General features: G+C 33.6%; 52 protein-coding genes and 1 tRNA gene (2 of these 53 cut by a window edge). 13 read left to right on the top strand and 40 right to left on the bottom strand.

Annotated features, from left to right (window positions below):
- The 16 genes from ACY2LT_RS00205 to ACY2LT_RS00280 form a co-directional block, all read right to left on the bottom strand.
- Nucleotides 1-682: the 5' portion of an SPOR domain-containing protein gene (locus ACY2LT_RS00205; protein WP_491815566.1), read on the bottom strand. The gene continues 29 nt to the left of window position 1, outside the view; the window shows 682 of its 711 coding nt (coding positions 1-682); the start codon lies at nucleotides 680-682; the stop codon falls past the left edge of the window.
- A gap of 92 nt (nucleotides 683-774) precedes the next feature.
- Nucleotides 775-1,689 (bottom strand): N-acetylmuramoyl-L-alanine amidase-like domain-containing protein, encoded by a 915-nt coding sequence (locus tag ACY2LT_RS00210; RefSeq protein WP_491815567.1) that lies wholly within the window; start codon nucleotides 1,687-1,689, stop codon nucleotides 775-777.
- On the bottom strand, nucleotides 1,686-2,318 hold the full coding sequence (locus tag ACY2LT_RS00215; protein ID WP_491815568.1) for a ribonuclease H family protein: 633 nt from the start codon (nucleotides 2,316-2,318) through the stop codon (nucleotides 1,686-1,688). Before ACY2LT_RS00215 ends, ACY2LT_RS00210 begins: the two co-directional genes overlap by 4 nt.
- Nucleotides 2,319-2,332: 14 nt before the next feature.
- Entirely contained in the window at nucleotides 2,333-2,725 is a 393-nt protein-coding gene (acpS, locus tag ACY2LT_RS00220; protein ID WP_491815569.1) for a holo-ACP synthase, read from the bottom strand.
- A gap of 2 nt (nucleotides 2,726-2,727) precedes the next feature.
- Nucleotides 2,728-3,459, bottom strand: coding sequence for an SIR2 family NAD-dependent protein deacylase (locus ACY2LT_RS00225; RefSeq protein WP_491815570.1), 732 nt, complete (start codon nucleotides 3,457-3,459; stop codon nucleotides 2,728-2,730).
- On the bottom strand, nucleotides 3,452-5,743 hold the full coding sequence (locus tag ACY2LT_RS00230; RefSeq protein WP_491815572.1) for a hypothetical protein: 2,292 nt from the start codon (nucleotides 5,741-5,743) through the stop codon (nucleotides 3,452-3,454). The genes ACY2LT_RS00225 and ACY2LT_RS00230 overlap by 8 nt, the downstream gene beginning before the upstream one ends.
- A gap of 110 nt (nucleotides 5,744-5,853) precedes the next feature.
- Entirely contained in the window at nucleotides 5,854-7,482 is a 1,629-nt protein-coding gene (pyrG, locus tag ACY2LT_RS00235; protein ID WP_491815574.1) for a CTP synthase, read from the bottom strand.
- A 76-nt stretch (nucleotides 7,483-7,558) separates the two neighbouring features.
- The gene (locus ACY2LT_RS00240; protein WP_491815576.1) at nucleotides 7,559-8,794 is read right to left on the bottom strand and encodes an exo-beta-N-acetylmuramidase NamZ family protein; all 1,236 of its coding nucleotides are present in this window, start codon (nucleotides 8,792-8,794) and stop codon (nucleotides 7,559-7,561) included.
- The gene (locus tag ACY2LT_RS00245; protein WP_491815577.1) at nucleotides 8,795-9,445 is read right to left on the bottom strand and encodes a hypothetical protein; all 651 of its coding nucleotides are present in this window, start codon (nucleotides 9,443-9,445) and stop codon (nucleotides 8,795-8,797) included.
- Entirely contained in the window at nucleotides 9,429-10,226 is a 798-nt protein-coding gene (locus ACY2LT_RS00250; protein ID WP_491815578.1) for a ferredoxin--NADP reductase, read from the bottom strand. The genes ACY2LT_RS00245 and ACY2LT_RS00250 overlap by 17 nt, the downstream gene beginning before the upstream one ends.
- A gap of 29 nt (nucleotides 10,227-10,255) precedes the next feature.
- Nucleotides 10,256-10,651, bottom strand: coding sequence for a response regulator (locus tag ACY2LT_RS00255; RefSeq protein ID WP_491815580.1), 396 nt, complete (start codon nucleotides 10,649-10,651; stop codon nucleotides 10,256-10,258).
- A gap of 28 nt (nucleotides 10,652-10,679) precedes the next feature.
- Complete coding sequence (locus ACY2LT_RS00260) at nucleotides 10,680-13,037, bottom strand: response regulator (RefSeq protein ID WP_491815581.1); 2,358 nt, start codon at nucleotides 13,035-13,037, stop codon at nucleotides 10,680-10,682.
- Nucleotides 13,038-13,041: 4 nt separating this feature from the next.
- Nucleotides 13,042-14,118, bottom strand: a complete 1,077-nt coding sequence (locus ACY2LT_RS00265; protein ID WP_491815583.1) for a protein-glutamate methylesterase/protein-glutamine glutaminase — start codon at nucleotides 14,116-14,118, stop codon at nucleotides 13,042-13,044.
- A gap of 38 nt (nucleotides 14,119-14,156) precedes the next feature.
- Entirely contained in the window at nucleotides 14,157-15,011 is an 855-nt protein-coding gene (locus tag ACY2LT_RS00270; protein ID WP_491815584.1) for a CheR family methyltransferase, read from the bottom strand.
- 3 nt (nucleotides 15,012-15,014) lie between these two features.
- Complete coding sequence (locus tag ACY2LT_RS00275) at nucleotides 15,015-15,524, bottom strand: chemotaxis protein CheW (RefSeq protein ID WP_491815586.1); 510 nt, start codon at nucleotides 15,522-15,524, stop codon at nucleotides 15,015-15,017.
- A gap of 16 nt (nucleotides 15,525-15,540) precedes the next feature.
- On the bottom strand, nucleotides 15,541-17,883 hold the full coding sequence (locus ACY2LT_RS00280) for a chemotaxis protein CheA (protein WP_491815587.1): 2,343 nt from the start codon (nucleotides 17,881-17,883) through the stop codon (nucleotides 15,541-15,543).
- A 121-nt stretch (nucleotides 17,884-18,004) separates the two neighbouring features.
- Between ACY2LT_RS00280 and ACY2LT_RS00285 the strand changes: the two genes are divergently transcribed.
- Entirely contained in the window at nucleotides 18,005-18,673 is a 669-nt protein-coding gene (locus ACY2LT_RS00285; protein WP_491815588.1) for a M48 family metallopeptidase, read from the top strand.
- Here ACY2LT_RS00285 and ACY2LT_RS00290 read toward each other — a convergent pair.
- From ACY2LT_RS00290 to ACY2LT_RS00300, 3 genes are all read right to left on the bottom strand, one after another.
- Nucleotides 18,659-19,282 carry a regulatory protein RecX gene (locus tag ACY2LT_RS00290; protein ID WP_491815589.1) on the bottom strand — a complete coding sequence of 208 codons (624 nt, stop codon included), beginning with the start codon at nucleotides 19,280-19,282 and terminating at the stop codon, nucleotides 18,659-18,661. The two genes, ACY2LT_RS00285 and ACY2LT_RS00290, sit on opposite strands and share 15 nt — an antisense overlap.
- Nucleotides 19,283-19,337: 55 nt before the next feature.
- On the bottom strand, nucleotides 19,338-21,830 hold the full coding sequence (gene gyrA, locus ACY2LT_RS00295) for a DNA gyrase subunit A (RefSeq protein WP_491815590.1): 2,493 nt from the start codon (nucleotides 21,828-21,830) through the stop codon (nucleotides 19,338-19,340).
- A gap of 136 nt (nucleotides 21,831-21,966) precedes the next feature.
- Nucleotides 21,967-22,773, bottom strand: a complete 807-nt coding sequence (locus ACY2LT_RS00300) for a chemotaxis protein CheW (RefSeq protein ID WP_491815591.1) — start codon at nucleotides 22,771-22,773, stop codon at nucleotides 21,967-21,969.
- Between the two features lie 125 nt (nucleotides 22,774-22,898).
- On the opposite strand from ACY2LT_RS00300, the gene ACY2LT_RS00305 reads away from it, so the two are divergent.
- Nucleotides 22,899-24,866 (top strand): hybrid sensor histidine kinase/response regulator, encoded by a 1,968-nt coding sequence (locus ACY2LT_RS00305; protein WP_491815592.1) that lies wholly within the window; start codon nucleotides 22,899-22,901, stop codon nucleotides 24,864-24,866.
- 67 nt (nucleotides 24,867-24,933) lie between these two features.
- On the opposite strand, the gene ACY2LT_RS00310 is transcribed toward ACY2LT_RS00305, so the two are convergent.
- The gene (locus tag ACY2LT_RS00310; RefSeq protein WP_491815593.1) at nucleotides 24,934-28,842 is read right to left on the bottom strand and encodes a T9SS type A sorting domain-containing protein; all 3,909 of its coding nucleotides are present in this window, start codon (nucleotides 28,840-28,842) and stop codon (nucleotides 24,934-24,936) included.
- A gap of 175 nt (nucleotides 28,843-29,017) precedes the next feature.
- On the opposite strand from ACY2LT_RS00310, the gene ACY2LT_RS00315 reads away from it, so the two are divergent.
- A complete protein-coding gene (locus ACY2LT_RS00315; RefSeq protein ID WP_491815594.1) occupies nucleotides 29,018-29,893 on the top strand; it encodes a 3'-5' exonuclease in 876 nt (291 codons plus the stop codon).
- On the opposite strand, the gene ACY2LT_RS00320 is transcribed toward ACY2LT_RS00315, so the two are convergent.
- The 6 genes from ACY2LT_RS00320 to ACY2LT_RS00345 form a co-directional block, all read right to left on the bottom strand.
- Nucleotides 29,883-30,824, bottom strand: coding sequence for an HDOD domain-containing protein (locus ACY2LT_RS00320; RefSeq protein ID WP_491815595.1), 942 nt, complete (start codon nucleotides 30,822-30,824; stop codon nucleotides 29,883-29,885). The two genes, ACY2LT_RS00315 and ACY2LT_RS00320, sit on opposite strands and share 11 nt — an antisense overlap.
- Entirely contained in the window at nucleotides 30,811-31,617 is an 807-nt protein-coding gene (locus ACY2LT_RS00325; RefSeq protein ID WP_491815596.1) for a sigma-70 family RNA polymerase sigma factor, read from the bottom strand. Before ACY2LT_RS00325 ends, ACY2LT_RS00320 begins: the two co-directional genes overlap by 14 nt.
- 9 nt (nucleotides 31,618-31,626) lie before the next feature.
- Nucleotides 31,627-32,394 (bottom strand): hypothetical protein, encoded by a 768-nt coding sequence (locus ACY2LT_RS00330; RefSeq protein ID WP_491815597.1) that lies wholly within the window; start codon nucleotides 32,392-32,394, stop codon nucleotides 31,627-31,629.
- Between the two features lie 50 nt (nucleotides 32,395-32,444).
- Nucleotides 32,445-33,236 carry a MinD/ParA family ATP-binding protein gene (locus ACY2LT_RS00335; protein WP_491815598.1) on the bottom strand — a complete coding sequence of 264 codons (792 nt, stop codon included), beginning with the start codon at nucleotides 33,234-33,236 and terminating at the stop codon, nucleotides 32,445-32,447.
- Between the two features lie 15 nt (nucleotides 33,237-33,251).
- Nucleotides 33,252-34,361, bottom strand: a complete 1,110-nt coding sequence (flhF, locus tag ACY2LT_RS00340) for a flagellar biosynthesis GTPase FlhF (RefSeq protein ID WP_491815600.1) — start codon at nucleotides 34,359-34,361, stop codon at nucleotides 33,252-33,254.
- A gap of 94 nt (nucleotides 34,362-34,455) precedes the next feature.
- Nucleotides 34,456-35,124 carry a hypothetical protein gene (locus ACY2LT_RS00345; RefSeq protein ID WP_491815601.1) on the bottom strand — a complete coding sequence of 223 codons (669 nt, stop codon included), beginning with the start codon at nucleotides 35,122-35,124 and terminating at the stop codon, nucleotides 34,456-34,458.
- A 170-nt stretch (nucleotides 35,125-35,294) separates the two neighbouring features.
- Between ACY2LT_RS00345 and dnaN the strand changes: the two genes are divergently transcribed.
- The 7 genes from dnaN (at nucleotide 35,295) to nuoD (ending at nucleotide 42,600) form a co-directional block, all read left to right on the top strand.
- On the top strand, nucleotides 35,295-36,455 hold the full coding sequence (gene dnaN, locus ACY2LT_RS00350) for a DNA polymerase III subunit beta (RefSeq protein ID WP_491815602.1): 1,161 nt from the start codon (nucleotides 35,295-35,297) through the stop codon (nucleotides 36,453-36,455).
- 3 nt (nucleotides 36,456-36,458) lie between these two features.
- Complete coding sequence (gene recF, locus ACY2LT_RS00355; RefSeq protein ID WP_491815603.1) at nucleotides 36,459-37,571, top strand: DNA replication/repair protein RecF; 1,113 nt, start codon at nucleotides 36,459-36,461, stop codon at nucleotides 37,569-37,571.
- A gap of 93 nt (nucleotides 37,572-37,664) precedes the next feature.
- Nucleotides 37,665-39,395: a bifunctional ornithine lipid synthase OlsF gene (gene olsF, locus ACY2LT_RS00360; protein ID WP_491815604.1), complete on the top strand. Its 1,731-nt coding sequence runs from the start codon at nucleotides 37,665-37,667 to the stop codon at nucleotides 39,393-39,395.
- 87 nt (nucleotides 39,396-39,482) lie between these two features.
- A complete protein-coding gene (locus ACY2LT_RS00365) occupies nucleotides 39,483-40,484 on the top strand; it encodes a DHH family phosphoesterase (RefSeq protein ID WP_491815605.1) in 1,002 nt (333 codons plus the stop codon).
- A gap of 120 nt (nucleotides 40,485-40,604) precedes the next feature.
- Nucleotides 40,605-40,680, top strand: a tRNA-Pro gene (locus ACY2LT_RS00370).
- Nucleotides 40,681-40,744: 64 nt separating this feature from the next.
- Nucleotides 40,745-41,281 carry a DUF5683 domain-containing protein gene (locus ACY2LT_RS00375; protein ID WP_491815606.1) on the top strand — a complete coding sequence of 179 codons (537 nt, stop codon included), beginning with the start codon at nucleotides 40,745-40,747 and terminating at the stop codon, nucleotides 41,279-41,281.
- 44 nt (nucleotides 41,282-41,325) lie between these two features.
- Nucleotides 41,326-42,600: an NADH dehydrogenase (quinone) subunit D gene (nuoD, locus tag ACY2LT_RS00380; RefSeq protein WP_491815608.1), complete on the top strand. Its 1,275-nt coding sequence runs from the start codon at nucleotides 41,326-41,328 to the stop codon at nucleotides 42,598-42,600.
- 4 nt (nucleotides 42,601-42,604) lie between these two features.
- Here the strand turns inward: nuoD and ACY2LT_RS00385 are convergent, their stop codons facing one another.
- The 11 genes from ACY2LT_RS00385 to ACY2LT_RS00435 all read right to left on the bottom strand — a co-directional run bounded on the left by ACY2LT_RS00385 (nucleotide 42,605) and on the right by ACY2LT_RS00435 (nucleotide 51,573).
- Complete coding sequence (locus ACY2LT_RS00385) at nucleotides 42,605-43,111, bottom strand: hypothetical protein (protein ID WP_491815609.1); 507 nt, start codon at nucleotides 43,109-43,111, stop codon at nucleotides 42,605-42,607.
- Nucleotides 43,112-43,178: 67 nt separating this feature from the next.
- Nucleotides 43,179-44,054 (bottom strand): TraB/GumN family protein, encoded by an 876-nt coding sequence (locus ACY2LT_RS00390; RefSeq protein WP_491815611.1) that lies wholly within the window; start codon nucleotides 44,052-44,054, stop codon nucleotides 43,179-43,181.
- Nucleotides 44,051-44,650, bottom strand: coding sequence for an MBL fold metallo-hydrolase (locus ACY2LT_RS00395; protein ID WP_491815612.1), 600 nt, complete (start codon nucleotides 44,648-44,650; stop codon nucleotides 44,051-44,053). Before ACY2LT_RS00395 ends, ACY2LT_RS00390 begins: the two co-directional genes overlap by 4 nt.
- 2 nt (nucleotides 44,651-44,652) lie before the next feature.
- Nucleotides 44,653-45,255: a CheR family methyltransferase gene (locus tag ACY2LT_RS00400; protein WP_491815613.1), complete on the bottom strand. Its 603-nt coding sequence runs from the start codon at nucleotides 45,253-45,255 to the stop codon at nucleotides 44,653-44,655.
- 1 nt (nucleotide 45,256) lies between these two features.
- Nucleotides 45,257-45,673: an EVE domain-containing protein gene (locus tag ACY2LT_RS00405; RefSeq protein ID WP_491815614.1), complete on the bottom strand. Its 417-nt coding sequence runs from the start codon at nucleotides 45,671-45,673 to the stop codon at nucleotides 45,257-45,259.
- Nucleotides 45,673-46,197 carry a hypothetical protein gene (locus ACY2LT_RS00410; RefSeq protein ID WP_491815615.1) on the bottom strand — a complete coding sequence of 175 codons (525 nt, stop codon included), beginning with the start codon at nucleotides 46,195-46,197 and terminating at the stop codon, nucleotides 45,673-45,675. Before ACY2LT_RS00410 ends, ACY2LT_RS00405 begins: the two co-directional genes overlap by 1 nt.
- Before the next feature lie 7 nt (nucleotides 46,198-46,204).
- On the bottom strand, nucleotides 46,205-47,422 hold the full coding sequence (locus tag ACY2LT_RS00415; protein WP_491815617.1) for an HD domain-containing protein: 1,218 nt from the start codon (nucleotides 47,420-47,422) through the stop codon (nucleotides 46,205-46,207).
- A 2-nt stretch (nucleotides 47,423-47,424) separates the two neighbouring features.
- Complete coding sequence (locus ACY2LT_RS00420; RefSeq protein WP_491815619.1) at nucleotides 47,425-48,390, bottom strand: hypothetical protein; 966 nt, start codon at nucleotides 48,388-48,390, stop codon at nucleotides 47,425-47,427.
- Nucleotides 48,391-48,398: 8 nt separating this feature from the next.
- Entirely contained in the window at nucleotides 48,399-48,947 is a 549-nt protein-coding gene (locus ACY2LT_RS00425) for an NUDIX domain-containing protein (RefSeq protein WP_491815621.1), read from the bottom strand.
- On the bottom strand, nucleotides 48,937-49,368 hold the full coding sequence (ndk, locus tag ACY2LT_RS00430) for a nucleoside-diphosphate kinase (protein WP_491815622.1): 432 nt from the start codon (nucleotides 49,366-49,368) through the stop codon (nucleotides 48,937-48,939). Before ndk ends, ACY2LT_RS00425 begins: the two co-directional genes overlap by 11 nt.
- Nucleotides 49,369-49,389: 21 nt before the next feature.
- Nucleotides 49,390-51,573, bottom strand: coding sequence for an alpha-ketoacid dehydrogenase subunit alpha/beta (locus ACY2LT_RS00435; protein WP_491815623.1), 2,184 nt, complete (start codon nucleotides 51,571-51,573; stop codon nucleotides 49,390-49,392).
- Between the two features lie 76 nt (nucleotides 51,574-51,649).
- On the opposite strand from ACY2LT_RS00435, the gene ACY2LT_RS00440 reads away from it, so the two are divergent.
- The 3 genes from ACY2LT_RS00440 to ACY2LT_RS00450 are packed head-to-tail and all read left to right on the top strand — an operon-like array spanning nucleotide 51,650 to nucleotide 55,127.
- Nucleotides 51,650-52,792 carry a DNA polymerase III subunit gene (locus tag ACY2LT_RS00440; RefSeq protein WP_491815624.1) on the top strand — a complete coding sequence of 381 codons (1,143 nt, stop codon included), beginning with the start codon at nucleotides 51,650-51,652 and terminating at the stop codon, nucleotides 52,790-52,792.
- 24 nt (nucleotides 52,793-52,816) lie between these two features.
- Nucleotides 52,817-54,541 (top strand): DNA repair protein RecN, encoded by a 1,725-nt coding sequence (gene recN / locus ACY2LT_RS00445; RefSeq protein WP_491815625.1) that lies wholly within the window; start codon nucleotides 52,817-52,819, stop codon nucleotides 54,539-54,541.
- Nucleotides 54,534-55,127 (top strand): hypothetical protein, encoded by a 594-nt coding sequence (locus ACY2LT_RS00450; protein WP_491815626.1) that lies wholly within the window; start codon nucleotides 54,534-54,536, stop codon nucleotides 55,125-55,127. Before recN ends, ACY2LT_RS00450 begins: the two co-directional genes overlap by 8 nt.
- Here ACY2LT_RS00450 and ACY2LT_RS00455 read toward each other — a convergent pair.
- From ACY2LT_RS00455 to ACY2LT_RS00465, 3 genes are all read right to left on the bottom strand, one after another.
- Complete coding sequence (locus tag ACY2LT_RS00455) at nucleotides 55,120-56,121, bottom strand: YhdH/YhfP family quinone oxidoreductase (RefSeq protein ID WP_491816792.1); 1,002 nt, start codon at nucleotides 56,119-56,121, stop codon at nucleotides 55,120-55,122. The genes ACY2LT_RS00450 and ACY2LT_RS00455 overlap by 8 nt on opposite strands.
- 93 nt (nucleotides 56,122-56,214) lie before the next feature.
- On the bottom strand, nucleotides 56,215-57,108 hold the full coding sequence (locus ACY2LT_RS00460; protein WP_491815627.1) for an endonuclease/exonuclease/phosphatase family protein: 894 nt from the start codon (nucleotides 57,106-57,108) through the stop codon (nucleotides 56,215-56,217).
- On the bottom strand, nucleotides 57,108-57,671 hold the 3' portion of the coding sequence (locus ACY2LT_RS00465) for a proline dehydrogenase family protein (RefSeq protein ID WP_491815628.1). It continues 333 nt past the right edge of the window; the window shows 564 of its 897 coding nt (coding positions 334-897); its start codon lies beyond the right edge, outside the window — the gene reads right to left on this strand; the stop codon is at nucleotides 57,108-57,110. Before ACY2LT_RS00465 ends, ACY2LT_RS00460 begins: the two co-directional genes overlap by 1 nt.

Here is a 57,671-nt window from a genome sequence, read left to right on the forward strand (position 1 = left end):
ATTCACATTTTTTCTCGACTTCTTTTTTCGCTGCTTCGGCAGATTCTTTAGAAGAATAATTTCCTATGACAACAGCATATTTTATTTCACCATCAACCTCTTTTTCGATTATCTCTGTTCTCAGCTTCATTGATAAGAAACGCTTTTTCTCGTATTCCGCCGCTGATTTTGTTGAATACAACCCAACTTGTAGTCCCCAGTGCTGGTTTTCCGGTTGAGGTTTTGGAGTTGATTTTTCAGCGTTTATTCTGCTTTTGAAATCATATTTAGCAGAAGAAATCGACGAATGAACTACATCAGTTGCAGGAGCTAAAAATTCAGACTTCGGATAATTTTTCCTGAAAAATTCTAATTCTCTCTTTGCTTCAAGTGTATCTCCAATAACGGCATAAAATTGCACAATTCTCCATTGTGCGTCATCTGCCCACTCACTGTTTGGATAATTTTTCACTATATTCTTGTAAATTTTAACAGCTCGGATACCATCTTCCATCAATACACCTTGTAGCAACAGCACCCCAGGCTCGTTCGGATAATCAGACAAAAGCTTTGGCATCGCTGAACGTACTTCCTCAGTTTTGCCTTGTGCTACTAATTTTAGAAGTGATGATATTCTTTCAGATTGACAATAAACATTATTAGCTAAGAGAAAAACTAACAAGATTAGAAATAATTTTTTCATTTTTCTAAACAATGAAATGAGAATAAGCAAAATTTAAATAATTTTTAATAAATATTCTAATTATTTTTAAGTTAATTTTTTTTGTGAAAAAATCAAACCTCAAGCGGTCTAAGTATGCAAACACCAGTTGCTGTTGTGTTGCTTGTTAAATAATTTTGTAGAGAACTATCTAATACCACTTTTTTCTGGCTCGAGGAAGCGTGCAGTAGTTTTACGGAGTTATTATCAGCAACAATAAGCCCAACGTGTGAAAAATCCAATCCAGGCTTGTTTGTTACAATTGCAACTATATCACCCGTTTGGACTTTATTCTCAATATTAGAAAATTGTTCTTTTGGGATATAATGATAAGTTCTTTTTCTTATATGCTCTTCATAAACTTCAATTTCAGCAATCATCTTAGGTACTTTTCGAAGCACTGGATATAATTCGGAATTTTCGGACATAAAAAATACATTGAATTGAATAGGTATTCCACCTAAACTTTTTGAAATATCAGCGACTACACCTTTGCTCTCGTTATCAGTAATCCAGTCGGATGTGTAATGCAGTCTTGAAGTGTAATCAACTAATTTTCCTTTTCTATATCTTATAAATTCAAGTTCCCGCGCAAAATCGTTCATCGTAGCAAGTCCTTTTTTGAGCATTCTTGCAAATGCAAGTGAACTTTCCATTAATGTAACGCAGTCAAACTCAATTAAATTTACAACTATTTCTTCGTTTTCGCCATTTACTTCGAGCGTTCCGCCTTCGTAAGGTCTGCCTAAAAAGCATTTAGCCACTTCTGTTACTACTTCTCCAATTTTCTTTGTTTTCCAATTATTTTGCTCAGCCTGTTTCAGTATCTTCTCGAAAACACTTTCATTTGTTAATATGACTTCTGAACTTGCTTTTTTTCTTGGTCTGCTCTTTTTCTTTCTTTTAGCAAGAATATCTTCAGTAGAGAAAAAAAATCCACCAATGGTTAATAATTCCATTGTTTTCTTAATAAAGTCTCTTCTTTTCATTTTTCTCTGCTCGATTTTAATAACACATCAGGAGAATAATTGAAATGGGCAATTTTTATATTCTCATTAAATAATTCTAATGAATTATTATTCTGCAATACTAATTTATACTTACCATCAGTAGATTTTATTTCCATAATATTTTCGAACAAATTTCCATTAGGCGGGTTGCTTTTTTCTTTTACTTCGGAGGAACTTGCTTTCGTTGCTGCTTCTTTTGCAAGCATATCGCAACGTTCATTCAGAGCAATCCCTGAATGAGCTGGAACTTTATTCCAAATTACTCTATGTTTTTGAATTAGTTTCCAGAGTTTTTCGACTAAATCTAAATTTTGAACTGTCTTCCCGTCAGATTTCTTCCAATTTTTCTTTTGCCAGGAATAAATCCATTTGGTCATTGTGTTTAGCAGTAGTTCGCTGTCAGTATTAATTTGTATGTCCTTGTTAAATTGACTTGCAAAGCTAATAGCCTCAATAGCTGCCTGATATTCAGCTCTATTGTTCGTTGTATTAGGCAAAAAACCACTTTTTTCTATAAGCTTACCGTCAATCTCAGCTATAAATGCCCAACCACCAGGACCTGGATTTCCCAAGCAAGCTCCATCAGTATATATATTAATTTTATTCATTCTTTCAAAATAAATTAGTTGATAACAGATTGATTTTCATCACTCATCACAATAAATGCGACTGCATAGTGTTCTGTGTGTGAAATAGAAACGTCTATTCTATATTTTTCATATTTTTCTTTCATTCCACCATCAAGCACAACAACAGGTTTCCCGTTCCGTTCATTTATTATGCCCACTTCATTAAACTTAAAGCCTTGAGTGATTCCCGTTCCTATCGCCTTGCTGAAAGATTCTTTCACAGCAAATCGTGCAGCATAGTGAAGAAATTTCTTTTCATTGAATTCTTCGCAATATTCTATTTCTTCATTTGTAAATATCCTTCGCAAAAATCGTTCTCCGTACTTTTCGATTGCATTTTTTATTCTTTCTACTTCAATAATATCAGTTCCAATGCCAAAAATCATATTTATTCCTCTTTCATTAATTTTATTAATTTTGGTAAAGCAACAGCAGATGGTTGAGCAATCTTGAAATCAGCAAACCCCGATAATACAGTTTGATTCGGGTTTATCTCTATTAGCACTGCACCGTTTCTTTTAGCATGTCTGGGCAAATCAGCTGCTGGATAAACTTCTGCAGAAGTGCCAATCGAAAAATAGACCTCTGCTATTTGACTTGCATCATACGCTTTGGTTATTGCCTCTTCCGGTAACATTTCCCCAAACCACACAACTGCTGGTCTTATTTGTCCACCACAACTTTCGCATTTCGGCAAACTATTATCATCTAAGTTAATCTCTTTTTTATAGTACTCACCGCATTTTACACAATAATTATCTATAATATTCCCGTGCAACTCGATAACCTTACTTGAACCGGCTCTTTGATGCAATCTATCAACGTTTTGAGTAGCAAGGCTAAAAAAATCGAACATTTTTTCCATTTCAGCAATTGCATAATGACCTGCATTTGGCTTAGCATTGGCTATTATTTTGCGTCTATACTGATACCAATCCCAAACAAGTTGTGGGTTCGACATAAACCCTTTCATACTTGCAAGCTCCATCGGATTGAACTTTGCCCATAGTCCGTCTGGGTCGCGAAAAGTCGCAATCCCGCTCTCCGCTGATACACCTGCACCTGTCAATATTGCTACTTTCTTAGCTTTTCTAAGTATTCTTGCAACTTCATTAATCATCTTCTAAATTTTCCAATTTGTTGATTAAACTCTCTATTTGTGCAATCAGCTTTTCTTTATGATTTTTACTTGATTTTATACTTTCATTAAGTTCGTTAAAATCTTCTTCTAATATTTTTATTTGTTCATATCGATTTTTTAAGATGTCCCGCAAAGCGTCGTTTTTCTCTCTTAATTTAACTATTTGTAAGTCTTTGAGGGTTTTTTCGGCATTTAAATCCATTATTAATTTATCTCGAACAGCATAAAAATTATCACCGAATTGCATTTCAGCTTGAATTTTTAATTTTTCAATCTCTTCGTCTTTTCGCTGAAGTTCATTCTGTAGTTTTTCAATCTCTTTTGATAATTTTTCAATTTTATCTTCATCTTCGATTGGGAATAGTTCAGGCATTCTTGCGTAATTTGCTTTTATATTTAACTTATCAATTTTTTTATTCAAATTATTGATTGTCTTATCTTTCTCTTCAATTATCTTTTCAAGTTCAATTATTTGATTTTTCAGTTCTTGAAGACTGCTGTTAATTGGAATATTGAAAATGTTATCGCTTACCTCGTCTGTCTTATTCTCAAATTCTTTCAGTTTGCCCGTTAAATCATCAATCAAAGCATCTTTGGCATTAAGCATCTGAATATGCTGTTCTATTGCAGCTTTTAGTTCTTTATTCTCAGAATTTATTGCTATTAATTCATTCTCTAATTCACTATACTTTATTGATTTATCAACAGCTTCATTGTATTTATTAGATAATTCAAGAATATTATTTTCTTTTTCATTAATAAATTTATTTTTTATTTCTAATTCAGAAGTAAGTTTTGCTTTGTCTCTTTCAAGTTCGGATATTTCATTGGATAATAATCTTTTGTGCTCAATTAATTGATTATTTTGAATTTTTAATTGATTTGCCTCTTCAAGCAAAATTTCATATTTATTTTGAACGATTTTCAATGCCTCGACTTGCGATGAAAGCGAAAGGTTTTCATTTTGAATTGCAATGAATTTGTCTTGGAAATTATCTATTGTATCTTTCAACCTTGAAATTTCTTCAGATTGTCTGTTTATTAATTCTTCTTTTAAGGTAACGCTATCGTTCAATAATTGAATGTCGTCGAGCAATTTCGTATTTCTAACTGAAAAATCATCTAATTTCTGTTTGATTTGCTCATTTTTTAATATTTCTTCGGCTAACTGTTGAGAAATCTGCTGATATTTTGATTTAACATTTTGAAGTTCTGAGTTCTCTTTTTCAAGTATATTATTCTTGTTTACTAACTCAGTATTTTTAATTAGTAATTCAGAATTATTGGTTTTAAGTTCAGAAATTGTATTTTCTAAAGTGGCGATTTGCTCTTTGTAAGTTGAATTTTCATTTCTAAAGTTATCTATTACCTTATTGGCATAATTTATTTTTTCCGATAATTCAGCAATAATACTGTTCGCATTTGAAATTTGAGTTTCATGCTCAAAAGCTTGTTTTAAAAGCTCATTTGTTGTCAATTCAAAATTCTTGATTATTACTTGCTCTTCTTCTAACTTTGATTTAAGCTGAATATTTTCATTTTCGAGCAATTCAATTTTTTGCAAATATTCGTTGTTTTTATTTTGAATATCAGCAAGTTGCGACTGCAAATTCTCTACAATAGTTGTTTGGTCTTGAAGTTCATTTTCCAAGTTACGATACTTGAAAATAATATTTTGTGCTTCAGCATACTCATTTTTTAACTTCTGTATTTCTTTTTGCTTTTCAATTAACTCTAAATTTTTTCGAGTAATATCTTTTTGGGCAAACTGGAAATCATTTGCAATTTTTGTGAGATCATCTATTTTCTTCAGATTTTTTGTGTTTTCAGATAATAGATCATTGTATTTTGTTTGGACTATTTTTAATTCATTTATCTCATTTTCTGCATTTTGTAGGATTTTTTCTAATTCTTTTACCCGGCTCGAGAGCTCTTCATTTTCTAAAAGTAATTTATTCCGTTCTTTATATACATAATCATATTGTGAGTATAGGGAATAGAGTTCATCGTAGCGTTTATTAATGTCTGTGATTTGGTTAGTTAGGTCTTCAATAACTTTATTGCTTTCATAAATTTTAGAGTTAGCTTCTGTGATGATGTTTTCTTTTTCGTTTAGTTCTTTGCTTAATAGCTCAATTTTTTCGATTAGTTCATTAAATTTTGAATTTGAATAATTAGTTATTTCTGCTGCTTTGTTGATAGTGTCCCACAATTCAGAAATTTTCTCTTTAGTTCGGTAATCTATTTCTTTAGATTTGCTCATATAATGAAATGAAACTAATCATCCCAAAAAATAATTTAAAAAAATATAAAAAAACAACAAAAAAACAAACTACTTTGTTGTAAAATATTAAATTTCCGAGAAAGATAACATTATTTTTTATTTCTGTTGTTGAGAGCCGCTTTGATAAAACTAATAAATAAAGGATGCCCTGTTACAGCTCTGGATTTTAGTTCCGGATGGAACTGAACACCTAAAAACCAAGGATGGTCGCGCAATTCTATGATTTCTACCAGATTCCCATCCGGCGAAGTCCCGCTCATAACCATTCCTTTTTCTTCAAGTAGAGCTCTGAATTTATTGTTTAATTCATAACGATGACGGTGTCTTTCTGAAATCTCTTTCGAGCCATAAGCCTTGAAGGCAATGGAATCTTCATCGATAATGCACGGATATGCACCAAGTCTCATTGTTCCGCCTTTTTCTTTGACGTTTTTCTGCTCATCCATCAAATCGATCACACAATAATCGTTTGTTTCGAATTCACCACTTGTTGCTTGAAGCAATCCGCAAACATTTCTTGCAAATTCAATAACACTGCATTGCATTCCAAGACAGATGCCAAAAAAAGGTATTTTGTTTGTGCGAACATATTTAATTGCTGTGATTTTCCCTTCGATGCCACGATAGCCGAAACCTGGTCCAACTAATATTCCATCTAAATGTCCAAGTAAACTCGCAACATTTTCCTCAGTAATCTCTTCGCTGTTGATTAACTCAATATTTACCTTGCAATTATTGATTGAACCAGCGTGGATAAATGCTTCTATAATGCTTTTATAAGAATCAGTGTATTTTGTATACTTCCCAACCAATCCAACATTAACAGAATATTTAGGGCTGCGAATTCGCTCAACAAATTTTTTCCAGGTTTCAAGCTCAAGCTCATTAAGCGGTAGTCCCATTTTGCGGAGAACGATTTGCTCAAGCTCCCTTTTGGCAAATAATAGTGGCACTTCGTAAATTGTAGATTCTACATCGATTACTTCTATTACTGAATTCTCTTCCACATTGCAAAATAGTCCTATTTTCTGGCGAAGTTCTTTTGAAAGCTTATGTTCGGTTCTGCATAATAAAATATCAGGACGAATACCAAATTCCATCAATGCTTTCACGGAGTGTTGAGTAGGTTTTGTTTTAAGTTCACCAGCTGATTTGATATATGGAACGTAAGTTAAATGAATATTCAATACATTTTGCGGACCTCTTTCGAGCCACATCTGACGTTGTGCTTCCAGAAACGGAAGCGATTCTATATCACCAACCGTTCCTCCAATCTCGATTAGAATAAAATCATACTCGCCTTCGAAAATAGTCATTCTTCGCTTAATTTCATTTGTTATATGAGGTATTACCTGAACTGTTTTACCTAAATAATGTCCTTTTCTTTCTTTTGTTATTACTTCAAAATATACCTGCCCTGTTGTTGTATTGTTCCTCTTGCTTAATGAATAACCAAGGAATCTTTCGTAATGACCCAGATCTAAATCGGTCTCTGCTCCATCATCGGTAACATATACTTCGCCGTGTTGAAAAGGATTCATTGTTCCCGGGTCGACGTTAATATATGGGTCGAACTTCATTATTGTTACTTTATAGCCACGCTGCTTGAGCAAGTATCCAAGCGAAGCTGATGCAATTCCTTTACCAAGTGAAGAAAGCACTCCACCAGTGATAAAAATATATTTAGTTTGTCTTGAATAAGTCTCTTGTTCTTTCATATTTATTTCATATTTCTAAAAAAACAAAAATGCAAAATAACATTAATTAATAAATTAGACAAAAACTATAATATAATTAGTACAAAAGATACTTATTCCGAATTTTATTAAATTGCTCTATTCCACGAGAGCATAATCTAATGTAGGAAAAATCATTTGGAGAGAATAATGAATTGAAGTAATCCTCTGTCCCGGTAACTTTTATAAACATTTCTTTGGTTTTATTCGGAATATCAGATTTATTAAATAATTCCGGATGAACTGATTTGATAGCAGAAATTAGAATTGCACCAAATTTCATCGGATAGAAATTTTCATTACAAGTGAATTTGAAAAGTATTCCTTCGCAAGTCTGTTCTTTGAATTTTCCATAGAAAGGTCTAAACTGAGCTTTAAAAAAACTTACCCCTTCAAAGCTATGTTTATTCAGTTCATTTAAGACTTCGTCAGTCTTAAAATTTGGGCTTCCTATATATTGAAACGGCAAAGTTGTTCCGATTCCTATATTAAGTATTCCTAACTCACCAAAAATTCCGACAAGTGCAGCACCACGAATTGCATCGATTGCAGGAATATGTGGAGAAGTTGGAAACCACATCAATCCTGTATCCTCAAAACACATTTCCCGTTTCCAACCTTTCATTTCAATTACTTCAACTTGTGTTTTAAGTTTTTTACCTTTTTTATCGCTACCTAACCATCCTTCTCCTACAATCATTTTGGCTATCTCACCAATTGTCATTCCGTGAATGTAAGGTATGGGCATTATCCCAACGAATGATGTCTTATCATCTTCGAGGACGTTTCCGTCTATTGTAACACCATTTATTGGGTTTGGTCTATCTAATACATACACTGGTTTATGAGCTTCTGCCGCAGCTTTAATAAAATAAAACACTGTGGAAATATAAGTATAAGAGCGAATTCCAATATCTTGAATATCTACAACCAAAGCATCTACTTCTTTGATATATTTCAGATTAGGTGTGCGTTTTTCTCCATAAAGCGATATTACAGGTATTCCATTGAAACTTGCATCGCTAACCTTTTGCCCAGCAGGTAAGTTTCCCCAGAGCCCGTGTTCAGGTACAAAAATATATTTCAGTGATAATTTATCAGTTTTGGTAAGTATTTCAGCTGTAAGAGTTCCTTTCGAGTCCCTCCCAGACTGATTAGTAAGAAGTCCTATTTTTTTCTTTTGCAAAGGTGCAAAATGGTTTTCGACTAATACATCAATCCCTAAGCTGATATTTGCAGAAAATAATGATGTTATTGGTAGCAAGAAAAATAATATTTTAAGAAGGAACTGCATCTAATACTGTATTGCAGCTAAAAAAGAATTGAAAATTTTGTTGAATTCTTTCTGCGTTGGTATTTCATTTCCTAAAATTGTCATCGGTAATAATGTGAACTCGTAGAATTGACCTAAAGATGAAACAAATACAGCCGATTTTGCAACTATTGCACCATTAGTAGTAGAAAATTCATATTTCACAAAATCTTTGTTCCCAATTTGAATGTTTTGATATTTCCCAATTAATTTTACTGCTCCTGCCGATTTCTGCGAACGCCTTGCGAAGCATTCACGAGCTACATCAAACAATAAATCAACATTAATTTCTTCGTCTTCTGAATTTATTTTAAGTGTAGGTCTATTTATTGTTGTAAATATTGCACATAAACTATAATCTGGATTGCAGATAACAGCCAAAACGTCCGACGCTGAGCGTTGTTCTGTATCAACAAAAAACCAACCCTGTGGCAGGAAAGAAACCATATCGCCTTTGCTTGAGCGTAGTATTATATCAGACATAGGTATTTCTGGCTTTGGGCTCAATACAGCAGATTGTTCGAAATCTTGCTCTTCGCTCGCCTGCTCTTTGACAACAATACAGGAAGAAACTGCGAATATCAAAAAGAAAAATAGCAATATTTTTGTTGTTGAACTAATACTCTTCGACATGCAACGAACCTGGTTTAGTTTGAGTATGCTTAGTGTAATTATACCTCCCAAGAAATTTTGAGACTGATTCTACCATCTTGGGATTACCGCATAAGAAAAAGTGTGTTTTTTCTGGATTAATTTCTATCCCAACGTTTTCGAGCAAACCATTTTCCAGATGATTTTCAATATAACCAGTTAGCCCATTCCAATTTTTATCAGCCTTAAGTAATGTTGGGAAATAATAAAAATTATCGAAAGAATTTTGAATGAAAGTTAATTCAGAATAGTACCCCAAATCCCAAGGATAAGCGGCTCCGTGTAATACCGCTAATTTTATATCCTGATTATCTTTTATGTGCGAACGAAGAAAACTAATATATGGTGCAAGTCCGGTTCCTGTTGCCACCATAACAATATTGCATCCCTTAGGAGTATCTTTCAACCTAAAGACTCCCAAAATATCTTCATCAACCCACATTCTACTGCCTTGAGACAAAACAAAAAGTCTTGGTGTAAGTTGTCCCGACTTCACCTGGCTAATATAAAATTCAAAATTTGAAGTTTCGTGATTAGCTGATGCTATCGAATATGGTCTCTTAATTAAAAAATCCGGCGGCAGTTGTTCCAATGTTATTACGGAATTAGCCGAACGCTGTTCAGATGCTAAAACTCCTATTGTTGTATATTGTCCTGCTTCAAATTTTTCTCTTGGAGTGTCTGTTCTCACTCTCAAAATCATTAAGTCCGGTGTTAATAATATTTTCCCAACAACAGTTGCATTATAAGGTGATGATTTCATACATTACTTAATTAAATAAAAAAACAAAATTAACTCAAAAGCTCCAAATCGACAAGCACTTTTACAACTTTATCTTTATCAACAGGTTTAATCAAGTAAGCCTCAGCTTGATTTGCAAACGCTTTCTTGATGTTGTTGTAATCGTCTAATGCAGTTGTCATTACAATCTTCACTCCATCTAACCCCATAATTCCATTCATTTTCTCAATTTGACGAATTTTTTCAAGTACTTCCTGTCCATCTTTTTCTGGCATCATTATATCCAAAAAAATCACATCGTAGAGAACACCCGTTAGCTGAGCTGATGTAAACAATTCAATTGCCTGGTCACCATTTTCAGCTACGTCGCAATCCCCGAATGCACTTAATATTTCCTGCATTACCTGGGAAGTTATATAGTCATCTTCTACAACTAATGTACGCATAATTACCTCTATGAATTCCTCTAAGTGTTTAATTATTATTTTCGATATATCTTTCTAAATATTGTATTACTTTTTCGATTTCTACCCGTAAATTTTCACATAATTTGCCTAAATTCCTGTTTGATTTATTTCTGCTTATTCGATTTATTTCGCTAAGAGTTTTAAATGCTTTCCCAGATTCAAAATTCCCAACTTCTGATTTTAACTTATGTGAAATTCTATCAACCTCCTCAAGATTATTATTTTTAACTGCTTGTTCTAAAAGGTTAATTTGTTCTGGGACTTTTTCTATAAAATATTTTATTAGTTTTTTTAGTAAAGAATTATTGTGATTAATTGAAACAAGAAGCTTTGTAAGATCAACGCCATTATTCGCTTTGTCGGGAACATACTTGAAAATAGTATCAAACAAAACTTGCCAATCAATTGGCTTTGTAATTATATCATCAAACCCTGCTTTCATTATCTTTTCAACCATTTCTTCATCATCATTTGCTGTTAGTGCTATTATTGGCGTATGTTCTAAGTTGTTATTATCCTCAATTTCTAATAATGCTTTAATTGTTTCAAAACCATCCATCTCTGGCATTTGTAAGTCCAGAAGAATAACGTCAAACTTCTCATTAGAATAATAATAAATACCAATTTTGCCATTTTCAGCAATTTTGTATTTACAATTTGTTGCATTCAAAGCTTCTTTAATTACTTCTTGATTAATATAACTATCTTCAATGATTAATAAATTGAGAGACAAGTCCTTGTAATTACTTGATATTTCTGATAAAGACTTCACAAGAGATATTTTCTCTTCTTTCTTTTCGTCAGAAACTTCCAATGGAATAGTAAAATGAAAAACTGAACCTTCTCCAACTGTGCTTTCGCAATAAATTTCCCCACCCATCATTTCAACAATCTCTTTTGAAATAAATAAACCTAATCCGGTTCCTCCATATTTTCGGGTTAGATTGTCATCAATTTGGCTGAAACTTTTAAAAAGTTTCTCAATTTTGTCCGAAGGTATTCCTATGCCTGTGTCTCGAATATCAAATCGAATAATTGCTTTGTTCTTTTCTTCTTTTATTTTAATAACCGAAATCTCAACATATCCCTCATCCGTAAACTTAATCCCGTTAGATACAAGATTTATTAATACCTGTTGCAATCTTATCGGGTCTCCTACTACTTTTCGAGGAATATCGTGAGTTAAGTTAAGCCTTAATTCTATTCCTTTATTTGAAGCCGAATAGCTTAGTAAACCATAGACATTATTAACCACATCTTCTAAACAAAAGGAAGCTCTGTCTAATCTTAATTTCCCGGTTTCAAGTTTCGACCAATCCAAAATATCATTTATGATATTTAATAGTGTCTCGCCCGAATGCTTAACAATACTCAGTGTCCTCTTTTGCTTTTCGTTAAGTTCAGTGTCCATCAAAACACTTGTCATTCCCAGAATTCCATTCATTGGAGTTCTGAGTTCGTGTGTAACCTTTGCAAGAAATAGACTTTTAGCTCGGTTTGCTTCTTCTGCTTTTTCTTTAGCTTTTATCAGTTCTTCATTTATTTTCAGTAGTTCTAAAGTTCTTTCCTTAACTTTTTGTTCTAATTCTTCGTTGTATTCTTTTAGCTTATTTTCAATTATTTTTTTCTCAGTTATATCATCAGCAACTAAAATAAAATTTGTTGTTTCACTATTTTCATTCAGCACTGGCGAAATTGAAACAAGCATATACTTTTCTTGGTTGTCTTTGCTAAATAGTTTAAGTTCTCCTTTCCAGGTTTTTTTTTCATTAATTGAATTTATCAGAAATGAATAGTTATCACCATAAAATATTTTATTAATATCATCAATTACAAATCCATTATTAATTCCTATTAGTTCATTCAACTGAGGATTATGATAAACAATTTTTCCTTCGCTATCAAAAATAATCACTACTCCCGAGGAATGTTCTATTGCACTATACAGTAGCCTTATCTTTTCTTCTTGCTTTTTATATTCTTTTTCGTAAACTAATGAATTGGCAACAATATCAAGTGTTTCTTTTAGATTGTCTGTTTTAATTGGCTTTACTATATAATAATTAATTCCTATACTAATTGCATCAATAAGAACTTCTTTGTTGTCGAAAGCAGTTGTTATTATTATTGGAATTTTAGGGGTTATTTCCCGAATCATTCTGGACATTGAAATACCATCAAGAAATGGCATCCCAATATCTGATACAATTAAATCAGGGGAATGTTGTTTAAATAATTCAAGTCCTTGCAATCCATTTTCTGCTTCGATTACATTCTGAAATTTTGATTTTATTATAGAAGTTATTACAAGTCTTGATGCCAGATCATCTTCGACAACTAAAACAGTGAGTGGAAATTTATCCATATATTTAGCTTGACTGTTTTACCAATTTAATTAATGCATTAGGAATTTCATTTAACGGCAATTGCATTTCCACCGCTCCAATGTCATAAGCAACCTTTGGCATTCCATAAACCACACAAGTCGATTGATTTTGTCCAATTGTTTTTGCACCTGCTTCCCTCATTGCTTTCAGACCAGCTGCTCCATCATTACCCATTCCGGTCAATATTACCCCAAAGGCATTTGCCCCAACGCTTTCAGCTACGCTGAACATCATTACATCCACCGAAGGACGATGACCATTTACCTTTTCGCCTTCGAGTATCTGAATTTTATATTGTCCACCCGATCGGTACACTTTCATATGATAGTCGCCGGGGGCAATATATACTCGTCCGTTTAATATTCTATCTCCGTCCTCCGCTTCTTTTACCTGCATATATGATGTTTCGTTCAATCTGTCAGCAAAAGTTTTTGTAAAACCTTTAGGCATATGTTGCACTATTACAATACCAGGCATAAAAGGTGGCAATTGCTCGATCACTTTTCTGATTGCTTCTGTTCCACCAGTCGAAGCACCAATTGCAATAACTTTATCAGTAGATTCTGCCAATGCTTTGTTTAATGCACTTTCATCTTTGGATTTTCTATCGCTTAAAGGAACTTCTCTGTTCTTCCAGTGCGATACATTTGCAGTTGAAGCAATTTTTATCTTTGTTCTCAATTCTAACATCATTTCACTCAAACCACGGGCTACGTCAGTTGCTGGCTTGGGAACAAAATCAACTGCTCCTGCTTCGAGTGCCTGCATTGTTATTAATTTCCCTCGTTGAGTAAGTGAACTGACAACTACAACAGGTAAAGGATATTGGGGCATTAATTTTCGTAGAAATTCGATGCCATCCATTTTGGGCATTTCTATATCGAGCGTGAGTACATCTGGTTTTAATTTGATTATTAAATCTCTTCCAACGTATACATCAGGTGCTGTTCCTACAACCTCTATTGCCGGATCTGCTGATAATCCTTTCGACAAAATGTCTCTTACTAATGCTGAATCATCAATAATTAATACTTTTATTTTCTTAAATAAATTCGACACAACTCCCTCCAATCTAGTAAAATTATTGTATCTTAAGCTTAAGCTTTCTTATATACAGCTGGTTTTAAATATAAATATTTTGTTTTGGATCTGTTCAAAGTTTCAGAATGACCTATAAATAAATATCCATTTGGTGTTGTAAATTGATAAAATTTATCTACTAATCTTTCTCGCGTTGGCTCATCAAAATAAATCATTACGTTTCTACAAAAAATCACATCAAACGGACTTTTAAAAGGAAATTTTTCGTTCATTAAATTAAATCTTCTAAAAGTAACTTCACGTTTAATAACGTCAATTATTTCCCATTCGCCCGATGGCAGATGTTTAAAATATTTTTTCTTAAAAATATCAGGCAATGGTTGAACTCTTTCATCGGGATAGATGCCTTTCTTTGCTTTTTCTAATGCATTTAATGAAATATCTGTCGCGAGCACACCCGCTTTCCATTTATTGTAATCTTTACCGAAATACTCCATCATCAACATAACAAGTGTGTATGGTTCTTCACCGCTGGAACACCCTGCCGACCACACCCGAATATCAAAATTGTTCGTTTTCTTTGCTCTTTCTTCTATTTCTGGTAATACTATATCAACAAAGTATTCAAAGTGGTCTATTTCACGTCCGAAAAAAGTATGATTTGTCGATATTACATTTGCAAGCTCGCTTAATGCTTCTCCGGATTTATCATTTATCAAAAACTGATAATACTCTTTAAATGTTTTGAAATTAAGTTTCCGTAATATTTTTTGCAACCGTCCATTTACCAATGAACGTTTCTCTTCTGTCAGGTTAATCCCAATATTCTTATAAATCAAGTCTCTAATGAGCTTGAATTCTTCATCTGTTACTTCAACAAAGTCTAATGAACGTATTTCTTTGATATCCATATTCTACTCTTTCTCATTATTATCATTATCAATATCATATAATAATTTATTAATATCAAGGATGATTTTTAAATTATCACCAACTCTTCCTATACCTTTTATAAACTTACTGTGCGAGCCTTTGTTTGTCTGTGGTGATGGCGAAATCTGTTCCGGAAGAATTTTAATTACTTCTGCCACTTCATCGACTATTAAACCAATCCCATTATTGTTTACATTTACTATTATTATGCAAGTCCTGTCGTTGTAGGGTATTTCAGGAATATTAAATCTCTTTCTTACACAAATAACAGGATATATTATACCACGTAAATTAATTATTCCCTTAATAAACGGTTTAATATTTGGAACAGGTGTGATATTCTGAATGCCAATAATTTCAGTTACATACTCTATTTCAAAAGCATATTGTTCGTCGCCTGTTTTGAAGGTTAAATACCTGTCTTCAAGAGTATTCTCTGTATCGATCTCTACTCCTGATTCCTCTATTTCATATAAATCTTCGGTTTGCATAATTTATTACCTCACATTATCCAACAAATACTGCTTTTTCAGATAATTCTATCAAGCTTTCAATATCAATAATCAATCCAATTCCACCGTCTCCTAATATCATACATCCGGTAATTCCTGATACCTTCCCAATATAGTCCGAAAGCCCTTTGATAACCGCTTGCTGCTGCCCAATAATTTCATCAGCAAACAATGCCACTTGCTTTTCCCTTGATTCTATTATTATCATTATTCCCTTTTCCAAATCATAACTATCTGGAACAATATTAAATAATTCGTGTAAACGTATTACCGGCAACACATCATCACGTAGTTTACATACTTCTAATCCATCCATTGTTTTTGAAATCATATGTCGGTTCACTCTAAACGATTCTGTTACAGCAAGCAAAGGCAAAGCATACCGAGATTGGCCTACTCTTATCAGCATTGCATCCATTATCGCAAGTGTAAGCGGTATCCTTAAAGTAAATGTAGAACCAAACCCTTCCTTGCTCTCAATATCTACCGAACCGTGGAGCTTTTCAATATTCTTTCTAACTACGTCCATTCCAACTCCACGCCCTGAAATATCAGTTACTTGCTCAGCAGTAGAAAAACCAGGTTCAAATATTAATTGGAACACTTCTTTATCTGTCATTTTATCTGTATTACCGGAAATAATTCCTCTATCTTCCGCTTTTTTCAGTATCTTATCTCTATTTATTCCTGCACCGTCATCTTTAACTATTATCAATATCTCATTTCCTTCATATCTTGCCTTCAAACTAATAGAACCGACCTCAGGTTTTCCTTTTTTTATTCGAACTTCCGGTGGTTCAATGCCGTGATCAATTGCATTCCTAAGGATATGGACAAGTGGGTCTGCAACTTCATCTATTACATTTTTGTCCATTTCCGTTTCTTGACCCGATATTTCGAGGTTCACTTTTTTGTTCATCTTCAACGAAACATCACGAACAAGTCGTTTCATCTTATTGAACAAGTTTTCAAGCGGCATCATTCTTACAGACATTGCCACTTCCTGAAGTTCTCTTGTTATTTTATTCAGCATATTTGCTGACTTCAAAAAGTTTGGCAACTCAAGCCCTTGCAAATCAGGACTATTGGTTACCATCGTTTCAATTGTTATTAATTCACCTACCAAATCGAATAATTTATCAATCTTGCTTGTCTCTACTCGAATATCTTTTTTCGCCATTGATGCAGGTGGGGTAGTTTTATTAGCGTTCACATCTTCTTGTTTGGCTGCAACTTGCTTGACTGGCTTTACTTCTTCTTTTTTCGGTTCTATTTTTGGAGCTTGCGGGATAGTTTCTTTATGAATATTTGCATCAACTGTCATTTCTTCTTCAGCGAGTTCAATTTCCTCTGCCTGATTAATATCGCTCTCAGAATGTGTATCTTCTACTTGAAGATTAGCTTGAGTTGCGGCATTTGTTTCTGCGATTGTCTCTTGAAAAGCTTTAGATTTACTACCTTCAGGCGATAACGCACTTAATCTGTTTCGAATTGTTTCAATATTACTCAAAAGAATATTAACAATAGTTGTATCAATTTGTAAATCTTTGTTTCTTATTGAATCCAGAATTGATTCCATTTCCATTGATATTTCTTCAATTTCCGAAAGCCCCATAAATCCTGAATTGCCTTTCAGGCTGTGAATCACTCTAAATGTATTTGCTATCAGATCAAAATTATTCGGATCGTTCTCAAGTATTAATAAGTTGTTCTCTGCTGTATCGATCAATTCATATGCACTTGATAAGTATTGATCCATCAATTCATTCGAAACAAGAGATTCTAAGCCATCAGCCGATTGGGCATCGTCTTGTGCTTCGTACATCATTTCTTCATTGCCACCACTTATTGAAGGCGGTTGAGTATTCTCTTCACTACTTGTTGTGTCGGTATCTTCTGCAAAAAAGAAATCTTCTTCACTGAGTTCAGGATTTTGAACACGATTTATAGCATCTCGGATTATGATAATCATATCTTCGGCTTCTGCTTCTGCATCTTTGTCTGTTAAATTCTCGCTTACTCTATTCAATAATTCTCGTAAAAAGTCGAAAACAGAATATATTATTGATATTATATCTTCACTTTGGGCTTTGTTTTGTTTGCGCATTATGTCCAATAGGGTCTCTGCTTCGTGGGTAACCCTATTAATTACAAACATTTCAAAGAATCCCGATAGCCCTTTTAATGTATGGAAAACTCTAAAAATTGAATTTACATACTCTGAATTATCCTCTAATCTTAAGTTTTCTACTAATGGCTCGTTTGTATCAAGCGAATCCAAGGATTCCGATACAAACTGCATAATCATCTCGCGGGTTTCATTATCCATTTGCGACATAATTCAATCTCAATTATGATTAATTAATATATTTGCTTTATCGGTATTTTTGACTAAAATATTTAGATTTTATTTTGATATTATTTAAAAAAATATATATCTATTTTTTATAATTTTGTAAATGCAGATTGAAATTAATAAAATAATTCGCTCAAATAGAAAAACTATTGCCCTTAAAATTGATAATCAGTGCAACTTGATTATCAAGGCTCCTGCCTCTGTTCCGCTTAGTTATATCCATAAAATTGTGCAACAAAAGCAGCATTGGATAATCGCTAAAAAAATTGAAGTTCAGAATAGAAAGAAATTTACCCGTAATCTTTCCAACGGAGCTAAAATAACCATTTTCGGTAATGATTATTTTATTAATTATGTAGATAATCTACAATTTGCACTTCATTTAAAAAACGACCAATTATTAATTGCAAGCGACTTATCCAAACACATCAAGCCGCTTCTTAAACAACTCATTATCAAAATGGCTAAAGAATATTTTAGCGTTAATGTTGCTAAGTGGGCTTCTGTTATGGAGTTGAAGTATAATCGTATCTCTATTAAAAACACTGTTTCCCGTTGGGGGAGTTGCTCTTCTTTGGGCAACCTGAATTTCAATTGGAAACTTGCTTTTGCACCTTTGGAAGTTATCGATTATATTATTATTCACGAGTTATCACATTTACGGCATCTTAACCACTCTTCTGACTTCTGGAATGAAGTTCGCAAATATTGTCCCGAATATAAAAAACATAAAAAATGGCTAAAAGATAACGTGCAACTACTTGAACTTTAATTTTTGCAATACCTTCATAATAATTTCCCATTTATAGCCTTTGTTCTGTAAGAAATTTACCAGCGTTTGTCTTTGTTTTTCTATTGGTTTGCTCATTATTGCTTTCATTTTTCTTTCTGCTAATTTGATGGCATTTTCAAAATCTATCTCTTCATTATATAAATCTCTAATTTGCTCATCAATTATTTTTTTTTCTATACCTTTTTTCAGCAACTCAATTTTTATTTTGTTAATACCCCATTTTTTGAATTTTGCTTTTTCGTTTATGAAAATTGCTGTGTATTTTTCGTCGTCAATCAAGTTATAATCTTTCAGAAAATCGATAACAAGCTGAATAGTGTTTTCATTAAAACCTGATTTTTTTAATTTCTCGACAACTTGTCTTTTAGTTCTTGCAGTATAAGTAGCATAATTATATGCTACTTGTTTTGCAATCATCAGTTCATTTTCACTAATGATTTCGGAATATTTCTCATCGCTAATTTCCTGACCAATTGATAATGCAAATTTTGTGATTATATCATTATGGACTTCAACATTCGAGCCGTTATCAAATTGTATAATGCTTGAATTCCTTGATGATTGCATTATTTTTGTTATTTTTTGCATAAAAAAAGGGGTAACGTGTACCCCAAAAATATAATAAAACAACTAAAAATCAAAATTACAGCAATCGTTCTTGCCCGTCATCGGCAATTATCTCGGTTTCTTGTTCGTCGTTTTCATCATTTTCGTGCATTACAATTGTAACATCCGCTATTCTATCCCCTTCATCCAAACGGATTAGCTTCACTCCTTGTGTGTTCCGTCCGATTGTCCGTATTGCAGAAACAGGTTGACGAATCAGAATACCTTTTTGAGTAATTACAATTAAGTCGTCTAAATCTGAAGCAGTGAGTAACCGAACTACTTTGCCTGTTTTTTCTGTAACATTCATCGAGATAACGCCTTTTGCTCCGCGTCGGGTTAGCCTGAAATCTTCAAATTTTGTTCGTTTCCCGTAGCCATTTTCAGATACTACAAGCACTTGCACGTCATTTCTATTAATAACTATCATTGAATTAACGTAATCATTGTCATCAAGATTGATTCCAGTAACACCCATAGCACTTCTGCCCATAGAACGAACATCTGTTTCACGGAAGCGACAAGCTATACCATTATTAGTGCCTAATATAATATCTGAAGCTCCGTCAGTCAATCTTGCACTAATTAATTCATCATTCTCATCTAAATTTATCGCTATTATTCCACTTTGACGTACATTCGAAAAAGCATTTAATTCAACTTTTTTAACAATTCCATTTTTCGTTGCCATCATTATATAATGATTATCGTCAAAATTCTTGACCGGACAATAAGCAGTAACTTTTTCATCATTCTGAATTTGAATTAAGTTCGCAAGTGATCGTCCCTTTGCTTGACGGCTTGCTTCAGGTATGTCCCAAACTTTTATTCTATAACAGCGTCCCTTATTTGTAAAAAACAATAAATAGTGATGAGAAGAAGTTTGGAACACGTGTTCTACAAAATCATCTTCATATGTCGATGCACCTTTTATTCCTCGACCGCCTTTATTTTGTCTCCGGTAATTTGATACAAGAGTGCTTTTAATAAAACCGCGATGAGTAATAGATACAACCATCTCCTCATTTGCAATTAAATCTTCATAGGACATATCTTCAGAGTCTGGAATAATCTCTGTGCGTCTCTCGTCTCCATATTTATCCAGAATTTCCTTCAATTCGTCATATATAATTTGCATTTGAAGTTCTTTGCTTGCAAGAATAGCTTTCAATTTTTCAATTAATTGTAAAATATCCCGATATTCTTGCTGTATTTTTTCTCTTTCTAAGCCTGTAAGTCTTTGTAATCTTAAATCCAATATTGCTTTAGCTTGTATTTCAGTCAAATTAAATCGGCTTTGCAATTGCTCTGATGCTGTTTGTGGATCCTTTGCCGCACGAATGAGAGCAATTACTTCATCCAAATTGTCAAGGGCAATAATGAAGCCTTCCAATATATGCGCTCTTTTTTCAGCCGCTGTAAGCTCAAATTGCGTTCTACGAACAACAACCTCAACGCGATGATTGAGGAAATGTTTCATTATTTGGAGCAAATTTAATACCTTAGGTCTTCCCTTGACAAGTGCAAGCATATTTGCTCCAAATGTTACTTGCATATTTGTGTGTTTATACAAATTGTTCAATACAACCTTTGGCGTTGCTTCTCGTTTAAGTTCTATTACAATTCTTAATCCGTCTCTGTCAGATTCATCCCTAATATCAGAAATATCATCAATTACCTTATTGCGAACAAGATCCGCGATTTTTTCAATCAGTGCAGCTTTATTTACTTGGTAAGGAATTTCAGTAACAATTATCGAAGTTTTACCAGTTCTGTTCTCCTCAAATGATGCTTTTGCTCTGATAATTATCTTTCCGCGTCCAGTTAGATATGTATCACGAACACCTTGGTATCCATAGATTATTCCTCCTGTCGGAAAATCAGGAGCAGGGCAATACTTTATCAATTCTTCTACTGTAATTTCAGGGTTTTTTATTAGTGCGTGAAGGGCATTAATTACGTCGCGAATATTGTGAGGCGGAATATTTGTTGCCATCCCAACCGCGATACCACTTGCACCATTAAGTAGCAGATTAGGAATTACAGTAGGCAATACAACAGGTTCTTTCAAAGAATCATCGAAATTGGGCTGAAAATCAACAGTATCTTTATCTATATCTCTTAACATATGAATTGCTATATGTGCCATTCGGGCTTCTGTATAACGCATTGCAGCAGCAGAATCACCGTCTATTGACCCGAAATTCCCCTGTCCATCAACAAGCGGATAACGCATAGCCCAATCTTGTGCCATACGAACCATTGCTTCATATACAGAAGAATCACCGTGTGGATGATATTTACCTAATACTTCACCCACAAGTCTGGCTGACTTTTTATAAGCTCGGTTTGGAAGTAGCCCCATTTCATTCATCGCATATAGTATTCTGCGATGAACCGGCTTCAACCCATCTCGCACATCTGGTAACGCACGAGATACAATTACAGACATTGAATAATCCAAATACGAGCTTTTCATCTCGTCTTCTATAAATGCTTGCTTGATATTTAAGCTACCTAATAAGGACATTTTCGTTCCAGAGTGATAATTATTTAACTAACAAAATTACTAATTTTTTGCCTCTTATTCAAATTATTGAATTTCCCTATTAAATAAAAAAAAAGAGGCTACTAATAGCCTCCTTTGCGAGAAAAAAAGAATTAAACTAATAATTAACAAATTTATCTATATCGATAACTAAAATAATTTCACCGTTAATATTAACAGAGCCTTTCAAAAAGCGATTTTTTTCATTTAATTCTGATTGCTGAATTTGTTCTTTTTCAAAATTTACTATATTAGAAACGTTATCAGCTGTGATTGCTACTACTGAATTGTTGTGCAATAATATTATTGCCAACTCTCTGTGCGCTTCTTTAATTGCTTGCTCTGAGTTATCAAATAAATCTATCATTGCTTTCAGATCAGTATTTTTCACTTGTTCAATAATCTTTAAAGCAGCATTTTTCCCGTTCAACTCTTTTTCTTTTAATACACGCTTTGCTATTGCATGAATCCGCTTATGTGGTGCATCAAATTGCCGTAAATATACCTCAAATCCATAGTTGTCAGTTTTAAAATTATCATACCATCTGCCAAATGCACAAGCGTGCGGATCAGTTGTTAAATTAAAATCTTCATCTTTTTCTACTGCTAAATAAAGTGTTTGAAGCCAGTTGATATGATCCTGCTTCCTTTCTTGTAGCATCAGAAATAATTCTTTACCGTGTTCAAGAATTGAACGAAATCCTAATCGTTTTCGGGAATCAATAAGGGTAATAATATTTTGACGTAATTTTATCAATCCTCTTACAAATTCGGGTGAATTTGGCATAGGGGTCGCATCCGGGGCAATCACAATTTCCTTAATCGGAAGAATTGATAAAGCATAAGAATTATCTGCTATTTGAATAACTAAATACTGATTTAGATCAGTTTCTTCAATCTGCTTGTTTATTAGATCTACTTTCATAAATTTTCCCCTATTCCAGTATCAAAATTATTATCAAAAAATTAAATAAAACAATAAAAGTTACGATAATACATTTATGTTTATTGTATTTTATCGTTAAAATTTAATATTTCTTTAGAGGTTTTATGAACCTGTCAGATAATATTTTTAATGTTTTAATAGTTGATGACAGTAATTTTTTCCGAGTTACTGCCAGAAAAATGATAGAAGATAATTTCCACGTTAGAATTTTCGAGGCAAGCAACGCTTTCGAAGCTATGCGTTTGCTTGGAAACCATCCTATCGATATTATTCTTCTCGACGTAAATATGCCCGAAGTCGATGGTTTCAAAGCCGCTAAAATCATCAAACATCAAGAGAAATATGCCGATATTCCAATTATTTTCTGCACTGCTATGCCTCCAACCAAAGAAGTAGTCCATCGGAGCTTCGATGTCGGTGGAATTGACTTTCTTAATAAACCATTTACCGAAGCTGAAATTGTTCGCCTTCTTGCTCTATATTTCAGGTTTATTTTGCACGAAAGAGAAGTAAATCGTAAAATTCGCGATAATCATAAATTGTTAGAAAAAGAGATCGAGGAACGCAAATTAGCCGAGAGAGCACTTCGTCAAAGCGAAGAAAAATTTAGAAAAATTACTTCATCTGCTTACGACGCTATTTTAATGATTAACCAGGATAATAAAATTAATTTCTGGAACGAAGCCGCTTTTAGAATTTTTGGTTACTCCTCTAATGAAGTTCAAAACATTGATTTTATAAAATTAATTTCCTTACCCGGAAAATATCAGATAAACAATTCTAATTTTGAAGCGATCAAACAGTCGGCAAAAGATATTTTACTTTCTAAGCATTTCGAAATTCAAGCTATTCGCAAAGGGGGATATCCACTTGAACTTGAAGTTTCGGTTTCTTATGTAGAAATCTCAAACCAGGCAAACTATATTATTATCGCACGTGATATAACTCAAAAGAAACTCGAGGCTATGTTGCTCGCTAAAAGTGAAGCACTGCTTTCAGAAGCCGAATCAATTGCTCATTTCGGCAGCTGGGAATACGATTTGCATTCTAACTCTATTTCTTGGTCTAAAGAATTATATAGAATTTATGAAGTCAATCCAGAAGAAACTGTTCCTACAATTGAACTTATTAAGAGTATGTTAAAACCCGAAGAGTCAGCGCATTTTATGGAATTAGTTAATAAAGCTATCAACGAAGGAACTCCATACACTGTTGAAACTGAAATAATTACTCCTAATGGCAACTTGAAAATTATTGAAGGGCGTGGCAGACCAGTATATAATTCTGAAGGAAAAGTTATTAAACTTGTCGGAACGGCAATCGATATAACTGAAAAGAAATTATCCCAAAGAAAATTAGAACATTATTTAGAAGAACTAAAAGAACTTAATGCAACTAAAGATAAATTCTTTTCAATTATTGCACACGATTTAAAAAATCCTTTTGGCGCTTTGAAAAACCTTACTGATATTCTACACTCAATGTATAATGACTTTTCCGAAGAAGAAAGAATTGAAATAATCAACGAAATGCATAATACTTCAATAAAGTTGTATGAATTACTCGAAAATCTCTTAACCTGGTCTCGTTCTCAAAGAGGTACTCTTGATTTTAATCCAGATGAAACTAATCTTAAATATATTGTGTCAAGCTGTGTTGAATTACTCAAAAGCACTGCTAATAACAAATCAATATTACTTCAAGATAAAGTCGAGGATAATTTAGTAGTTTTTTGCGATGTGAATATGATTACTACTGTTGTTAGAAATTTAATGACAAATGCAATCAAATTCACTCCCGAAAATGGTGAAATTACAGTATTTGCAGAAAAGACAGATAATGAAGTTATAGTAGCTGTCAAAGACTCAGGTATTGGTATTTCCGACGAAGACAAACAAAAACTTTTCCGCATTGATGTTCACCATACAACAATTGGCACTTCGCAAGAAAAGGGCACAGGGCTTGGACTTATTCTTTGCAAAGAATTTGTCGAGAAACACGGTGGGAAAATTTGGGTCGAGTCAGAAATAGGCAAAGGCTCTACTTTTAAATTTACTATTCCAATAAAATAACGTAGAATTGATATATATAGCAATAGTGCCGACTTTTTCAGCCGGCACTATTATTATTCTATCATCTTTACTTTATTACTTGTATTTTCTGTGTGATTATCCCATCATCCGTTTGTAAAACTACTAAATAAACCGACGAGCTTAATTGTTTGCAATCAAATGTTGTGCTAAATATTCCTTCAGCTAAATAGTAATTATCTGCAATCGTAGCAACAAGTTCACCTACTGAATTAATTATTTTCATCCTAAGATATGTAGGCTTTTCAATTTTGCAACTGATATGTATTTTGTCATTTGTTGGATTTGGAAATACATTCAGTCTATCCTTACTAAGCATTGTTTCAGTTTGATGTGGTTCATTATTGCTCATTATTATATCAACTGGATTTGACGGACATCCTTTTAAGCCATCCATATTATAGGAATATATTTTTATCTTGTATTTACTGAAATCGTCAATTACGAATTCCTTTTTTGTCTCATTCTTTGAAGCCGATGCGAAAACTACTTCGTCTCCTGTGTATGTTTCACCCACAATCACATATCCAACAACGTTATTTTCTTTCGATTTCTCCCATTCAACTACACATTTCTCCTTATTAGTAACATATTTTGCAGTAATATTATTTGGTGGGAATAAAATAGATTTGCTATTTAATATTACTTCATTCGAGTAGCTACTTAAAGTATAATTATCGTTGCTATATACTGCATATAAATAATATCTGCAAAGTTGCATAGTATCACTTAATTTAATTCTTCCGTGCCCATCCAGTGCATTGAATGATGCAATATAAATACCATCTTCACCAATTGAATTATCGTCAAAATAAACTTCAACTATCCCGTTTGAATTTAATCCGCTTGTTCCCCAGTAAATATCTACTTCATCTAAGTTTTGAATCGTGTGAATTGTAAATTCAGGTTTTCCTTCAAATTTATAATAATTAATAGAATAATTTTGTATTGTTGATAATACTTTTATTTGCCAAGTCCCAAGTTCAGGTTTGGTAATTGTCCAGAATGCTTTTTTTGATTGGCTGTCTTCAGAATAAATTACATCTCCTTCATACTCTCCCGAAGGAAGATATTCTACCAAAGATGGACTAATCAATTGAGTCATTGGAACAGCGTTTTCTCCAATTACTCTGATAACTAATTTATCTAAAGAACTATTGACAATTATTTGCTCAACTGTGTTATCATTGAGTGCTGATTCACCTTTCTTAATAACAGTGCTTTCGGGTGTTCTTTCGAAAAAGAAAAAGTCGTCATCATCATAGTTCTTATTTAGATCAACCACATAACGTAACTTACCAATTTTAGTTCCTAAATTGGCTTCTCCCCACAACACTTTTGATTTTCCAAACAGCAATCGAGCATCAGCATCAACTTTTTTCGGAAGACCTATTGTTGCATTTATCCAATCGAATGGCCAATCATCTCTTAACTTTGGTATATCTAACTTTCCGGATACATATCCCGAAAACTTGCTCTGCCTCATATTGTATTTCAAATTCCCCTCTGTTGTCAAAAGATATTTTTCCTCATCTTTTGTTCCAATATTTAAGTTTCCTTTTAGTTCCATTTGTGCAATTGAGAAGTCAATACTTCCTTCTATTCCTCCTTTCATTTGCCATTTTTTCAAAAATGGATCTTTGAAAAGATTTGCCTCGCCTTTCATTCCAATTGTACTCGGAGTCTTAAAAAATCCTGAAATATCTATTTTATAAAGATCTTCAGAAGTAATATCGGACAATATTCCTCCCAATTCAAATTCTAAATTCGGTTGAGTGATCCCGGAGATATGTCCAAAAAATCCGCTTATTCCAACAGTAGTGGTTCCTATTACAAATAGTGGTGGGAACGAAGCCTCCATTCTAAAGCCTATACTATCGAGTTCTCCACCTATGAACGCCATTCCTCCTCCAACCTCTCCAAACGGTATTTTTACTGTTGCTCCAAAATCTAACCTATCCCGTTCGCTATCGTATTCTCCATATAATTTACTCAAACAGAAATTGGGGAACGAGATAAATCCAAGATTTTCTACCTTAAATCCTCCTAACTCAAGTCCCGTACGTTTTATCTCAAAATCTTTTACTTCAAATTCGGTGTTTTTTACCTCATTTTCTTCATTGCAACCAACAGCAATTCCAGGAACAGTTATCGTTGCTGTGATTTTCACTCCTTCCGCACGTCTTCCGCCAACTAATTGAATATCTTTTACTTTCAGTTTAAATCCTGCTAAGTTATCTGTGTAAGCATTGATGAAATTAGTTATTTTCCCATCGCTACCAAGAATTTTCAACTCATATTTGCCTTTTGCAATTGAAAAAGTTCCCACCCCACCTAATGGCAATGGTATGTCTTTTACAAGAAATTCACCGTCGCAACTTATTCCTAACTGTGCCGTATCAATTTCAATTTTGCCGACAAATTCAACTAAATCATTAATTAACACTTTCCCGGTATTTTCAAGCTTTGTTGTTTTTTCAACTGGTTCCCACACTCCTTTTCCTTCAATACAAAATTCTAAAGCACCATCAAGAATACTCCAGCATTTCGTTCCTTTTATTACTGTTACTTTTCTCAACAACGTATCTGTTGTGATTTCCTCTTTCTCAGCATAAAAACCAAATGTATATTCGCCTTCGGTGTTTTCAGCAAACCTATATCCATATGTCAGCTTTGCTGTTAATGAATCAGTTATTCCAATTAGTTGGAAGCCTTTTTTCTCAACCGGATTGTTGATATATACTTTCACATTACCAACAGGTTTATTTTCAGCATTTCTGATATATATCAAATATGTCAATGAATCTTTTTCTGCAATTTCTACATCATTAGTAGGTAATACTTTCATACTTAAGTTTGCTGGCAGAACCTTTATCAATCGCTCAATTGTTTGCGAAGTTTTCAATCCCGTCTTTTTTGCCATAAATTTGATAGTGTATTCATTCGCATTTATGTTCGACGGAATCTTAAATGTATAATCAAATTTTCCATCTGAATTCGTATTCCCAATTTTAATGAATGTATCAGATAATATTGAATTCAAACAATATATTTCTGCATTCTCAACATTATCATTATTATCATCAATTACAGTTAAACTATACTTTGCCTCTTTCCCAGCCTCTACTTCAATTTCTTCCGATGGTGCAGCACTTACAAATAATTGCAAACTATCTACTAAGCTAACAATTCTCTCAATTGTATTTGAACGAAGTGTGTCCTTTTCTGCCCTGAAACTAAATTTATATTCACCAGCCACAGCATTCTGTGGTATTATGTAATTGTAATATAATATCCCATTTGCATTTGTTTGCCCGATTTGTATTTCGTTGTTTTCGTTTATGAACGGGTTAATACAATAGATGCTTGCGTTATCAATAGCTTTGTCTTTCAATGTGAATTGCATACCGAAACTTAATTGCATCGTAGGCGTTACAAACGACTTGTGATACTCAGAAACTACCAGTTCAGGTTTTGCTTCAGAATATGAAAAATTTCCCAAAACACGTCTGAACTTTGGAGCAAAATAACAAGCAGGCTCAAAATTAATAAATCCGGAAAAAACATTATTAGTCGTGTCGTATTGGAATATCTCAACATAACCATCAACTCCACAGCTTGAATAATCCTCCCATCTAAGCATCGAAGCCTCTAACCACACATAATTATAACCTACTGCTGGTTTGCTTCGAAATGGCATAAAAATTTCTCTAAAACCACTCGAAAAATCTTTAATATAAATGCTATTTGTTGCATATTCTCGAATGGACATTATTCCTGTAACTATTGTTGTATCGTATGGATTTGTCCAGCCAACGCATTTCAATGTAACAGGGAATTCAGGCGTTTGATAATACGCAGAAACTTTTTCGTTCTGCACAATCATTGCAAAACAGATTATTGCGAGAACAATGATGTTTCGCAATGAAATAGACAAATTTGTAGTAAAATTGTTCATTTCGGAACTCCGAAAAACTGAGAAAGATTTCTTTAATATAACATAAATTAAGTGATTTAAAAATTAATTATTTATAATTAAATGTTAATTGTTTGTCCATTGCTTCAATTCTTCTGAAAATAATTTTAAATAATTAGTATTTTTGTAATTAAAAAGATAACTGAAACAGATGTGTTTGATAGAGAATATTTCATTTGTTGTTGTTGATGTCGAAACTACTGGCTCCGACCCACGTTTGAACCGTATCTTCGATATTGCTTGCATAAGAGTAGAAAACGAAAAAATTATTGATGATTATTACTCTCTGGTCAATCCTCATCAGTTTATTCCTCCATTTATCTCCAAACTTACGGGGGTTAGCAACAAGCAAGTATATTCAGCGCCCGAACCTCGCGAAGTGTTTTCCAAAGTTCACAATTTCTTATATGCAAAACCAAGTATTTTTGTTGCTCACAATGCATCCTTCGATTTTTCCTTTATCAAAAATTCTTTCAATAGAATTAATCTTGAAATAGATTTGCCGGTTTTATGCACTCTCAAACTTGCTCGTAAACTACTACCAAAAGACTTAAAGAAAAATGTCGGTTTCTTGGCAAATTACTTTTTTCACGATATAGAGAACAGACATCGTGCTTACGATGATTGCCTTGCAACAGTTACAATCTTAAATGAACTAATCAAAATTGCCAAAACCGATTTCGATATTTCTACAATCCAGGATTTGCTTGCTTTTCAGAACAAACCTGTTCGGGCAACCAAAGTGAAATCTCAAAACACCGATGCAATACTTAAAAAAATTGAACATATACCCAACGAAGCTGGTTTTTTCAATATTCTTGATAAAGAAGGAAATATTCTTTTCTCCTCTGAAACGAACTTTTTGCAAAGTCGTCTGTTCAGCTTTTTCGGATATGATGAGCAGTATTCAAAAAAAATTGCTCGGATTATAAAAAATTCCTATGATATTTCTTGGAAAGCATACTCCGATAATGAAAATCTCTTTCAGCAAAATACGCTTTTCGATTATTTATCTGAAAAAATTAAGCTCTGATTGAAATATCCCCAAATATCGCGGCTTTTTGATACTCTTCAATTATTTCTTTCTTCAATAATTCAAATGCACTATTGGGGTCGAGAAAATCCTCTTCTGACAAATCTTCAAACAATTCCTCAGAAAGATAATAGGGGGGAGGTGTGTAGTTTTTATCCCACTGCTTGTAATCCATTATTTGTGCAAACCACTCAGAAAGAGATACAATTGCAGTCAGTGGTTGATCTATTTCTTGAAATTCTACATCTACAGAAATATTTTTCTTATCTTTGCTTGAAATGAAATCCTTGTAATTACTATGATGATTTTTTATTGCTAAACACAATTTTGGTGGCAAATTCCATTTCTCTGCCAGCCATAGCCCAATATCAGCGTGCGTAGCACCTAATATTTGCAACTCTGCTTCTGTTATTGATACATTTTTTGTTTTTTGCAGCTTTCTAATTTCTCCAAACTGCTTCCTGAAATTTTCGATTATTATCAATATTCCTAAATCGTGCATCAATCCAGCCACGAATGCTTCCCCTGCCAATTTATAGCCTAACTTCCTTGCAAGTAATTTTGCTGCTGCCCCACAAAATAACGAATAATTCCAGAAACTTTTTACGTCGAACATACTTTTGCTTAATCGGGAAAAGAATTTCTGTATTAATAAGCTCAAAACTATTTCTTTTAATACATTTATCCCAAGTATTACAACAGCTAAATCAATAGTTGAAATTTTTCGGGCAAAACCGTAAAATGGTGAATTTGCTACCTTTAATACTTTTGCTGTTAGGGTTTGGTCTCTTTCTATTAATGATGCTAATTGATTCGCACTTAACTTCGGGTTGTCGAGTGCTGCTAAAACCTGCGACATCACTGTTGGAATTGTCGGCAGTTCTACTATGCTATCAAGTTTTTTCTGTATTTTGGGATCAAGCATTCTCATATTTATCTAACTTATCTCTAAGGTCATTTAAGACCTGAGAATGAATTTGGCATATTCTGCTCTCCGAAACATTCAAAATGTTCCCAATTTCTTTAAATGTCAGGTTCTCATAGTAGTACAAAGTCATTACGAGCCTTTTTTTCTCATTCAATTGTTGCAGGAAATCTGTTAGCTGCTTTATTCTTTCATCATTTTCTAATTGTTGAAGGTAGTCTTCATGATTTGTATCTGGCAACTCAGCAATAAAATTGAAGTCCTCCAAATCATCATTGTTATAATATGAACTTTCACTAATTGAATAAGATGATTTTGCTGCTGCTGCTGCCTGTAAATATGATTGATACTTGTCAGGAGAAATATTTAATTTCTCAATAATTTCTGCAGCTGTTACTTCGCGTCCGGTTTGGCTGCTTAATATATCTTTTGCTTGCAGAAAATCATGTGCTTTTTTCCGCGTTGAACGCGACAACCAGTCTAATTTCCTCATTTCATCTTGAATTATTCCCTTAATCCTTGGTATCGCATAAGATTCGAATTTCACACCTCGGGTAATATCAAATCGGTTTATTGCTTCATTTAATCCTAACATCCCAACATTAATAAAATCATCCTCGCTTAATATTGAATTATTCGGTATTTGCAACTGACTTACAACATATTTAACAAGCCACATATAGGAAAGCATAAGCTGATGTTTGCTGTTTTCACTTCTTGTTATAGAAAAGCTTTCCCATATTTCTTTCAACTCTTCGGGCGATAAAATTGTCTCTTTATGTGAATTTCTTTTGCTCATTTATTTATTCTATTGTTTCATTATTTCGTTCAAATAATCAATATCTTCGTTGCTCTGCTCTTCTTTTATGCTTTGTTCCTGCTCAATAGAAAAATCATTTAAGTCATCATTAATTGATATTGACGTTTCTGGCAACGAAAATTGTTCATTACTATCTTCAATTAAGTCAGCCACACCATCTGAATTAACTTCCTCTTCCTTTTGATTAATTGGGGGTATTTGTTTAGCTTCCTGCTTCGATGACAACATTTCAGGCTCTTTATACTCATTGCTTCTCATTGAAGCCAAATCACGTTCTAATATCTGCAATTTTGCTTCTTCTGCTTCTCTCAATCTTTGTGTTTCGATTTCTTCTCTTTCTCGTTCAATTCGCTGTTGTTCTTCAAGTTCCTTCTTTTTATCCTCGCTTATCATCAATACAGTGGCTACCATAATTATTCCGATTCCGAAATAAAAAAATGTAAAAATCAGGAACAAATATATCAGAGTTGTTTTTAAATCTAATTCAAGCCAAAAATACAAAACAATAGACATTATCATTGTTGCAAGCAACGATAAATGAAGCAACAACTTGAACGGAAGATTAACTAATGTTTTGATTCGCTTTATTTCTTGTTTGCGTTCTTCTTTAATTCTTTTTTCTTTGAGCTTCCGCTTTTGCTCTTTTTCTTTTTGCATTTTAGCAATAAGAGCTTTTTCTTCCTTTTCCTTTTGCTTAAGCTCCTTCTCTCGCTTCTGTTCTTCTGGTGATAATATTTTACTCTCTTCTTTTGCCATTTTCGATTACTTTTTCTTATTTATACGAATTTAGTTTCAAAAATTGTATGTTAATTTGATATTTCGTTTGTAGCACATACTACTTTGTTCGTTCTTTGAAAAATATACTGACAAAACTCGCGTACAGCTTTGCTTATTTCCTCATCTGGATCTGTTTGAACAAATATTTCTTGTTTTATTATCGATTGCCGTACAATTCTACTATATGGGATTATTCCTGCAACTTCTGCCTTGAAACCTAAAAATTTCTCAGTTGCAAGATTCATTTTTGTTGCAATGTCGCTTCCATCATCTAAATCAATTGTGTTATTTACTATTAGTTTTATTTTATCTATATCCATATATTCTCTAAAAACCTTTATCAGAGCATACCCATCAAGTAGCGAAGTCGGTTCGTCAGTAATCACTAAACAATTAATATCTGAAATTAATGCCAATTCCATATTAATATTATTCAATCCAGCAGGTGTATCAAAAATTATATAATCATAGTTTGTTTTATTAATTAAATCTCGATAAATATCTTCAAAACGGAATTTATCCTCCTCATCATTTGAAAATGTTGCTGGTTCGTCAGATAATATATGCAAATTCTCATTAATAGTGAAGATAGCTTTCTCAACTGGTACTATACCTTTATATACGTCGCCAAGCCGGATAGGTGGTTCAACTCCATAAAATAAATGAGTATTTGGAAATTTTCTGTTTGCATCCCATACCAATACTTTACAGTTCATCTCCGACAAAACGTATGCTACATTTGCCGAAAGAACACTTTTCCCTACCCCTCCTTTTCCACTAATAAATGATATTTTATAAGGTGTATGTTTGAGTTCGCTCATCTGTTGAACCATTTCTTATTCTTCAATATTTAACATTAATTCTGCAATTTTATATCTATCAGCAGGTTCAATATCATCGGGTATTCTCTGTCCCTTTGTTACGTATGCAATAGGTAATTCCGCTTCTGCAATTACTGGAATAATCCCCCCGATTGTTTCGCATTCATCTATTTTACTTAATATTACTCCGCTTAATCTAAATTTCGAATATTTATCTAATATTTTTCTGGTCGTTGCATTAGACAAAGTTGAGTTAATAACCAAATATGTCAAATTGGGTTCTGCCATCTCGAAGTAATCTGCTAATTCACTGATGTTTTCTTCCGAATTATGGTTTCTTCCTATAGTATCAATTAAAATCAAATCGTAATCCGTTTTTGCTTTTTGCACTATATCGCGAAGCTCATCGGGAGAATATGCCGCCTTAAACGGAATTCCTACAATTGCAGACATTGTTTGTAGCTGTTCAGCACCACCAATTTTATAAGTATCAGCAGAAACTATTAATATGTTTTTATTTGTTAATAACTTTACTATTACCGCAATTTTGACAAGCGAAGTAGTTTTACCACATCCCGTATTTCCTATAAACATTGCTACTGTTTTTTCTGTCATCACATTTAACGGTTTCAGTATCTTAATTTTTTCTGCAATTATTTCTTTAGCATAGTTGATTGCTGGCGAATATTCAACATTGATATTTATATTGGACACTTTCCCGACAATTTCTAATGCATAATTTTCTGGAAATTCATTTAATATTAGTCTCTTGTATAATTTCGAAAATACAGGCGAAAGACTTCCGGAGTATTTATATTTCAAATTGCTGTTAATGATTGCAAGCGTATTCTTTATTTCACTTATCTCTTTCAGAAAAATTGCTTCCCCTAATAGTTCTGTTTTTTCTTGAGCGAGGTTTTCCTGTTTTGGAGTGTCTGCGATTTTGGTAGCCTTGCTATGCTTGTTTATGTCGTCAATTGCTGCTACAATTTCAATGTATTCACTTCCAGTTGCTGGATTTATCATTGTTCTGCTGGATAATATCACGGCGTCTTCGCCTAACTCTCTTATTACCAGCGACTTGCCTTCCTTAATGTTTTCTGCGGTAAACTTCTTTATTCTCATTTTCAATCAATTATTATTTTTTATTAAAGGCAAGAAAGAAAAAAATATGCCATAATTTGAATATCTTTGAGATAAATTCGATTATTAAGAAATATTAACGAATAATACTCTTTTTAATCTCTTCTGGAATGTGATATTTCCCGTCTTTTTTCTTTTGTTTATAGACGGGCTCCAAAATGATTTGTTCTTGAGGAGTTTTATTTTTAGGGGATTTTTTTATGTCCTTTTCAGGGCTTGCACCAACCGGTTGAATTTCTTGCTTCTGCTTTTCTTTTGTTAGCTCTTGTTCTGGAACAATGTTTTGATTTGTATTATCTAATGCCGGCAGTATTTGCTCGTTAATGTTTGAAAAATGCTCAATAAAATATCCAGCAGGTATTTTATCATATTTGATTAGTTGATTTGTAGCCAATATTTTTAAAAAAGGATCAATTGGAATATAAAGCAAATTGTTTATTGAAATTACAGGTAAATTCATTTGGAATATATTACTGGTTTCTTCCTTTTTAATGAATACGAAAAATGAACTGTTTGCAAATCTTATTTGAAAGTTTTTATCTTCAATTATATTATTTTTTATTGTTGCGGAAGGAAATATTGCGGAAGCAATGAAGTTCAGCTCAGCATATTGCACATTATTAAACAGTATTGCCTTCAGTGGATATGATTTTTGATTTACGATAATATTAGCCGAAATACTTTCCGTACTTGAGATAAAGCACAAAATCAATAAAATCACTATATATCTTATCACTTTTCTCATTATTCATACTATAGAAATAGTAATGTCTGTTCTCAAAATTAATCTTAAATATCGGAAAATCAAAATATTACTTGAACCTTCAGTAAATGTGGATAAATATCTTTATCTATTTTTTGATTTTTTTTGTAATTTGTAAACTGATATGGTATAAATTATTATTGGTGTTAAATATGAAATTTACAGCTAATCTACTTGATTTCTCTAAGCTTTTGCAAAAGGTCGTGCCTGCAATTCCACCAAAATCAACTTTACCTGTGCTTGAACACTTGAAATTTGAGCTTAAAGATAATATTCTTACAGTTGTAGCTACCGATCAGGATATAAGCATTATGAGCTCTATCGAAGTGCAGGATGGCGTTAGTGGTGGCATTCTCGTTCCAGCCCGTATGCTGAACGATATTGTAAAAGCTTTGGATGCTTCAAGCACTTTTACTTTTTCGAGTAACGAGGATAATTTTGACATTCACATTGTTACTACCAATGGCAACTATACAATAAAAGGACTTAATCCTGAAGAATATATTCAACTTCCTGAACTATTTGAATCCGAAAAACCGGATATTTCAAATAATAAATTCAGCGTTAGCTTTTCAGAAGGCATTCTCCAAAGACTTGCAAATAAAACTGCTTTTGCCGTTTCAACTGATGAATATCGTCCATCAATGAACGGTGCTTTATTCCAATTCAGAAACAATTATATTTATGCAGTTGCAACGGACAGTTTTCGTTTGGTGCGAGCCAAATCAGAGGACGAAAAATATGTATTCGAAGAGGAATTCGACGTGCTCATTCCTTTGCGTATGTTGGAATTTTTGCGTAAAATTTCCACCGAAGTCAAAATGTCTATGATTTTAGGACTCGACAAAATTACACACGTCAGAATTGACTACGACAACACTGTTATTGTTTCCCGCGTTATCGACGAAAAATTCCCGCCATACGAAAGTGTTATTCCGCAAAATATAAATGCTGTCGTTACTCTCGATAGCAAAGTGTTCCTCTCTACTCTTAAACGTGTTTCTCTGTTCGCAAGTAATTTTTCTAAACTCGTTAGAATGCGTTTCGAAAACAACGAAGTTACAATGTCTGCCGAAGAGGAAACGTCGGGCAACTATGCCGAAGAGAAAATTCCCTGCCAGTATACTGGTGAGAAAATTGAAGTTGGGTTCAACTGGAAAAACCTCGAAGAAGTTGTTGCTAATGTTGATAATAACGAAACCGATAACAATTTGATTGAGTTGCAGTTTCTCGAACCCGTTAAACCTGTTCTGGTTATGCCTAAGCGTGAAAATCCTATGTTGCTTTCACTTATTATGCCGATTAGAATATAAGAAATGATTATTGAGAATATTTCAATTTATAATCTGCGTTGCCATAGGCAACGCTTTTTTGAATTTTCCGATTCAATTAATGTAATTTATGGTAATAATGGTGTCGGGAAAACAACTATTCTCGAAGCAATCTCTATTGGATCGATTTCAAAGAGTTTCCTTCCTGTAAGTGATTCTCTGTTGGTTAGATACGGAGAAAATAATTACAAAATTGATATTTCGACTATTAATCATCTGAACTTGAAAGAAAGCTTATCCATTGAATATTCTCTCGGTGGTCGAAAAAATATTACAAATGGATATGGTGAAAAACTTCAACCCAAAGATATTATCGGCGCTATCCCAACAATAATTCTTTCGCCAGACCTCAAAAGTATCACCAGTGGGGCACCTTCTGCTCGTCGTTCTTTTTTCGATGGCATCCTCTGCCAGACAAGCAAAATCTATCTTGATAATTTAGTCCAATATAAAAAATGCTTGAAAAATAGAAATAATTTGTTGCTTGCTCTAAAGAAAAACTCTTATTTCGACGAAAGCGAATTTGTTGAATGGACTAAATTGCTAATTCACTACTCTGCAGAAATCATTTGGAAGAGAATTAGCTTTTTCAATGATTTTCTACCTTATTTTTTTGATGAATATAGAAAAATCTCTAACGAAAATGATGAAATAATGGCGATGTATAAACCATTTGCCTTCGAAGAACCCAACAATATTCATTCAAAAGATGATATTTTGAGCAAATTATCTGAAATTGCTGATAAATATAAAAATATCGAAAAATTCCGCTTCCAAACCTTATTTGGTCCACACAAAGACGAACTTTCAATTTATATTAATGGTGGATTAGCCAAAGATTTTGCTTCTCAGGGACAACATAAATCCCTACTAATTGCTTTGAAACTTGCCGAATATTACTACATATTAAATAATCACACCGAAAAACCGATTATTTTGCTCGACGACATTTTCTCTGAACTGGACGAGGAAAGAAGCTCAAAAGTACTTCATCTTATGGATTTCAACAGAACCCAGGTGTTTATTACTATGACAAATCCGCAATTTTTGAACTCTTATAAGCCTGTGCAGGATATTAATCTAATAAACATCACTTGATTTACGAACTGTTTAGTTTTATTCATCAGATTTTGTTACTAAATTAACACTTCTTTTGTATATTTGTTTTGTTTTTTAATTGTAATGATTTTTATGAAAAAAATTGATTTATACGAAATTCTGCAAAAAAAAGCACCGAAGTTGTTCAGTAAGCCTTCATTCATCTCTTCGCTTATCCTGTATTTCTTAGAAAAAATATTTAAAATCAAGCTAATTAATAGCTTTCTTGAACGTAAAGGGCATCTCAATGGGATTGATTTTATAAACGCACTGTTCGAAGAACTTAACTTTACATACAATATTTCTGAAAAATCTAAATACCGTATTCCTTCGGAAGGCAAAGCAGTAGTAGTTTCCAACCACCCACTCGGTGGATTAGATGGTTTGGCTCTTATCAAATGTATTTATGAAATTCGTAAGGATGTCAAAATTGTTGCCAACGACGTTCTTGCAAATATTGAGAACTTAAAAGATTTCTTTTTGCCTTTTGATTTATTCAATCCAATCGGACAAAAAGATAATATTAAAAACATTGAAAAAGCACTTGCAAATGATGAAATAGTGATATTTTTCCCTGCTGGAGAAGTCACCCGTATGTCTTGGCGAGGCATTCGGGATGGCAAATGGAAAAAAGGAGCTATTCGCTTTGCTAAATATGCAAACGCACCAATTCTTCCGGCTTTTGTCATTGGGAAAAATAGTCTGTCCTTCTATTTGCTATCATTGTTATGGAGACGGATTGGAATGTTCTTGCTTCCAAGAGAGCTCTTCAAACAGAAAAATAAAACAGTTACTATAAAATTTGGAGATTTGATACCAATTGCCAACTTAGATAAAGTTGTAAATCAAAAGCTTCAGCTCAATCTTCTTAAACGCCACGTCTATAGAGTTGGGAAAGGCAAGCGAGAAATATTTGCATCCGAGCAGGCAATTATTCATCCGGTTCCTGCCAAATTACTTAAAAGCGATCTGAACAATTCTATTCTGCTTGGCAATACAAAAGACGGCAAGAAAATTTATGTTTGCAAAAAAGATACTGCTCCAAATATTTTGCGCGAAATCGGACGCTTGCGCGAAATTACTTTCAGAAAAGTTGGAGAGGGAACCGGCAAAGTGCTTGATACAGACATTTATGATGAACATTACCACCACATTGTTCTTTGGGACGAAGAACAATTAGAAATTATAGGTTCCTACCGTTTAGGTATTACAAGTGAAATTATTGCAGAACACGGAATTATGGGACTGTATAATTCGTCTCAATTTATTATTCATCGGGATTTTGATGAAGTTTTGTCCCAATCTATCGAGTTAGGACGTAGTTTTATTCAGCAAAAGTATTGGCGAAGCAACGCTCTCGATTATATTTGGCAGGGAATAGGGGCTTTCATTCAAAAATATCCGAATATTCGCTATCTTTGGGGAGCAGTTAGTATCAGCAACTCATATAGCGAATTAGCAAAGGTTCTTATTGTCTACTACTACAAAAAGTGGTATCAAGGTAATGAAAAATTCGCTACTCCAATAAATCCTTTTGTTATTTCCAAACTTCAGGAAAAAGAAGCGGAAGCAATCTTTACAGGTAATACCTATGAAGAAGATTTCATTATCCTTAAAAACACTTTAAAAAATCTTGGTTTTTCGATTCCTGTTCTTTATCGGCGCTATACTGAATTGTGTAATTATGGCGGAGCAAAGTTTATCACATTTAGCATCGACGAAGGCTTTATGAATGCTATTGACGGGCTGATTTTATTGGATCTCCACGATTTGCGTCCCGAATATAAAGAAAGATATTATTTCCAGAAAAGCTTCGTTAATTAATTATTTTTGGAATTTTTGCGCAGCTCTAAAATTTCCAATAATATTTATCGTCTCTCTATATCTTTTGTTTTATGATATTTATTATCTATGGTTAATATTGAAGCAATTGATTTAGCTTGTGAAGTCATTAGTCAATCAAGAAAAAGTATAATCATTACTCACATAAATCCTGATGGTGATGCTATTGGCTCTTCGCTTGCTCTTAAATTGGCGTTGAATAAACTAAACTGCGAATCAACAATTATTATTGATTCAGATGTCCCTCATTTCTTGCAATTTCTCTATGATGCTAAAAGTATAGAAACTTATTCACCGATAGTTCACGACAGAATTTTCAGAGAAAGCGATACAATTTTTTGCCTTGATTTCAATGCCACTAAACGAATGCGTTCTATTTGGAATATTTTTAGCAATTCTAATGCAAAAAAAGTATTAATCGATCACCATCTCGAACCACAAGACTTTTGTAATATCTGCATAATTGATTATGAAGCTTCTTCCACTGGTGAGATTATTTGGAGAATAATTAAAAAATTAGGGATACAAATCGATAAATATATTGCCGAAGCTCTTTATGTTGCAATTCTTACAGATACCGGCAGCTTCAGGTTTGAACGCACTACCAGCGAAATCCATCGAATTATTGCCGAACTGATAGATTGTGGAGCAAATCCTACTGAACTTTACGAAAATGTGTACAACCAGAATTCTTATAATATTGTTCGTTTGCTCGGATTAGCTTTAGCTTCGCTTGAATTATTCTGCGAAAATAAACTTTCAGTGATGACTATTACTGATGAAATGTTTCAAAAGACTAACACAAATGACGACGATATCGAAGGTTTTGTCGAAAAAACTCTAATGATAAAAGGCACAAAAGTCGGTATTTTAATTACAGAAGTTGCCCGCAGAAGTGAGGTGAGGATTTCTATCCGCTCCAAAGGCGATATTAATGTCCGTGACTTTGCTTTTCGTTTCGGTGGCGGAGGACACTTTAATGCAGCTGGTGTCAGAATTTATGGCTCTGATTTTATTTCTACTAAAAAAATGATAATAAACGAAGCCCAGAAATTATTCCATAGAATTTGATTATTATGATGTTTCAGCAATTTTGCTGACAATTGTATGGCAGTAAAATATAGAACTATCCCAAATTTTTAGATTTTCTTTGAAATGAACGATATAATTATTAATTTTGTAGAACGGTTTCGGCGTGTAGCGCAGCCCGGTTTAGCGCACTACTTTGGGGTAGTAGGGGTCGCTGGTTCGAATCCAGTCACGCCGACAGAAATCTGTGGGACTTCCCCGCAGATTTTTTTGTTTCTCAAAGTTTTTCCATATATTTAACTATGATTAAATTATTAAAATCAATATTAATTTATCTTATTTTACTCGTTTCTGGGGTATCGTCCTCATATTCCTTCGAACAATCCGATAGCTTAAATACTCAGAAAAATCAACAAGTTCACAATAACTATCTTTCAAAATCTCCTTCAGGTGCTATTTATCGCTCGCTGATTATTCCCGGATGGGGGCAATTATATACTGGATCGTATTGGAAAGCTCCGATTTTTTTCGCAGGTGCTTCTACTTTGACTTACTTCATTATTTCCAATAATTCAGAATATCAGAAATATTCTAAAGAATACAACAGATTAACTGACAAAACAACTATTCAAGCTCAAATAATCAGAAATAAGCGGGAATATTATAGAGATAATCGGGATTTAAGCGCCTTCTATCTACTTGGTGTTTATGTATTGGCTGCTGTGGATGCTTATGTGGACGCTCATCTTTATGATTTCACAATAGATGATAATCTTTCCTTTAATCTTTCATATTCCAACAATTATTTATTTCTGAATTTAAAATATCATATTAAATAATATCGTTTATACATATATTTAGACAACCATAATTAGGTGATTTGATGAATGTAAAATCATATGAAGAAGCTGAAAAAATTCAACAAATTAGAAATAGAAAAATATATAAAAAGATTTTAGACAATAACACCTCTCTTACTGTTGATGACCCATTAGAAAATACTATTGTGCTGAATATGGGACCCCAGCACCCTGCCACTCACGGTGTGCTACGTGTGCTTCTTCGTCTCGATGGCGAAACTGTTATAAATTGTGTTCCCGAATTGGGATATTTACACCGTGGATATGAAAAACTTGCTGAAAATGTTACTTATCACGAGTTTATTCCTCATACTGATAGGCTCGACTATCTTTCGCCAATGTCAAATAATGTTGCTATTGCTCTTGCTATAGAAAATGCTCTCGGTATTGAAGCTCCTCCTCGCGCCCAATGGATTAGAATGCTTGTTGCAGAACTTGCTCGTATTTCTTCCCATCTAATGGCTATGGGGTCTACTTGTATGGATGCTGGCGCCTTAACTATGCTTTTGTGGACTTTCACTGAAAGAGAAAAACTATATGATATTTTTGAACTTATCTGCGGCGCAAGATTTACAACAAGCTATACTCGCATCGGAGGAGTAGCTAATGATATTCCGGATGAAGCCTTCGCTAAACTTAAAACTTGGCTTGATGCTTTCCCATCCGAGTTGGAGTATGCCGAAAAATTAGTTAATCGTAATCGTATCTTCTTAGATAGAGTTTCCGGCATTTGTTATATTTCTCCAGAAAGAGCTCTCGAATTAGGACTTACTGGTCCTACTTTGCGTGGTTCTGGTATCCCACGTGATTTACGTATAGATGAACCTTACTTAGCTTATAATCAGGTTGATTTCAATGTGATTACTTACAATGAAGGGGATGTTTGGGCAAGATATATGGTGCGTGTTCAGGAAATGAAAGAAAGTGTCAAAATTATCAAGCAAATTTTGGAAAAAATGCCTGCCGGAGAAATTAAACTTAATCAACCAAAATCTGTATTGCCCAAAAAAGCTTCTGTCTATACTAAAATGGAAGAACTTATTGCAGACTTTATGCTTATCAATTTTGGTGCTGCTCCGCTGGTTGGTGAAACATATACTGCTGTGGAGGCGCCTAAAGGAGAACTCGGTTTTTACATCGTTTCTGATGGCACAGGTCATCCCTGGAAGCTGAAAATTCGCTCTCCTTCTGCTTCAAATCTTCAATCTTTGCCTGATATGGTTATTGGCTCAATGGTTGCAGATGTTATTCTTGCCATTGGCTCAATCGACCCGGTAATGGGCGAAGCAGATAAATAATTGATTACTGTTCAATTTGTGGTATATACGCTCTAACTAATGTTCGGGCAATCAATGGAATTGCTTCGTAGATTTTATCTTCTTTCTTGAAAATATCTCTCACTTGATATTCTGGTTTTGGCAGTTTTGTTGAAACATCATAAATATATGCATTGATTAAAAAGCGTTTTGCCTGTATCTTAAAGTTTCCCGTTATTACATCTCTCACATTTAATTTTGAAATAGCTGCCCACAAATCTGATTCATATTGAGGATTGTCAGGATTCATATTGATTTCTGCAAGAACTGCTTCTACTGAGTCGATCGGAACAATGTGAAAAAATTTCCCCTCTGCATCATATTTTATCAACTCTTTCATCAACGAGTCCTGCAAATTATAACACCATTCATTATATTGAACGTTTCCGTCCATATTGTTGAATGGAATAACTGCTATCCGCGTTTGTGAGAACACAGATGTGCTCATTACTATAATTATGCTCAACAGACGTAAATATTTTGAAATTTTCATTTTGCAGGCTCCTTTGTTTTTTGTATAAAATTAACAAATTTTTCATAATTAAAAAAAGTTAATTTTATCAAAGTCTTTTTATTCGATAGCCTTTTTTACTCAAAATTTCTATTATTCCATTTGGACCAAGAAAATGAGCTGTGCCTGCAATTACAAAGTGAATAGAATTTGATTTATGATATTCTTCAATTTTTTGGGACATTTTGATATTTCTGTCAATTAATAGTCTGTTCTGAAATAATAATTCTATTTCAGATGGATTTTCATTATTAAATAAGTAACTCGATAGTTCTTTCTCGTTTCCGCTTATATAGCTATCAATTAATTTTTCAGTATCAAATTCTGTCCCACCTGCAACACCGGATAGAATGTAATCTACAACTAAATCATTCAGACTATCAGGCAGAGCGTCAAACACATTTACTTGCTCATCAATGCTTTCAAGTTCGGCAAGAGTTTTGCCTTTTTCGTTTGCTTTTTTCAAAAAATATGTTTCTATTCCATATTCAGTTGATAATCCTTCGCCTTCATAATATGAAATACTGGCAATCATCGCTGCAAACCACGGCTTAAAAAAATTTGCGATGTCCCCTGTAATACCATTTTCTTCGAGTTTGTTAATCAGCATTCGGTAAGTTTTTGGAGATAATGCTTCTTCGAGCGTACGACCGTCAAGATACATAGCTCTGTTAGCCAACTGGAATGGGTCAATCGAATTTAAGTCAAGTTCAAGCACTAACACACTACTTCTGTCGAAGGCACTTTCAATTTTATCTGGCAAAGGGAATAATTTACTGTTCCCTAAATGAATTGAACCAAGCAAATAAGTTACATTTCTGCTTTTAGCATCACTCATTTCCCAAAAAAAATACTTACGTTCTTCTTGCGCCTTTGTATTCAGCACAAACAGAACAAAAAGCAAGAGAATTATTGATTTTTTCATATTATTTTACTTCTTAAAACATTTTCAATACTTTGGGCAAGCATTTCTCTGATACCAGATGTAATTGGGTCGTCGTGTCCTGAATAAATAGTTTGTATGTTCATTCTTTCTAATCTTACAAGTATATCAAAATACTCTTTCGTGTATGAACCGCCGGGAGTTTTTATTTGTAATTGTGTATCTCCCGAAAAAAGAACTTTTCCCGTAGGAACATAGATACACAATGAATCATGAGAGTGCCCGGGTGTATGCAAAATTTGGGCATCGCGATCGCCTATGCGAATCCATTTCCCGTCTTTTGCTTTTTCTGTTACTCCATCTATCATTGAAAATGCGATTACTCTTTGAGGATTATACGCTTTGATTATGTCTTTCAAACCTCCAGAATGGTCAAAATGCTCGTGTGTAAGGATCACTTGCTCCACTCGCTTTTTACCTACACCTGTCGAAATTGTCTCAATTTCATCAATAATGTAGCCGTCACTCCCAATATCGATGAGTGTATTCACATCATCAATTGCATTCCAATCGCCACGAACTAAATACGCGTTGCAGGTATATTTATTCGGATTTTTTTTGAGCAATGTTACTTTCATTACTATTTCTTTCTATAAATATTTGCGTCTGAACATACTTTTTCAAACAAGTGTGAGCATTCTTCTGGAAGTGTTTGTGTTTGTTCAGTAGTTAGCAATCCATCTTTAAGTAATACAGAATGAAACATTTTTATTACATTAATTCTTTCTTCCGGTTGAAAATGTAGTAAAACATTTTTACAAATAATTGCATTAAAACCATTATCGAGAGGTTTCAAGGACAGTAAATCGTGTTGCTCAAAGTGCAAACTATTTCTGATAATATCATTTATTTGATAATTTTCACGATCATCAATTTTGTGAAAATACTTTTCTAAAATATTCGGTGGCATACGCGATAAATCAGAATAAGGATATACTCCTTGTGTGATTATTTCCTTGAAATTACTTGTTTCATCAATATCAGTTGCTAATATCGATACCTTTTTGTATTTCTCGGGACCTATCGCTTCACACAAAATAATTCCAAATGTATATGGTTCTGGTCCCATCGCACATCCGGCATCCCAAACTTTTATTTTTGCGTAACTATCGATTTGAGGCAGTAGAAAACTTGTAAGTTGTTCTAATGTATGCCTATCGCGAAAAAAAAATGTAAAAGCCATTTTATTCCTCTTTGGTTCTTGAAAACTCAATTATTCTATTAAAGTCATCTTCTGTAATTGGCATTACAGATAATCGCTGTTGCCTGACCAATGCAATATTATTTAAAGTAGTATCATTCTTAATTGTTTCTAAGCTAACCGGATTTTCGAGCATTGAAATAAAACGCAACTCGACTGCTAACCAACGAACATCTTCTGCCGTCGGATCCAGGAAAGCCTCCTTCAAAACCTCAGCAATCCCAACAATTGCTTTATCAATATTACTGTGATAAATCAACACAGTATCGCCAACAGCCATTTTAGCTAAGTTGTTCCTTGCTTGAAAATTCCTGACACCATCCCAAATCGTTTTTCCATCTCTTTGCAAATCAAAGATGGAATATGTTTCAGGGTCAGATTTTGCAATCCAGTACGCCATTATTTTTTGAATCCTTCTAATAATAATTCTTCTAATTTTATCGGATATGGTTTTCCGTAGTATATATTATAGTCCATTGTATCAGCAAGCGAATACACAGGTTTGCCTTGTTTTATAACATAAAATGCAGGTAATGTTGTTACAATTATCACACTATCATAAGGATGACGTGAGCGTAAAGAATTTAATGAATAAAATTCTACTTGATCGTTGCTAATGCCTACGCTTTGCAAAATTTTATAAAATTGTGGAAAACGTTCATACTTTCTTCCCGGACAAGCACAAGATGGCATACTATATATCAATATCTTGTGAATTGATGGATTATATCGCTGTTGAATAAGTTTCACTGTATTTGTATCTACATTATACTTGTCGTATTCTCCGTAAAACCAGCCATATCCCGGAAGTTTATTCAAATCTTCTATCTTATAGGGTATTGCATCAGAAACAGTATTATCATCACTACATCTTACAAAAAACAGATAAATAACTAATATCATCATTATCTTTAATATCTTCATTTTTTATCTACTCCAATTTTTTTTGATATTCTTTATACAACGTTTTTATGTCAATAAAATTAATATCAGAATTCAAATATTTATTAGAAATACTAATAGCAGACGAAACTAATTCTTGAGATTTAATTCCGTTATTTATAGAGTGCCAGGCTTCTAAATATGCCGCAAGTTGGTCAGCCCACCTAACAATATTACCATCAAGTGGATTAAACTCATCTTTGTTATACTTTTCAGTAATTTCAGAATTTGTTTGCCCGGTTTTGATTGTATTATTAACCATAATTTTGTTTTCAAATTCATTTTGCGTAAAGTATTTTAATTCTTCGATCCAGTCTTGTTCAACGTGAGGAAAAATTTCTTGTTCTGCTAATGTTTTTTCCAAATCCGAAATTAACTTATCAAACTCTGGTGAAGATTTCTTTACTGGAGATATTATATCGCGGGTAACTGCCTCTGGCAAGTCGTGAAATAATCCACAAAAAAAGTTGTTATACATTCTTTTTTTGCAAAATTGTAAATCGGCAGTGAAGAAATATACCAACGTTGCCACCATCAGCATATGCCCTAAAACTGACGTTTGCGGAACACGAGGTGTCTGAGCCCATCTAATCTGAAAGCGTAGCTGTCCGCATAGATCAACGAAATTTGTTATTGAATTTCGTTCTATTAACTTTTTAATTCCAATTAATTCATTCGGTGGTTCAGTATATTTCTTTATCTCTTGTAATAATTCGGTCTCAATGCTAAGGTTTTGAAAATTGTTTGGGTTGCTTGTCCGTACTATTTGAAATTCCCAAAAACTTGAATAAATGTGTGCCGCATTTATTATTTTGTTTGTTAAATCATCGCCTTCTTCTCTAAAAAGATATTTTTCGAGCTCTTTATTGATTTTTTCATTCTTAATTTTATCTTTTAAATGATCATAAATATACTCGTTTAATTTCTGAAATACTGCTTTGTTTTTCTTTATCTCTCTGTAAATTGGAGATTTAATATCTGAAATTACTATTCTTCTTAAAAATTCAAATATACTATACTGAATAAGCTTATCCCAATCTACCGACTTTCCTGCTTTTTCCTCATATTTGCCAAGCACATAAGCTATTATTAATTTATGCGAATGCTTATCAATTTCTGTGAAATTCATCGGGCGAACCCTATCATTCCACCTCTGGATATGAAATCCGCGAAACAATTCATTGATAAGTTCAAAATTGGCAATCATACTTACCTGTACATTTTATCAAGATTCCAGAAATATTTTGTTTCGACGCTTTGCTTGTATGGCACTTCATCGTATTCGAATTCATACTCAAATTTTGCATCAAATTCAGATTCTTTTATTACACCTCTTGGCAGCACTGTCATTTTCATTGTGCCATTTCCTTTAATATTGTCGATTTCTACAAGTTCGCTTATCCCATATACGTTGTTCTTCGTTTTTGTGCCTCTCAAGTTCTTCAACTCTGCCGATATTACATATTCTTTTGGAGAAAATTCAATTAGTTTCACCTCAGCTGTGTCCGAAAGCAATACTCCATCAGCAAAAATGTCGAAAAATCTTTTCCAGATATCTGTTTTGGATACTACATATTCTGGTATTAAGTTCTTTGCTAAATCAGGAATTAATTTTTGATAACTTGGCTGAAACAACCTATCCCAGACAAATTTCAGTTCTGGATCTTTTATCCCGTCTTCCGGATGATTAATTTTATTTCTGAGAGTATCAAGCATTTCCCCGAAAATTTTTACAACTTCATTGTAAGGAGAATATGTCATGAAATATTCTTTACCTAATAGAATGGTATAATTATAGAATTCGTTTGTAGAATACGGGGAAACTGCCTCTTCATCCTGCGAATTGTAATAATACCTTTTTCCATCATCAGTTACCAGTTCATAATGCAATGAATCGAACGAAACCTTTACTGTATTAAACCCGTTTTCTGGCAAAGTGTTTTGCCTTAAAGTTATAAAAACTTGCACTTTTCTATTAAAAGTTTTCTCTTTCTTCGTTTTTAAGTCAGTTCTAATAATTTTAGATTCTTCTGAAAAAATATAATTATGAAAAATATTCAACCCAAATTTATAAGAAAGGCGAAATTTTTCTGATGAAATTGCTTGACCTTCGGGAAGACCTTTTTGCTGACCGAATAATAATATTGGAGTAATCATCAATATTACAATTTTCAATAAAACTCTCATTGCTTTGCTAAAATATGTGAAACATAATATATACTAAATGCCGAAATCGTCATTCCATCATAAATTGCACCTGATCTTATCATATTAACAATATCTTCTAATGAAAATTTCATTATCTCAATTTCTTCACTTTCATCAAGGTGTTGTTCAACAAAATTAGATATTTTCGCATAAAAAACATTACATATTTCTGATGTTACTCCATTAAATGGATTAAACATTCCTATTTGCACTATTTCTGATGGTATTGCTCCGGTTTCCTCAATTAACTCAGCACGAGCCGCTTCTTCCACTGTTGTTCCTGATTTTACACCACCACCAGGAAACTCATAACTAAATCTTTTGTCTAAATATCTATACTGCTTTGTCATTAAAAATAACCCATTGTCCAAAACCGGAACAATCATTACCGAACCATTAGTTTCGATATGATAATACTTCCCAATGTTGCCATTGGGAAGTATGTATTCATCTACATAATATTTCCAATATGGATTCTTATCGATTAATTTTCTGGAAATTCTTTCAAATTTATTACATTCCACAACAATCCATCATCTCACATTTCTCAAACATAATAGATAATTCAAGTGCTGCATTTTCGTCGCAATCTGAGCCATGAACTGCATTTATAGACTTATTCTCACCATATTTTTTACGCAAAGTGCCCTCGCTTGCTTCTTTTGGGTCAGTTGGTCCAAGCAATTTCCTGAATTCTTCTACTGCATTTTCTTTTTGCAAGGCAATTACAACTATCGGTCCGCTTGTGATATATTCAATCAAATCATTGTAAAATGGCTTTCCTTTATGAACTGCGTAAAATATACTTGCTTTTTCCTTGGTCAATCTTGTCATTTTCAGCCCAATTATCTCAAAATTCGCATCAACAATTGATTTGATGATATCACCGATGTATTTTTTTCTTACAGCATCGGGTTTAATAATACATAAAGTTTTATTTCCCATAATTATTCCAATATGGTGTTATTAATAAGAAATGATTTTCTCAATTTTTTCATATACCTTTTTCTCGTTCGGAAGCACATCATCTTCGTAAACTGGTGCATAAGGAATATGGCTGTCTTTTGCTGCAAGGCGTTCAATTGGAGCATCCAACCAGTGAAATGCTTGTTGTGCAACTGTTGCTGCAATTTCGGCTCCAAAACCAGTTGTTAATGTATCTTCGTGAACAATTAATACTTTCCCGGTTTTCTTCACAGAATTAAGCACTAATTCTATATCCCACGGTATAATTGTTCTTAGATCAATTATTTCTATAGTTGAATTGTTGTTTTTCTCGAAATTTTTAGCAGCGTTTATACTATCTTTTACACCCATTCCGTAAGTAACAATTGTTAAATCTTTACCTTCTTTTACTAATTTGCCTTTGCCAAAAGGAACTAAATAATTTGAATCTGGTTCAATTGTTCTTGCAAAAGGTAGTCTATACATTCCTTTATGTTCAAGGAATAATACTGGGTCTTGCAATCGACAGGCTGTTTTCAACAAACCTTTGGCGTCAGCAGCATTGCTTGGATATGCAATCATCAGCCCCGGAATATGTGAGAATATCGATTCAATATTCTGAGAATGGCACAATCCACCGTGTATATACCCACCAACTGCAACTCTTATTACCATCGGACAACTGAATCCCCCGTTCGAACGATAACGAAGCGTTGCTACTTCATTCTTTATTTGCATAAATGCTGGCCAGATGTAATCTCCAAATTGTATTTCCACAACAGGTTTAAATCCACGTACTGCAAGACCCAATGCCACCCCGACAATCGAGGCTTCAGCCAATGGTGAATTGAAAACTCTTTCATCACCAAATTCGTTTGTTAGTCCGCGCGTTGCTGTGAACACACCGCCTTTCGGGTCAGCAATATCTTCGCCGAAAATTAGCATCTTAGGATTAAGTCTCATTTCCTCAGCTAATGCGTGATTGACTGCATCGACAAGCACTATCGGTTGCCCTTCTGTTGGGTCATTTTTTGCATATGGAAGGTTTCTTGTCTCTTCGGGTGCAAAAACGTGCAAAGTAGATTCTTCCGCAATTGGATCAGGTTGCTCCCAAGCCCAGTCAGCTGCTTCGTCAATTTCTTTTTTTACTTCATCCCACAAATTATTTATTTCATCTTCGTTTGATAAATTGAAATCTACCAGATAATTAGCCAAAATTTTGATGCAATCATTTTCCGTATGAATTCGGTTCAACTCGTCTTCTTTCCTGTATTTCCGATGGTCATCGGAGGAAGAATGCGGTAGTAGTCTTTCGACAAGTGCGTGCATAAGCACTGGTCCTCGTCCGCTGTTGATGTATTCAATAGCTTCTTTCGCAGCTTTTACCGAAGCAAGATAGTCAGTTCCATCAAATGTTAGCATTTTCAAATTTTGGTAACAGCAAAATGTATGTCCTACTCCTTCGCCCATTGATTGCTTTTCTTTAGGAACTGAGATAGCATAACCATTATCTTGAATACAAAAAATTACAGGCAATTTATCTCTTGATGCCCAATTTACTGCTTCGTAAAATTCTCCCTGACTTGTTGTTCCTTCTCCCGAAGCAACATATACAATTTCGTTAGTTCCAAGCTTTTTTGAAGCAAGTGCCGTTCCAACTGCATTTAAAAATTGTGTGCCTGTCGGTGAGGATTGAGTCGGTAAATTAAGTTTTGGGTGTCCATAATGTCCGGGCATTTGTCTGCCACCTGTTGCTGGGTCATCTTTCTTGCCGAAAGCCAACAAGAAATAATCCTTTGGAGTAAATCCACGAGAATAAACGAACGCTAAATCTCTATAATAAGTCCATCCCCAAGCTGAGCTATCAAGCTGAAATCCAACAGCAGTTTGAACCGCTTCGTGTCCGCTACCACCAATGTGAAAGTAAGATTTTCCTTGTTTTACAAGTGTAAGATGTTTTTCGTCTGTGTAGCGCGCCATCATCATATTTTTAAGTGCCCTTATCAAATCATTCTTAGTAAGCCCCAGTTCTTGGTATGTATTTTTATCTTTATTCGATATATTAGCACTTTTCGGGGCACAGCAATTCCCATCTCTTCTGGAGCAAGGCGCACTTTTATGAGAGTTTTCAATAGACTTTCTCATTATTTCTTCTGGTGAGTCTTCATTCGAATTTTTTTTGATTGGTTGGGTTTTCTTTGACATATTGTTCTCTGAAATATTAAAAAAAACATTTATATTTACTTAAAATTTTAGCGAAAAATATTATGAAACATTGAAAATGTCTTGGAAAAACATTATTTCTCACGAAAGAAGTAAGAAAATATTGCAAAAGTCTATTCTCGAGAATAAAGTTGCAGGTGCCTATCTTTTCTGGGGGATAGAGGGGATTGGTAAATCAGCTGTTGCTATAGAATTCGCAAAAACCCTTAATTGTCAGAACCCAATAATCAATGAAAATTCTATCTCCGCTTGCGACAATTGTCGTTCTTGTAAGCAGTTCGCAAATTTAACACATCCTAATTTGCATCTGATTTTTTCTCTCCCACCTGCCAAAAACGCTGAGAATACTGATAACACCATTTCAAAACTATCTGATGAACAAATAGAATTAATCAGAGAACAGCTTTTAGCTAAATCCCAAAACATTTATCATAAAATCTCTATTCCAAATGCTACACAGATTAAAATTAATGCTATCCGTGAATTGAAACGCAACTTAACTATGACCTCCAATATTCTCGGTTGGCGTGTCGCTTTAATATTTAATGCTGAAGAAATGACTACAGAAGCAGCCAACGCTTTTCTCAAAACATTAGAAGAGCCTCACGAACGCACTACCATTATACTGATTTCTTCAAAAAAGGAGATGTTACTTCAAACTATTGTGTCTCGATGCCAGCAAGTATATTTCGAGCCAATTCCTGATGCAATAATTGAAAATTATTTAATTGAAAAATACAATATCTCACAAGCTGAAGCCAAAATTATTGCTAATTTTGCTCAGGGGTCTATCAATACCGCAAGAGAATTTTTAGATAGCAACATTTCTGAATATCGGGATAATATTGTTGAAATTTTACGAATTTCTCTGAAAAACACTTATAGAATAGAGCTCTCTGAAAAAATTGAAGAATTAATAAATACAAAAAATAAACAATTTCTTGAAAATTCCTTGCGACTTCTTCAAAATTGGTTTCGCGATTGCTTTGTTTTGCTTACAACCCGTTCTAAGGAACGTATTATTAATTTAGATTTGCTCGATAGGATAATCAAATTTGCTGAATTATTTCCTAATGCCGACTATTTAAAAATTATCAATGAAATTGAACATTCTATCTATCTGATTCGTCGGAATGTAAACCTTCAACTAATTGTATTTTCTCTGTTTTTGAAAATTCGATTGAATTTATTGGCTAAATAGTTATTTTTGCAGAAAAATATCTTTATGCTCAAAAGTATTTATATAAAGAATTTCGCTATTATCGAAGAAATTGTATTAGAATTCAGTAATGGATTGAATATTCTCACCGGCGAAACCGGTGCTGGAAAGTCCATTATTGTTGATGCTATTTCTATCGCTTTTGGTGAACGTGCTTCCGGCGACTTAATTAGAAATGGTTCAAACAAAGCTATTGTAGAGTGTATATTTGATTTATCAAATATCAAAGAAACAATCGACTTGAGTAATTTTGATGAATATATAGAAGGCAGCGATCTGATTATTCGTCGGGAAATTCCGATTAAAGGCAATTCTCGTTGTTTTATCAACGATACGCCGGTCCAAACAAGCAAATTGCGTGAATTATCTGAATTGTTAATCGATTTCCTTGGACAACACGAACACCAAACTTTATTGTATAGCTCCAAACAACTCGAAATATTAGACAATTATGCAGATAACCATTCGCTGATTTCTGAGTATCAGCAGGTTCTGATGGAACTTTCAGAACTTATTTATCATTTGAAAGAATATCATTCCAAAAGAAACGATATTTTTCATAAAAAGGATGAAATTATTGCAAATATTAGCCTTCTGAAAAAAGTTAATCCATTACCTAACGAAGATGAAGAAATTAACTCTAAACTGAAAAAAATAGAAAGTGCTGAATTTTTAAGCTCTTTGGGTAATGAATTGTATAATATAATTTTTGATGGTGATTTCTCTTGCTACCAACAGCTTCATCGTGCGAAGAAAATCGTGGACAACCTTTCTAAATATGATGAAAAATTCAACGAATATGATTCTGAACTAAATTCGATTGCAATTAGTTTAAAAGAATTTTCTGTCTTTGTCAAAAGTTTTTTAGATAGCATTGATTTTAATCCGCTTGAGATTGAACAGCTCAGAGAACGATATGCTGAATTGAAAAAAATCATCCGTCAATTTGGTTCGATTGAAAATGCTATCGATGCTCTTCATACTCTTTGTCAGGAATTGGAACTCATAGATAAATTTGACGAGAAAATTGCTGAAATAAAAGATAAAATTATTGCTAAGTCCAAACAATTAGGCGATTTTGCCAAAAAAATCGATATTCGTAGAAAAGAAAAATCTGATAAATTGTCCGTTGAAATTGTTGAAAAACTCAAAAATCTTGGGATAGAAAAAGCTCAATTCGAAGTTGCTTTCACTCAATCAATTGCCAACAATTTTGATGCTATTTTTGAACAACCTTGTGCAATTATTGACGAAAAATGCTATCAAACATTCTCTAATGGCATTTCTCAATGTGAGTTCCTGATTTCTACAAATCCGGGTTTCGATGTTCATCCGCTTAAGAATGTTGCCTCAGGTGGGGAAATTTCTCGTATTATGCTCGCAATCAAAAGCATTATTGCAAAAGCTGATAATATTCCGCTTCTTATTTTCGATGAAATCGATACCGGAATAAGCGGTAAAATTGCCCAAAAAGTTGCCCAAGAAATGAAAGAACTCTCTAAGCTTCATCAGATTATCGCTATCACTCATCTTCCACAGGTTGCTGCCGCTGGTGATAGAAATTTCATAGTTGAAAAAATTCCTCTGCTCGATGATACAGTAGTCCGTAGCAAAGCATTGAGTTCTGATGAGAAAGTTAAAGAAATTGCCAAAATGCTTAGCGGTGAGAAAATTAGTGAATATGCTATAAAAAACGCTAAAGAATTAATCAAATCGGTTGCCTATGAGTGATTTAAATACTTCAATGATGAGCCTTGATGAACTTCACGAATATCTTGCCGGGAAAGCAAGCCCTCTCGATATTAACAAGATTATCGCAGGCTATGAAATGAGCGAAGAAGCATTCAAAGATTCAACTTTCATCGATGGAACTCCATTTTTCTACCACCTTACTCGTGTTGCTCGGATAATCCTTACCGAACTTGATATTTTTGACGCTGATATTATTGTTGCCGCACTTCTTCACGATTATTCAATTATTTCTAACTATATTTCAAAAGAAATTCTTACATTTAATTTTGGTGCATATCTTACTTACCTTGTTGATTTGCTTTCGCTGGATACAGAGGAAGCCGCTTATATTTCTGAAAATTTTTCTTACGAAGCCAAAATCCCGTTCGATGATTATTTAATAATTAAATTAGCCGAAGAAGTTGATATTTTTCGCAATGGAATACACAATGTAGAACTAAATTTAGTCAGCCGTTTGTGTTTATTAAATGAAAAACTTCTGCCCTTAGCTCGCAGAAGTTCTTCGAAATCAGTTTTCTATTTATGCGAAGAATTAACGAATTTAAAAAAGAAAATCACTAATTAGAAACCTTTACAAGTATTCTTCCAACTTGCTGACCTTTTGCCATTAAATCTATTTCATTTGGTAGTTCTTCCAGTGTTACTTCCTTTACGTTAAAATTATATTCTTCCAAACGATATTCATTGAATATTTTATCCCAAATTTCTAATCTTCTTTTCATCGGTGTTTCTGCTGAGGCAATTCCTACCAGACGCACACCTCGTAATATAAATGGGAATACGTTGGTATTTAATATAGTCCCTTCGACCATACCACAGTTGCAAACAATTCCATATTCTAAAGTAGAACGTAAAATTGTTGCAAGACTATTACCACCAACGTTGTCTAAACTCGCAATCCATTGCTTTGTCAGCAACGGTTTCCCGCTTTTATCGCTAATTTCATCTCTATGTATTATTTCACTTGCTCCTAATTTTCGCAGATAATCTGAAAGATCTGTTTTCCCGGTTGAAGCAACTACTTGGTAACCCATTTTAGCAAGCATTGCTATAGCAAGTGTCCCTACTCCACCAGTAGCACCAGTTACCAATATTTTTCCACTCTCCGGAGTTATTCCGTGTTTCTGAAATTCAAATATTGCAGTTGCAGCAGTAAACCCAGCTGTGCCATAAATCATTGCTTCTTTTGCTGAAATATCTTTAGGTAATGGAACAATCCATTCCTCTGGCACCCTTATATATTCAGCAAAACCTCCCGAAGTGTTCATTCCTAAATCATAGCCTGTAACTACAACTCTATCACCAGCTTGAAACTTGTTTCCTTCAGTTTTGACAACAACCCCGGCAGCATCAATCCCCGGTGTATGTGGATAATTGCGCGTTATTCCTTTGTGTCCGTTTGCAGACAAAGTATCTTTATAATTCAAGGACGAGTATTCAACTTTTATTAAAGTGTCGTGCTTAGGTAAGTCCTCAATATCTCTTAACTCGATATTTTTTGCAACTTGTGTTTCATCAATATATCTGCTAACTAAAGCTTTGAATTTTGTGTCCATTATTAACCTCGAATAAATTTTAATCATTCCCTAAAACGAAAAAATCGCAAAATATTTGATTTTGCGATTTTTTTATTGTTTTTTATCTAATAGATATTAATCGTTGTCCGGCTTGACAATATCAAAATTGATACCTACAGGGCAATGGTCAGAAATTTGTTTTGCAATTTGCTCATCATATTTGTTGTAATGATTCTCGATAAATAAAGATTCTATGAAAACACGATTTTGAGCTGAACTCGATACAACAATGTGATCAATATTGTCCCATTTCTCATTTTTACAACTTCTCTCATTTTCTGTTAAAAATCTAATGTTTTTATTGCTAATCAGCGGAACTAATGCAGATTGTTTTCTTGTCGGATTATCATTGAAATCACCAACTACAATAATATCCTGTTCTTTTGAACTTGTGAGCATACTATCAATCCAGTTAGATAATATTTCAGCTTGCTTCATCCTCGTCTCTATGCTTTTCATTCTTTTTTCTTCTGTATCGTCAAATTTTGATGATGCTTTAAAATGCACTACCATCATTATCCAGTCAAAATTCCCTTTGCGTGCCTGAACTACAAGACCGGGTCTGTTTCTTGACGGGTCAATCGCAATTGGTGAATACTCATAAAAAGTGTCAATAGAGATTGTATTTTTATAAATAAAGCCTACATTTTGATTGCCACTTTTGTCCAAAACAAATCCTCTAAATTCTGGCAAATACTTTAAAATTCGTCCGAGTGCCTCATTGTTTTCAATTTCCTGCAATCCGATAATTTCAAAACCTGTTGAAGCAATTGCGTCAGCTACAAGTTTGTATTCTTCTTCAGTTCGGGGCTTGGTATCCCGAATACCATCACCGAGCCATTCAATATTGAAAGTCCCGATTTTGACTACGCTATCATCAGAAAAATTCTGTCTTGGATTAGATAGACAGGAGGATAAACTTATACTGAAAATCAGTATCGTCAAGAAAAAATGCAATGTTTTCTTCATTATGATATTCCAAAAATTGCTTTAACAATATGTCCGGCGATCTGTGGATTTTCCTTCAACCTGCGAGTTGAATATCCATACCAGTCTTCTCCAAAAGGCACGTATATTCTAACGTTGTGCCCAGCTTTCAGTAATTCATTTCTTCTATATTCCCTCACTCCAAGAAGCATTTGAAACTCATAGCGTGTTTTATCTATGGAATTCTTTTTAATGTAATCTTCAGCAAATTGTATCAGCGGTTCGTCGTGAGTTGCAATTGCTGGATAATAACCGTTCTCGAACATATAAACGAGCAATTCTTTATAGTTGTCTCTGATTTTTTCCTTCTCTTTGTATGCAATTGTTTCAGATTCCACATAAATACCTTTGCAAAGACGCACATTTGGCTTATACTCAGCTAAATTCTTCAAGTCTTCCATACTTCTTTTCATATATGCTTGGATAACAAATCCAAAATTGTCGAAACCTTCCTCACGCAGCATCTTGTATATTTTCAGCGTATTGGTTGTATAAGGTGAATTTTCCATATCAATTCGTACGAAAACCCCCTGTTCTTTGGCGAT

Source organism: Eximiradius proteiniborus, assembly GCF_058546985.1.

Bases quoted from the DNA above. Each gene is read 5' to 3' on its own strand.
- ACY2LT_RS00210 (WP_491815567.1), bottom strand. From the start codon at position 1,689: ATGAAAAGAAGAGACTTTATTAAGAAAACAATGGAATTATTAACCATT.
- ACY2LT_RS00215 (WP_491815568.1), bottom strand. From the start codon at position 2,318: ATGAATAAAATTAATATATATACTGATGGAGCTTGCTTGGGAAATCCA.
- acpS (WP_491815569.1), bottom strand. From the start codon at position 2,725: ATGATTTTTGGCATTGGAACTGATATTATTGAAGTAGAAAGAATAAAA.
- ACY2LT_RS00225 (WP_491815570.1), bottom strand. From the start codon at position 3,459: ATGATTAATGAAGTTGCAAGAATACTTAGAAAAGCTAAGAAAGTAGCA.
- ACY2LT_RS00230 (WP_491815572.1), bottom strand. From the start codon at position 5,743: ATGAGCAAATCTAAAGAAATAGATTACCGAACTAAAGAGAAAATTTCT.
- pyrG (WP_491815574.1), bottom strand. From the start codon at position 7,482: ATGAAAGAACAAGAGACTTATTCAAGACAAACTAAATATATTTTTATC.
- ACY2LT_RS00240 (WP_491815576.1), bottom strand. From the start codon at position 8,794: ATGCAGTTCCTTCTTAAAATATTATTTTTCTTGCTACCAATAACATCA.
- ACY2LT_RS00245 (WP_491815577.1), bottom strand. From the start codon at position 9,445: ATGTCGAAGAGTATTAGTTCAACAACAAAAATATTGCTATTTTTCTTT.
- ACY2LT_RS00250 (WP_491815578.1), bottom strand. From the start codon at position 10,226: ATGAAATCATCACCTTATAATGCAACTGTTGTTGGGAAAATATTATTA.
- ACY2LT_RS00255 (WP_491815580.1), bottom strand. From the start codon at position 10,651: ATGCGTACATTAGTTGTAGAAGATGACTATATAACTTCCCAGGTAATG.
- ACY2LT_RS00260 (WP_491815581.1), bottom strand. From the start codon at position 13,037: ATGGATAAATTTCCACTCACTGTTTTAGTTGTCGAAGATGATCTGGCA.
- ACY2LT_RS00270 (WP_491815584.1), bottom strand. From the start codon at position 15,011: ATGGATATCAAAGAAATACGTTCATTAGACTTTGTTGAAGTAACAGAT.
- ACY2LT_RS00275 (WP_491815586.1), bottom strand. From the start codon at position 15,524: ATGCAAACCGAAGATTTATATGAAATAGAGGAATCAGGAGTAGAGATC.
- ACY2LT_RS00280 (WP_491815587.1), bottom strand. From the start codon at position 17,883: ATGTCGCAAATGGATAATGAAACCCGCGAGATGATTATGCAGTTTGTA.
- ACY2LT_RS00285 (WP_491815588.1), top strand. From the start codon at position 18,005: ATGCAGATTGAAATTAATAAAATAATTCGCTCAAATAGAAAAACTATT.
- ACY2LT_RS00290 (WP_491815589.1), bottom strand. From the start codon at position 19,282: ATGCAAAAAATAACAAAAATAATGCAATCATCAAGGAATTCAAGCATT.
- gyrA (WP_491815590.1), bottom strand. From the start codon at position 21,830: ATGTCCTTATTAGGTAGCTTAAATATCAAGCAAGCATTTATAGAAGAC.
- ACY2LT_RS00300 (WP_491815591.1), bottom strand. From the start codon at position 22,773: ATGAAAGTAGATCTAATAAACAAGCAGATTGAAGAAACTGATCTAAAT.
- ACY2LT_RS00305 (WP_491815592.1), top strand. From the start codon at position 22,899: ATGAACCTGTCAGATAATATTTTTAATGTTTTAATAGTTGATGACAGT.
- ACY2LT_RS00310 (WP_491815593.1), bottom strand. From the start codon at position 28,842: ATGAACAATTTTACTACAAATTTGTCTATTTCATTGCGAAACATCATT.
- ACY2LT_RS00320 (WP_491815595.1), bottom strand. From the start codon at position 30,824: ATGAGAATGCTTGATCCCAAAATACAGAAAAAACTTGATAGCATAGTA.
- ACY2LT_RS00325 (WP_491815596.1), bottom strand. From the start codon at position 31,617: ATGAGCAAAAGAAATTCACATAAAGAGACAATTTTATCGCCCGAAGAG.
- ACY2LT_RS00330 (WP_491815597.1), bottom strand. From the start codon at position 32,394: ATGGCAAAAGAAGAGAGTAAAATATTATCACCAGAAGAACAGAAGCGA.
- ACY2LT_RS00335 (WP_491815598.1), bottom strand. From the start codon at position 33,236: ATGAGCGAACTCAAACATACACCTTATAAAATATCATTTATTAGTGGA.
- flhF (WP_491815600.1), bottom strand. From the start codon at position 34,361: ATGAGAATAAAGAAGTTTACCGCAGAAAACATTAAGGAAGGCAAGTCG.
- ACY2LT_RS00345 (WP_491815601.1), bottom strand. From the start codon at position 35,124: ATGAGAAAAGTGATAAGATATATAGTGATTTTATTGATTTTGTGCTTT.
- dnaN (WP_491815602.1), top strand. From the start codon at position 35,295: ATGAAATTTACAGCTAATCTACTTGATTTCTCTAAGCTTTTGCAAAAG.
- recF (WP_491815603.1), top strand. From the start codon at position 36,459: ATGATTATTGAGAATATTTCAATTTATAATCTGCGTTGCCATAGGCAA.
- olsF (WP_491815604.1), top strand. From the start codon at position 37,665: ATGAAAAAAATTGATTTATACGAAATTCTGCAAAAAAAAGCACCGAAG.
- ACY2LT_RS00365 (WP_491815605.1), top strand. From the start codon at position 39,483: ATGGTTAATATTGAAGCAATTGATTTAGCTTGTGAAGTCATTAGTCAA.
- ACY2LT_RS00375 (WP_491815606.1), top strand. From the start codon at position 40,745: ATGATTAAATTATTAAAATCAATATTAATTTATCTTATTTTACTCGTT.
- nuoD (WP_491815608.1), top strand. From the start codon at position 41,326: ATGAATGTAAAATCATATGAAGAAGCTGAAAAAATTCAACAAATTAGA.
- ACY2LT_RS00385 (WP_491815609.1), bottom strand. From the start codon at position 43,111: ATGAAAATTTCAAAATATTTACGTCTGTTGAGCATAATTATAGTAATG.
- ACY2LT_RS00390 (WP_491815611.1), bottom strand. From the start codon at position 44,054: ATGAAAAAATCAATAATTCTCTTGCTTTTTGTTCTGTTTGTGCTGAAT.
- ACY2LT_RS00395 (WP_491815612.1), bottom strand. From the start codon at position 44,650: ATGAAAGTAACATTGCTCAAAAAAAATCCGAATAAATATACCTGCAAC.
- ACY2LT_RS00400 (WP_491815613.1), bottom strand. From the start codon at position 45,255: ATGGCTTTTACATTTTTTTTTCGCGATAGGCATACATTAGAACAACTT.
- ACY2LT_RS00405 (WP_491815614.1), bottom strand. From the start codon at position 45,673: ATGGCGTACTGGATTGCAAAATCTGACCCTGAAACATATTCCATCTTT.
- ACY2LT_RS00410 (WP_491815615.1), bottom strand. From the start codon at position 46,197: ATGAAGATATTAAAGATAATGATGATATTAGTTATTTATCTGTTTTTT.
- ACY2LT_RS00415 (WP_491815617.1), bottom strand. From the start codon at position 47,422: ATGATTGCCAATTTTGAACTTATCAATGAATTGTTTCGCGGATTTCAT.
- ndk (WP_491815622.1), bottom strand. From the start codon at position 49,368: ATGGGAAATAAAACTTTATGTATTATTAAACCCGATGCTGTAAGAAAA.
- ACY2LT_RS00435 (WP_491815623.1), bottom strand. From the start codon at position 51,573: ATGTCAAAGAAAACCCAACCAATCAAAAAAAATTCGAATGAAGACTCA.
- ACY2LT_RS00440 (WP_491815624.1), top strand. From the start codon at position 51,650: ATGTCTTGGAAAAACATTATTTCTCACGAAAGAAGTAAGAAAATATTG.
- recN (WP_491815625.1), top strand. From the start codon at position 52,817: ATGCTCAAAAGTATTTATATAAAGAATTTCGCTATTATCGAAGAAATT.
- ACY2LT_RS00450 (WP_491815626.1), top strand. From the start codon at position 54,534: ATGAGTGATTTAAATACTTCAATGATGAGCCTTGATGAACTTCACGAA.
- ACY2LT_RS00460 (WP_491815627.1), bottom strand. From the start codon at position 57,108: ATGAAGAAAACATTGCATTTTTTCTTGACGATACTGATTTTCAGTATA.